This window comes from Undibacterium sp. FT79W (assembly GCF_014284215.1).
GTDB lineage: Bacteria > Pseudomonadota > Gammaproteobacteria > Burkholderiales > Burkholderiaceae_D > Undibacterium > Undibacterium aquatile.
The window spans coordinates 57,213-113,911 of the sequence record NZ_JACOGB010000007.1 but is presented as its reverse complement, the minus strand read 5'-3'; the positions used below and the strand labels follow the sequence as shown (position 1 = coordinate 113,911).

General features: G+C 49.2%; 59 protein-coding genes and 1 tRNA gene (2 of these 60 cut by a window edge). 36 read left to right on the top strand and 24 right to left on the bottom strand.

Annotated features, from left to right (window positions below; genetic code table 11):
• The 4 genes from H8K38_RS13795 to H8K38_RS13780 all read right to left on the bottom strand — a co-directional run.
• Positions 1-544, bottom strand: partial view of an ATP-binding protein gene (locus H8K38_RS13795; protein WP_186885414.1) — the 5' portion only. Its footprint begins 1,337 nt before the window's first position; 544 of the gene's 1,881 nt are visible here — the first part of the coding sequence; it begins with the start codon at positions 542-544; its stop codon lies beyond the left edge, outside the window.
• A gap of 295 nt (positions 545-839) precedes the next feature.
• Positions 840-2,144, bottom strand: coding sequence for a dicarboxylate/amino acid:cation symporter (locus tag H8K38_RS13790; protein WP_186885413.1), 1,305 nt, complete (start codon positions 2,142-2,144; stop codon positions 840-842).
• 34 nt (positions 2,145-2,178) lie between these two features.
• Entirely contained in the window at positions 2,179-2,418 is a 240-nt protein-coding gene (locus H8K38_RS13785; RefSeq protein ID WP_186885412.1) for a hypothetical protein, read from the bottom strand.
• Positions 2,419-2,764: 346 nt separating this feature from the next.
• On the bottom strand, positions 2,765-2,989 hold the full coding sequence (locus H8K38_RS13780; protein ID WP_186885411.1) for a hypothetical protein: 225 nt from the start codon (positions 2,987-2,989) through the stop codon (positions 2,765-2,767).
• Between the two features lie 205 nt (positions 2,990-3,194).
• Between H8K38_RS13780 and H8K38_RS13775 the strand changes: the two genes are divergently transcribed.
• Both H8K38_RS13775 and H8K38_RS13770 read left to right on the top strand, forming a co-directional pair.
• Positions 3,195-3,440, top strand: coding sequence for a hypothetical protein (locus H8K38_RS13775; RefSeq protein ID WP_186885410.1), 246 nt, complete (start codon positions 3,195-3,197; stop codon positions 3,438-3,440).
• The gene (locus H8K38_RS13770; RefSeq protein ID WP_186885409.1) at positions 3,437-3,613 is read left to right on the top strand and encodes a hypothetical protein; all 177 of its coding nucleotides are present in this window, start codon (positions 3,437-3,439) and stop codon (positions 3,611-3,613) included. Before H8K38_RS13775 ends, H8K38_RS13770 begins: the two co-directional genes overlap by 4 nt.
• Positions 3,614-3,619: 6 nt before the next feature.
• Here H8K38_RS13770 and H8K38_RS13765 read toward each other — a convergent pair.
• Positions 3,620-3,696, bottom strand: a tRNA-Pro gene (locus H8K38_RS13765).
• A 237-nt stretch (positions 3,697-3,933) separates the two neighbouring features.
• Here H8K38_RS13765 and H8K38_RS13760 point away from each other — a divergent pair.
• Both H8K38_RS13760 and H8K38_RS13755 read left to right on the top strand, forming a co-directional pair.
• Positions 3,934-5,058 carry a carboxypeptidase family protein gene (locus H8K38_RS13760; protein ID WP_186885408.1) on the top strand — a complete coding sequence of 375 codons (1,125 nt, stop codon included), beginning with the start codon at positions 3,934-3,936 and terminating at the stop codon, positions 5,056-5,058.
• A 133-nt stretch (positions 5,059-5,191) separates the two neighbouring features.
• A complete protein-coding gene (locus tag H8K38_RS13755; RefSeq protein WP_186885407.1) occupies positions 5,192-5,662 on the top strand; it encodes a CYTH domain-containing protein in 471 nt (156 codons plus the stop codon).
• Between the two features lie 82 nt (positions 5,663-5,744).
• Here H8K38_RS13755 and H8K38_RS13750 read toward each other — a convergent pair whose 3' ends face one another.
• The 7 genes from H8K38_RS13750 to H8K38_RS13720 form a co-directional block, all read right to left on the bottom strand.
• Positions 5,745-6,197 (bottom strand): MaoC family dehydratase, encoded by a 453-nt coding sequence (locus tag H8K38_RS13750; RefSeq protein ID WP_186885406.1) that lies wholly within the window; start codon positions 6,195-6,197, stop codon positions 5,745-5,747.
• Positions 6,198-6,207: 10 nt separating this feature from the next.
• Complete coding sequence (locus H8K38_RS13745; protein WP_186885405.1) at positions 6,208-6,672, bottom strand: MaoC family dehydratase; 465 nt, start codon at positions 6,670-6,672, stop codon at positions 6,208-6,210.
• Positions 6,673-6,888: 216 nt separating this feature from the next.
• Positions 6,889-8,028, bottom strand: a complete 1,140-nt coding sequence (locus tag H8K38_RS13740; RefSeq protein WP_186885404.1) for an acyl-CoA dehydrogenase family protein — start codon at positions 8,026-8,028, stop codon at positions 6,889-6,891.
• A 10-nt stretch (positions 8,029-8,038) separates the two neighbouring features.
• Positions 8,039-9,229, bottom strand: a complete 1,191-nt coding sequence (locus H8K38_RS13735; RefSeq protein ID WP_186885403.1) for an acyl-CoA dehydrogenase family protein — start codon at positions 9,227-9,229, stop codon at positions 8,039-8,041.
• Positions 9,230-9,543: 314 nt separating this feature from the next.
• The gene (locus H8K38_RS13730; RefSeq protein ID WP_186885402.1) at positions 9,544-10,770 is read right to left on the bottom strand and encodes a DUF2863 family protein; all 1,227 of its coding nucleotides are present in this window, start codon (positions 10,768-10,770) and stop codon (positions 9,544-9,546) included.
• A gap of 66 nt (positions 10,771-10,836) precedes the next feature.
• Entirely contained in the window at positions 10,837-11,529 is a 693-nt protein-coding gene (locus H8K38_RS13725; RefSeq protein ID WP_186885401.1) for a glutathione binding-like protein, read from the bottom strand.
• 97 nt (positions 11,530-11,626) lie between these two features.
• Complete coding sequence (locus H8K38_RS13720; protein WP_222610869.1) at positions 11,627-12,532, bottom strand: LysR family transcriptional regulator; 906 nt, start codon at positions 12,530-12,532, stop codon at positions 11,627-11,629.
• Between the two features lie 173 nt (positions 12,533-12,705).
• On the opposite strand from H8K38_RS13720, the gene H8K38_RS13715 reads away from it, so the two are divergent.
• Entirely contained in the window at positions 12,706-13,512 is an 807-nt protein-coding gene (locus H8K38_RS13715) for an SDR family NAD(P)-dependent oxidoreductase (RefSeq protein ID WP_186885399.1), read from the top strand.
• 126 nt (positions 13,513-13,638) lie between these two features.
• Positions 13,639-14,520: a DMT family transporter gene (locus H8K38_RS13710; RefSeq protein ID WP_186885398.1), complete on the top strand. Its 882-nt coding sequence runs from the start codon at positions 13,639-13,641 to the stop codon at positions 14,518-14,520.
• Between the two features lie 108 nt (positions 14,521-14,628).
• On the opposite strand, the gene H8K38_RS13705 is transcribed toward H8K38_RS13710, so the two are convergent.
• The 4 genes from H8K38_RS13705 to mfd form a co-directional block, all read right to left on the bottom strand.
• Positions 14,629-15,888: an acyl-CoA dehydrogenase family protein gene (locus H8K38_RS13705; RefSeq protein ID WP_186885397.1), complete on the bottom strand. Its 1,260-nt coding sequence runs from the start codon at positions 15,886-15,888 to the stop codon at positions 14,629-14,631.
• 84 nt (positions 15,889-15,972) lie between these two features.
• Entirely contained in the window at positions 15,973-17,046 is a 1,074-nt protein-coding gene (locus tag H8K38_RS13700) for a phosphotransferase (RefSeq protein ID WP_186885396.1), read from the bottom strand.
• A gap of 313 nt (positions 17,047-17,359) precedes the next feature.
• Entirely contained in the window at positions 17,360-18,220 is an 861-nt protein-coding gene (gene serB / locus H8K38_RS13695; RefSeq protein WP_186885395.1) for a phosphoserine phosphatase SerB, read from the bottom strand.
• A gap of 36 nt (positions 18,221-18,256) precedes the next feature.
• Positions 18,257-21,688: a transcription-repair coupling factor gene (gene mfd, locus H8K38_RS13690; RefSeq protein WP_186885394.1), complete on the bottom strand. Its 3,432-nt coding sequence runs from the start codon at positions 21,686-21,688 to the stop codon at positions 18,257-18,259.
• 117 nt (positions 21,689-21,805) lie between these two features.
• Between mfd and ispD the strand changes: the two genes are divergently transcribed.
• The 3 genes from ispD to H8K38_RS13675 all read left to right on the top strand — a co-directional run bounded on the left by ispD (position 21,806) and on the right by H8K38_RS13675 (position 23,481).
• On the top strand, positions 21,806-22,513 hold the full coding sequence (gene ispD / locus H8K38_RS13685; protein ID WP_186885393.1) for a 2-C-methyl-D-erythritol 4-phosphate cytidylyltransferase: 708 nt from the start codon (positions 21,806-21,808) through the stop codon (positions 22,511-22,513).
• A 142-nt stretch (positions 22,514-22,655) separates the two neighbouring features.
• Positions 22,656-23,159: a 2-C-methyl-D-erythritol 2,4-cyclodiphosphate synthase gene (gene ispF / locus H8K38_RS13680; protein WP_186885392.1), complete on the top strand. Its 504-nt coding sequence runs from the start codon at positions 22,656-22,658 to the stop codon at positions 23,157-23,159.
• A gap of 49 nt (positions 23,160-23,208) precedes the next feature.
• The gene (locus tag H8K38_RS13675) at positions 23,209-23,481 is read left to right on the top strand and encodes a DUF4404 family protein (RefSeq protein WP_186885391.1); all 273 of its coding nucleotides are present in this window, start codon (positions 23,209-23,211) and stop codon (positions 23,479-23,481) included.
• A 111-nt stretch (positions 23,482-23,592) separates the two neighbouring features.
• On the opposite strand, the gene H8K38_RS13670 is transcribed toward H8K38_RS13675, so the two are convergent.
• Positions 23,593-24,168, bottom strand: coding sequence for an SAM-dependent methyltransferase (locus H8K38_RS13670; RefSeq protein ID WP_186885390.1), 576 nt, complete (start codon positions 24,166-24,168; stop codon positions 23,593-23,595).
• 340 nt (positions 24,169-24,508) lie between these two features.
• On the opposite strand from H8K38_RS13670, the gene H8K38_RS13665 reads away from it, so the two are divergent.
• The 6 genes from H8K38_RS13665 to H8K38_RS13640 all read left to right on the top strand — a co-directional run bounded on the left by H8K38_RS13665 (position 24,509) and on the right by H8K38_RS13640 (position 29,610).
• Positions 24,509-24,988 (top strand): peptidylprolyl isomerase, encoded by a 480-nt coding sequence (locus tag H8K38_RS13665; RefSeq protein WP_186885389.1) that lies wholly within the window; start codon positions 24,509-24,511, stop codon positions 24,986-24,988.
• Between the two features lie 328 nt (positions 24,989-25,316).
• Entirely contained in the window at positions 25,317-25,595 is a 279-nt protein-coding gene (locus tag H8K38_RS13660; protein ID WP_186885388.1) for a DnaJ domain-containing protein, read from the top strand.
• The gene (locus tag H8K38_RS13655; protein WP_186885387.1) at positions 25,592-26,191 is read left to right on the top strand and encodes a hypothetical protein; all 600 of its coding nucleotides are present in this window, start codon (positions 25,592-25,594) and stop codon (positions 26,189-26,191) included. The genes H8K38_RS13660 and H8K38_RS13655 overlap by 4 nt, the downstream gene beginning before the upstream one ends.
• A 9-nt stretch (positions 26,192-26,200) precedes the next feature.
• Entirely contained in the window at positions 26,201-26,959 is a 759-nt protein-coding gene (locus H8K38_RS13650) for a hypothetical protein (RefSeq protein ID WP_186885386.1), read from the top strand.
• A 132-nt stretch (positions 26,960-27,091) separates the two neighbouring features.
• Positions 27,092-28,312 carry a hypothetical protein gene (locus H8K38_RS13645; RefSeq protein ID WP_186885385.1) on the top strand — a complete coding sequence of 407 codons (1,221 nt, stop codon included), beginning with the start codon at positions 27,092-27,094 and terminating at the stop codon, positions 28,310-28,312.
• A 170-nt stretch (positions 28,313-28,482) separates the two neighbouring features.
• Positions 28,483-29,610, top strand: a complete 1,128-nt coding sequence (locus H8K38_RS13640) for a hypothetical protein (protein ID WP_186885384.1) — start codon at positions 28,483-28,485, stop codon at positions 29,608-29,610.
• 111 nt (positions 29,611-29,721) lie between these two features.
• Here the strand turns inward: H8K38_RS13640 and H8K38_RS13635 are convergent, their stop codons facing one another.
• The 3 genes from H8K38_RS13635 to H8K38_RS13625 form a co-directional block, all read right to left on the bottom strand.
• A complete protein-coding gene (locus tag H8K38_RS13635) occupies positions 29,722-30,882 on the bottom strand; it encodes an iron-containing alcohol dehydrogenase (RefSeq protein WP_186885383.1) in 1,161 nt (386 codons plus the stop codon).
• Positions 30,883-30,945: 63 nt separating this feature from the next.
• The gene (locus H8K38_RS13630) at positions 30,946-31,698 is read right to left on the bottom strand and encodes an SAM-dependent methyltransferase (RefSeq protein ID WP_186885382.1); all 753 of its coding nucleotides are present in this window, start codon (positions 31,696-31,698) and stop codon (positions 30,946-30,948) included.
• Positions 31,699-31,990: 292 nt separating this feature from the next.
• The gene (locus H8K38_RS13625; RefSeq protein ID WP_255422980.1) at positions 31,991-32,608 is read right to left on the bottom strand and encodes a Maf family nucleotide pyrophosphatase; all 618 of its coding nucleotides are present in this window, start codon (positions 32,606-32,608) and stop codon (positions 31,991-31,993) included.
• Between the two features lie 187 nt (positions 32,609-32,795).
• Between H8K38_RS13625 and H8K38_RS13620 the strand changes: the two genes are divergently transcribed.
• From H8K38_RS13620 to H8K38_RS13545, 16 genes are all read left to right on the top strand, one after another.
• Positions 32,796-33,320 carry a DUF177 domain-containing protein gene (locus tag H8K38_RS13620; protein ID WP_186885380.1) on the top strand — a complete coding sequence of 175 codons (525 nt, stop codon included), beginning with the start codon at positions 32,796-32,798 and terminating at the stop codon, positions 33,318-33,320.
• A gap of 138 nt (positions 33,321-33,458) precedes the next feature.
• Positions 33,459-33,641 carry a 50S ribosomal protein L32 gene (gene rpmF, locus H8K38_RS13615; protein WP_162018712.1) on the top strand — a complete coding sequence of 61 codons (183 nt, stop codon included), beginning with the start codon at positions 33,459-33,461 and terminating at the stop codon, positions 33,639-33,641.
• Positions 33,642-33,887: 246 nt separating this feature from the next.
• Positions 33,888-34,958, top strand: coding sequence for a phosphate acyltransferase PlsX (gene plsX / locus H8K38_RS13610; protein WP_186885379.1), 1,071 nt, complete (start codon positions 33,888-33,890; stop codon positions 34,956-34,958).
• A gap of 4 nt (positions 34,959-34,962) precedes the next feature.
• Positions 34,963-35,949: a beta-ketoacyl-ACP synthase III gene (locus H8K38_RS13605; protein WP_222610860.1), complete on the top strand. Its 987-nt coding sequence runs from the start codon at positions 34,963-34,965 to the stop codon at positions 35,947-35,949.
• Between the two features lie 33 nt (positions 35,950-35,982).
• A complete protein-coding gene (fabD, locus tag H8K38_RS13600) occupies positions 35,983-36,915 on the top strand; it encodes an ACP S-malonyltransferase (protein WP_186885378.1) in 933 nt (310 codons plus the stop codon).
• Positions 36,912-37,664, top strand: a complete 753-nt coding sequence (gene fabG, locus H8K38_RS13595) for a 3-oxoacyl-ACP reductase FabG (RefSeq protein WP_186885377.1) — start codon at positions 36,912-36,914, stop codon at positions 37,662-37,664. The genes fabD and fabG overlap by 4 nt, the downstream gene beginning before the upstream one ends.
• A gap of 149 nt (positions 37,665-37,813) precedes the next feature.
• Positions 37,814-38,053, top strand: coding sequence for an acyl carrier protein (acpP, locus tag H8K38_RS13590; protein ID WP_008449912.1), 240 nt, complete (start codon positions 37,814-37,816; stop codon positions 38,051-38,053).
• A 35-nt stretch (positions 38,054-38,088) separates the two neighbouring features.
• Entirely contained in the window at positions 38,089-39,330 is a 1,242-nt protein-coding gene (gene fabF / locus H8K38_RS13585) for a beta-ketoacyl-ACP synthase II (protein ID WP_186885376.1), read from the top strand.
• A gap of 61 nt (positions 39,331-39,391) precedes the next feature.
• Complete coding sequence (locus H8K38_RS13580) at positions 39,392-39,871, top strand: protein YgfX (protein ID WP_186885375.1); 480 nt, start codon at positions 39,392-39,394, stop codon at positions 39,869-39,871.
• Between the two features lie 93 nt (positions 39,872-39,964).
• Complete coding sequence (gene rpoE, locus H8K38_RS13575) at positions 39,965-40,567, top strand: RNA polymerase sigma factor RpoE (RefSeq protein ID WP_186885374.1); 603 nt, start codon at positions 39,965-39,967, stop codon at positions 40,565-40,567.
• Between the two features lie 45 nt (positions 40,568-40,612).
• Positions 40,613-41,284: a sigma-E factor negative regulatory protein gene (locus H8K38_RS13570; protein ID WP_186885373.1), complete on the top strand. Its 672-nt coding sequence runs from the start codon at positions 40,613-40,615 to the stop codon at positions 41,282-41,284.
• A 5-nt stretch (positions 41,285-41,289) separates the two neighbouring features.
• Positions 41,290-42,285, top strand: coding sequence for a MucB/RseB C-terminal domain-containing protein (locus H8K38_RS13565; protein ID WP_255422979.1), 996 nt, complete (start codon positions 41,290-41,292; stop codon positions 42,283-42,285).
• A 24-nt stretch (positions 42,286-42,309) separates the two neighbouring features.
• A complete protein-coding gene (locus H8K38_RS13560; RefSeq protein WP_186885372.1) occupies positions 42,310-43,785 on the top strand; it encodes a DegQ family serine endoprotease in 1,476 nt (491 codons plus the stop codon).
• Positions 43,786-43,892: 107 nt separating this feature from the next.
• Positions 43,893-44,174, top strand: a complete 282-nt coding sequence (locus tag H8K38_RS13555; RefSeq protein ID WP_255422978.1) for a glutaredoxin family protein — start codon at positions 43,893-43,895, stop codon at positions 44,172-44,174.
• Between the two features lies 1 nt (position 44,175).
• Positions 44,176-44,772: a ribonuclease HII gene (gene rnhB / locus H8K38_RS13550; protein ID WP_186885371.1), complete on the top strand. Its 597-nt coding sequence runs from the start codon at positions 44,176-44,178 to the stop codon at positions 44,770-44,772.
• Positions 44,769-45,557 carry an RNA methyltransferase gene (locus H8K38_RS13545; RefSeq protein ID WP_186885370.1) on the top strand — a complete coding sequence of 263 codons (789 nt, stop codon included), beginning with the start codon at positions 44,769-44,771 and terminating at the stop codon, positions 45,555-45,557. Before rnhB ends, H8K38_RS13545 begins: the two co-directional genes overlap by 4 nt.
• Before the next feature lie 74 nt (positions 45,558-45,631).
• Here H8K38_RS13545 and H8K38_RS13540 read toward each other — a convergent pair whose 3' ends face one another.
• Positions 45,632-46,480 (bottom strand): pyruvate, water dikinase regulatory protein, encoded by an 849-nt coding sequence (locus H8K38_RS13540; protein WP_186885369.1) that lies wholly within the window; start codon positions 46,478-46,480, stop codon positions 45,632-45,634.
• Between the two features lie 211 nt (positions 46,481-46,691).
• Between H8K38_RS13540 and ppsA the strand changes: the two genes are divergently transcribed.
• The 3 genes from ppsA (at position 46,692) to H8K38_RS13525 (ending at position 50,890) form a co-directional block, all read left to right on the top strand.
• A complete protein-coding gene (ppsA, locus tag H8K38_RS13535) occupies positions 46,692-49,109 on the top strand; it encodes a phosphoenolpyruvate synthase (RefSeq protein WP_186885368.1) in 2,418 nt (805 codons plus the stop codon).
• A 339-nt stretch (positions 49,110-49,448) separates the two neighbouring features.
• Entirely contained in the window at positions 49,449-49,883 is a 435-nt protein-coding gene (locus H8K38_RS13530) for an NfeD family protein (protein WP_186885367.1), read from the top strand.
• A gap of 59 nt (positions 49,884-49,942) precedes the next feature.
• Entirely contained in the window at positions 49,943-50,890 is a 948-nt protein-coding gene (locus H8K38_RS13525; RefSeq protein WP_186885366.1) for an SPFH domain-containing protein, read from the top strand.
• 131 nt (positions 50,891-51,021) lie between these two features.
• On the opposite strand, the gene H8K38_RS13520 is transcribed toward H8K38_RS13525, so the two are convergent.
• A complete protein-coding gene (locus H8K38_RS13520; RefSeq protein ID WP_186885365.1) occupies positions 51,022-52,134 on the bottom strand; it encodes an NADH:flavin oxidoreductase/NADH oxidase in 1,113 nt (370 codons plus the stop codon).
• A gap of 503 nt (positions 52,135-52,637) precedes the next feature.
• Between H8K38_RS13520 and H8K38_RS13515 the strand changes: the two genes are divergently transcribed.
• Positions 52,638-53,276 (top strand): NAD(P)H-dependent oxidoreductase, encoded by a 639-nt coding sequence (locus H8K38_RS13515; RefSeq protein ID WP_186885364.1) that lies wholly within the window; start codon positions 52,638-52,640, stop codon positions 53,274-53,276.
• 172 nt (positions 53,277-53,448) lie between these two features.
• Here the strand turns inward: H8K38_RS13515 and H8K38_RS13510 are convergent, their stop codons facing one another.
• The gene (locus H8K38_RS13510) at positions 53,449-54,036 is read right to left on the bottom strand and encodes a hypothetical protein (RefSeq protein WP_186885363.1); all 588 of its coding nucleotides are present in this window, start codon (positions 54,034-54,036) and stop codon (positions 53,449-53,451) included.
• Between the two features lie 320 nt (positions 54,037-54,356).
• Here H8K38_RS13510 and H8K38_RS13505 point away from each other — a divergent pair, with 320 nt between their 5' ends.
• A complete protein-coding gene (locus tag H8K38_RS13505; protein WP_255422976.1) occupies positions 54,357-55,214 on the top strand; it encodes a zinc-dependent peptidase in 858 nt (285 codons plus the stop codon).
• Between the two features lie 93 nt (positions 55,215-55,307).
• Here H8K38_RS13505 and H8K38_RS13500 read toward each other — a convergent pair whose 3' ends face one another.
• Positions 55,308-56,699 carry the 3' portion of an ATP-binding cassette domain-containing protein gene (locus tag H8K38_RS13500; RefSeq protein WP_186885362.1) on the bottom strand. 597 nt of this gene lie beyond the right edge of the window, so only the last 1,392 of its 1,989 coding nucleotides appear in the window; the start codon falls outside the window, past its right edge; the stop codon is at positions 55,308-55,310.

Sequence of the window (56,699 nt, the reverse complement as noted above, 5' to 3'; positions counted from 1 at the left end):
TGACGGCAACGCCCAGCGTCTCGTTATCGTCAGTCAGCTTCGAGGCCAGGTAATAGCCGGGCTCGCCGCGGGTTGTCCCGATACCAAAGAAGCGCCCATGACCGCTCTCCATCGCCTCACGAAAATACGGGCGAAACGCAAGCTCTTCGCCGACGAAACTGTCAGCACGACGCCAATTGCTGGAGGCAACGACATGCCCGTTGGTATCGATTAAATAGATAGAAAGCGTGCCTGCACGCTCGTTGAGTTGCTCAAGGTAAGCGTTGACCTGTGGCTCCAGCTTACCCGATTTGTCATGGTTACTCTTTTCCAGCAAGGCCAGAACGTCACGTTCCAGACCCAGCGTGCCGGGAAGAAATGCGTATTTACCGATTTCACGTTCTAGGCTGGCACTGTACAGATCAAGGCGATGCAAACCCGTGGTTTGCAGGTCGGCCAGACCTAGTTGCTGGGCAATGCGGTACGCGCCAAACCCACTCATCACCATCAGGATAATGAGCGATATCAGAAGCAACAGGTAGCGTAGGGGACGATGACTGGACATGGTGGCGGGGTGGTTCGGCGGCCTATTATAGAGGAATTTGCGACCATGATTGACAAACAGGCGGCACTCTCTGGTCGTTGTTGGTTCTGGGATTAGCTCTATGGCGGAAACTAAAAAACGGAGCCATTTTTTCTGATGCCGGCCAGCCTGATGAGGGTATTGCAGTCGAAACGAACGCAAGAAAGAGGTGTAACTTTTCGTCGTTCACTCCCTAAAATCAGGTATTACAGGACTGATCGGGTGTCGCTCTCTGGTTCAGTCCAAAGACCGTACTGAACCAGAGAGCAAGTAAAAATCAGGATGCTTTAGTCATCACCAGATCATCTGCGATAGGTAATGCTTCGTCTGCTTCAGCCAGTGAATTGTCGACATTGTCTATCGCATTTTCCCACTTGGCGACGACGGCGGTGGCAATTGCGTTGCCAAGCACATTGGTGGCAGTGCGTCCCATGTCGAGGAAGTGATCAATGCCGAGAACCAGCAGCAAACCCGCCTCCGGCAGGTTGAACATCGGCAATACTGCGGCGACTACAACCAAAGAGGCTCGCGGTACACCGGCGATGCCCTTGCTGGAGATCATCAGTACCAATAGCATGGCGATCTGCGTGGTGATACTCAGTTCGATACCGTAAGCCTGGGCGACAAACAGCGCTGCGAAGGTGGTATAAATCATTGAACCGTCAAGGTTAAACGAGTAACCGAGCGGCAGTACAAAACCAGTGATGCGGTCGCGGATGCCGAATTTTTCAAGTTGCTCCATCAATTTCGGATAGGCCGATTCGCTGCTGGCGGTAGAAAAACCCAACAGCATCGGGCTGCGGATCAGTTTGATCAAACGGAAAACTTCCTTACCCAGTACAAAGTAACCAGCCAGAATCAGCACCAGCCAAAGAGCACCCAGCGTGACATAGAAACTGATCAGCAGCTTTCCGAAAACCATCAACATGCCCAGACCTTGCGTCGTGATAATGCCAGCAACAGCACCAAAGACGCCGACGGGCGCAAAACGCATCACGTAATCGGTGACCTTGAGCATGACATGGCCGACTTCTTCCAGTGTTTTGACCAGACTGCGGGCGGATTGATTATGAATATGACCGAGAGCTACACCGAAGAACACCGCAAAGACGAGGATTTGCAGAATTTCGTTCGCAGCCATTGCCTCGAAAATATTTTTCGGGAAAACATGCGTGATGAAATCCTTCAGATTCAGCGCACTGGTTTTTAAACCAACAGAACTGCCGACCTCCGGTAAAGGAATGCCGAGATTCAGACCGGGATGCAATAAATTTGCGAAGACGAGACCCAGTGCCAGCGAACAAAGCGATGCGCCGACGAACCAGCCCAACGCTTTGGCACCGATGCGGCCAACTGCATTCGAGTCACCCATGCCAGCCAGACCTGACACCAGAGTGGCGAAAATCAGCGGGGCAATGATCATCTTGATCAGGCGTAGAAAAATATCGGTCAGTATGCTGAAGTAAGAGGCTATTTCCTTGGCTTGAGCAGGGCTTGTAGCGAGAGTGTTGCATGCATAGCCGACAATGATGCCGAATACCATGGCAACCATGATCAGCGTCGTTAATTTGTTCAATTTCATAATGGCTTCCTATTGTTTTGACGTGAAGTGGACTTCAGACGGTCATATTCGGGATCATTGGTGGCGCGATCAGCACTTCGGGGCGATGAATTTCAGCATGTTGCCCAAGGCTGATTATTTTGCGTTTGGGCACGATTTCTCCATTAAGACGGATATCGACAACAGTGATGTCGTGTTTTGCCTGTGCACTCGGCCGTTGGATGTTGTCGCTGTTGATAAGGGTTTTGCTGTTACCGGACTGGCCGTGTTCCATGTGAGTTCTTACTGCACTCATGGGTTTGTCTCCGTTATTTATTTGTTGGCCGCGCGAGTGCGAGGCTGGTGTTCCTATCGCACAGATCATGCCACTACTAAATAATCTATAAGCTGTTGATTGCTATAGGTAATTTTTAGGTGTAAATGCGCGAGGGGATCGGTTTTCCGGAAAATGATTGGTGTTGATATTCGGATTTCCGAACGAATTTCGTCTGAAAAAAGATAGAGGTGTTTGCGGTCGGCTCATCTTCCCGTATGAGATCATGATAAATAAACACTCAAGCAGTGAAGTAATGTGCGACTACATTTATCGAACTCTCGAATGATGCTCACGCTGCGTGCTGCACGTACCAGCTGCGACGAGCTCAAGATCGGTTGATCTGCGACGAATGCGCCATCTGCATCAGGCGTGGCGCACTGTGTACTGCGAATCCTGGTAAGCAGATAGGTACTTTTCTTGTTGTACGTTTTTCAACTGAGACATTTTGTCTCAAGGTATGAAAATTGTTTTGAAGTAGTATGCCTGAGTGCGTGCAGTAATGCTGCGCTTGCATGACAGTCGTTAAGGTTTTCTCTTTTTCATCTTTCATCTTTCATCTGCATTCGTTTCTATTCGGCCCTATTCGGCCTATCACTGCGCTTTAGGCGCCCCGTGTTATCGATATAAATCGAATGACAATTCAAACTGAATGCCTGATGAAATGGGCAAGCGAAAAGTGTAACGGCTAACGCAGCGTTTTAAGGTCGCGCCTTTTACGATAAATACTGTTAAGTAATAGCCTGGAAATACGCAAAATGATGGATTGGACCCCAATAGTCTTAGTGATATTTAAACTTCTCGTGCTTGGCACAGGCATGTTTTTCGCCATCAAATGGCATTACGATCAAGGGCAGAAGCAGAAAGACAGTGAAGCGGAGATGCGCGCAGTGCTGCGCACGGGCGGCAAGGTGGTCGTAGTTTTCATGCTGTTGCTGCTGGGCTTGGGGCTGATTACCTTCGTCCTTAGCCGCCTGATCGGTTTGGACATGACATTCCCATGACGCAAAGAAAAGCTGGCCGATATCGATTAATGTGCCAGCATCTTTCTTATGAGGTTATTGAACTAACGGAAGCCTTGGCTAACTTCATTTCGTCGGAAAAAGAAGAAAAATCTGTTTGTGTACATTCCCCAGAAAGAAAAAAGGCCAATCGCATGATTGGCCTAAGTCCTTGATTTTATTGGTCGGGACGGTGTGATTCGAACACACGACCCCTTGCACCCCATGCAAGTACGCTACCAGGCTGCGCTACGCCCCGACTCCGAGCCAAAGATTATAGTGCATGAATGGCGTTTTTACCATGCTTGCCAGTGTCGTTTTGCAGAAAATCCCCGAAAGAATTTAACAATTTATTTTGAATATTTGACTAAAATATTTTCATATTTCCTGAAAAGCTGTAAAAATACAGTCACACAGGTCGTATGCGTGAATTCCTGATGTTGTTGACGTGAATTGGCGCTGCGGTGGGGAATAAAACTACACAACATACATATTTATGACCATAAAAATCAGTCAGAATTTCGACGCGGGAGCGATCGAAGTGGTGAAGGCAGAAGAGGCAGATACAATCGAACTGAAGTTGCGTAAAGATTCACATGCCGATATCTGGCAATGGTTTCATTTCCGTTTGCAAGGTGCGCGTCACCAGGAAACAGTGATGCGTATTCTGAATGCAGGCGAGGCGACTTATGCTAAGGGTTGGGAAAATTATCGTGCGGTGGCAAGTTATGACCGTGAAACCTGGTTCCGTGTCGATACGGAATTTGATGGTAAGGTGATGACGATACGTCATACGCCTGAATACGATAGCGTGTATTACGCTTATTTCGAGCCATACAGTTGGGAACGTCACCTCGATTTACTGAGCAGTGTTCAGCATTCACCGTTGGTCGAAGTCGTGGATCTGGGTAATACCGTTGATGGGCGCGATCTGAATGTGGTGGTGGTTGGCGATCCTGCTGCTGAGAAAAAGATCTGGATTATTGCCCGTCAACATCCTGGCGAAACGATGGCGGAGTGGCTGGTCGAAGGACTGCTGGGCGCCTTGCTGGATACGGCTAACCCAATTGCCCGCAGTATTCTGGATAAGGCGGTATTGTATATCGTGCCGAATATGAATCCTGACGGCGCTGCGCGCGGCAATCTGCGCACGAATGCTGCCGGTGCTAATCTGAACCGCGAATGGATGACGCCATCACTGGAAACCAGTCCGGAAGTATTCCACGTAAAAAACAAGATTCATGAGACCGGCTGTGATCTGTTTTTGGATATTCATGGCGACGAGGCTTTGCCATATGTATTTGTGGCAGGTAGTGAGATGATCGAAGGCTTCACCGAGAAGCAGGCAAAAGAGCAGCAAGTATTTGTCGATAGCTTCTGCGCTGCCAGCCCTGATTTTCAGACCAAGTTTGGTTACGAGGCGTCGAAATACAATGAAGACATGTTGAAATTGGCTTCTAAGTATATTGGTCACACATTTAAATGCGTATCACTGACACTGGAATTGCCATTCAAAGACAATGCAAATTTGCCGGACGCCGAAACCGGATGGGATGGTGCCCGCAGTATCAAACTGGGTGAAGCGATGTTGCAACCGATCCTGGCTTCATTGAATAACTGAGAAAGTTTATTTTTATAAAAAAGACACCGGCAGTATTTGCGCGGTGTCTTTTTTTCGCGCATTGTCTTCTTCAACGCTAAAAGCAGGGAAAATAATGGTTCGGGACGATGAACATGCATAAGGTTAAAAGCACATGGGTATAGAAATAGAGCGTAAGTTTCTCGTCGTTGGCGATGAGTGGAAGCAGCAGGGCGTGGCAACTTATTTGCGTCAGGGGTATATCAGTGCTGAGCCGGGACGTATCGTGCGCGTGCGGATTGACGGTGATGCTGCGATGCTGACGATTAAAGGTTTGTCGACCGGCATAGCCTGTGGCGAATGGGAATATGCGATTTCTTTGGCGGACGCGCAGGCCTTACTTGATCAGGTATGCCAACAACCCTTGATAGAGAAAAACCGTTACCGCATTCCTGCAGGTGATCTGGTCTGGGAAGTCGATGAATTTTTTGGTGACAACGCTAGCTTGGTAGTGGCGGAGGTGGAATTGCAATCCGAAGATCAGGTGTTTGAACGACCTGCGTGGCTCGGGGAAGAAGTCAGCCATGATCGTCGTTATGCGAACGCGAATTTGCTGAAACATCCCTATTGTTCGTGGGCTAAATGATGTTTCGCTGTTAAAGAAAGCGACGAGTGGCAAATCGTTAACACCGATTTGCCACCCGTACAAATTTAAAATTTCTCTGACGTTAGTAACAACGCGCAATTGATTCTGCAACGCAGACAGGTTTGTCGCTGCCTTCGCGTTCTATACTGACTTCCCAGGTCATTTGCGCGCCGTCTTTGATGTCGTCGACCTGCAGCAATGTCAGGTGAGCACGCAAACGGCTGCCGACCGGTACTGGTGCTGGAAAGCGTACTTTGTTGAGCCCATAATTCACGCCCATTTTGACGTAACTGAGGTGCAGCGCGTCTGCCATCAGCATGGGTAGCAAAGAGAGGGTCAGGAAACCGTGCGCAATCGGGCCACCAAATGGCGATTCCTTTTTTGCCCGTTCCACGTCTATGTGTATCCATTGATGATCACCAGTGGCGTCGGCAAAGGTGTTCACCCTTTCCTGAGATATGCTGATCCAGTCTGAGCTTGCTACCTGAGTGCCAACGAGCGATTTGAGTTCCGCGAGGGATTTGATTTCACGCATGTCGTTCTCCTTATGCTTGCGGGCGGCGACCAAACATACCCATACCTTTGATGGTGCAGACAAGTTGTCCATCCTGATTGACTGCCTTCCAGACCGTGTTGACGACGCCTCTGTCCGGGCGCGATGACGATGGCTTTACTGAGACGGTTTCAGCGCTGACGGTCAGTGTATCGCCGGGGCGCACTGGCAGTATCCAGCGCACTTCGTCCACACCGGGTGAACCCATGCTCGACGAATCGGCAATGAAACCATCGACCACCATGCGCATAATCATGCTGCAGGTGTGCCAGCCGCTGGCGATGACGCCGCCGAAGATCGAAGCTTTGGCGGCGTCTTTATCAACGTGAAAAGATTGCGGATCGAATTGCTGCGCAAAGTGGATGATTTCTTCTTCGGTGACAGTGCGTTGTCCCAGTGGAATCACGCTGCCGGGAATGAAATCTTCAAAATACCAGGTGAATTGCTTGGTCGTCATACGGTCTCCTTGATGACATTATTTTTATTGGGTTTTATCTGAATTTCTTTACGTTTTTTGAGCTTTCTCTGAGTATTGATGCGCCTGACAGCGGTTTTTCCCTCTGTCAGGCGCATGAATATTCAGGTATTGTTTACTATCGCTGCGCAAACGATATTCGCCACACTGGTGTGACGGACATAGAAAAAAGTCCCGAGCAGGGTCGGGACTTTTTTATCATGCAGCGTTTTTAAAACCAGGCTGTGCAACGAAGCGGGCCAGATGATGATCGGTGTCGCCGAGCGACAGCTCTATCATGGTCAGTCGTTTGAACATGTGCGCGACCGGCAATTCATTGGTCACCCCCATGCCGCCATGTAATTGCACTGCCTGCTGGCCGATATATTTCGCGGCCTGACCAACGCGAGCTTTGGCTGCTGACAAAGTGCGGCGACGTTCTTCAGCATTCTCTGACGACACCTTGACTGCCGCCAACGTTGCCATCGAGCGCGCCTGCTCCATTTCCATGAACATGTCTGCCATCCGGTGTTGCAGCACCTGGAATTTACCGATAGGGACACCGAATTGCTGGCGTGTTTTCAGATATTCCAGCGTTGCCGAGGTGATGGCTTCCATAATGCCAATGGCTTCTGAACACAGTAAAGAAACACCATAGTCAGACACCGCATCGAGTAATTCCCAGCCGCCATCTTCGCGGCCGAGCAAGGCAATCGCGGGAACCTGAACGTTAGTAAAACTGATGTCCGCCGCACGATAGCCATCGATGGTGCGGTAATCCTGACGCGTTACACCTGCGGCATTGGCATCGACAATGAACAACTGTATGCCATTCTTATCGTGAGCAGCACCGCTGGCGCGCGCTGAAACGATCAGCTTGTCGGCCTGAGCACCATGTAACACCACGGTCTTTTTACCGTTCAGCGTATAGCCGTCGGCAGATTTTGTCGCTGTCGTCGCGATATCGGTTAAATCGTGGCGTGATTGTTTCTCATGTAGAGCGACTGTGAGTTTGATTTCTCCGCCAGCAACCTGCTCCAGCACGTCGAAATGCGCTTTTGCCTGCTTCAGAAATTCAGCCGCAAATACGGTGGCGAAATACGGCTCGATGACCAGACCGCGTCCAAGTTCCTGCATGACTACCATCATGTCGATTGCGCTGCCGTTAAAGCCGTTCTGATCTTCGGGGACAGGCAAGGCCGTCGCACCAAGTTCTGCCAACGCAGACCAGGCTGCTGCTGAAACACCTTCTTCAGAAGCAATGATGTGTTTGCGTTGTTCAAAGCCGTAGTCTTTTTCTACCCAACGACGAACTGCTTCGGCAAATTGTGTCTGTTCCTGTGTTAATGCGAAATCCATGGTGCTCTCCTCACAGTCCTAAAATCATTTGGGTAATGATATTTTTTTGAATCTCGTTAGAGCCGCCATAGATGGAGGTCTTACGGAAGTTGAAGTAGTAAGCGGCAAGGGCGGCAGCATCGTCGTCATCCATGACGCTGTGCTCATTCTCGCCTTCGAGGAAAGCCGGATCGAATGGTTGCGCATACGGGCCGACTGCTTCGACCATTAATTCAGTCAGTCGCTGTTGAATCTCTGTGCCTTTGATTTTCAACAAAGAGGCTTCCGGCCCCGGACGTCCGCTATCCTGAGAAATCACACGCATCACCGTAATTTCCAGCGCCATGATTTCGATTTCCAGACTCGCGACTTTATTTGCATACACCGGATCGTCGATCAGTGGTTGGCCGTTTTTATGATGTTCAGCAGCGACACGTTTCAGGAATTGTAATTCGCGTTTTGCACGGCCAACCGCAGCGATATTTGTGCGTTCATGACCGAGCAGGTATTTGGCGTAAGTCCAGCCTTTGTTTTCTTCTCCGATCAGGTTTTGTACCGATACTTTGACGTTATCGAAGAACACTTCATTCACTTCATGGTCTTCATCGAGCATGATGATAGGACGCACCGTGATACCCGGGGTTTTCATATCGATCAGCAGGAAAGAAATGCCTTCTTGCTTACGGCCGTTAGGTTCTGTGCGTACCAGACAGAAGATCATGTCGGCATGCTGCGCCAGCGTAGTCCAAGTCTTCTGGCCGTTCACGATGTAATGATCACCGACGCGTTCAGCACGGGTTTTGAGTGAAGCGAGATCGGAGCCTGAACCTGGCTCCGAGTAACCCTGACACCACCAGTCATCGCAATTCAGTATGCGCGGCAGGTAATAGTCTTTTTGTGCCTGATTACCAAACGCCATGATGACAGGCGCCACCATATTCACGCCGAATGGCAGGATCGCCGGCGTGCCTGCGCGTGCGCATTCTTCCTCGAAAATATGACGTTGCGTCGGCGTCCAGCCAGTACCGCCGTATTCTTTCGGCCAGCCTGTAGCGACCCAGCCTTGTTTGGCCAGTATCTTGTGCCAGCGGACAAAATCTTCTCTGGATAAGCGTTTGTGGTTCAATACCTTTTGCTGCAGGTCAGTCGGGAGGTTTGCTTCCAGATAACTGCGCACCTGATCCCGGAAGGCGAGATCTTCCGGTGTGTAATTCAAATCCATATTGTCTCCTGAGGTTGAATGCCTGGATGATTGACGGTCTGTTTTTACTGCGCGTGTGAGCCTTGTATTTCTTTCTGATTTCCTTCGACAAAACTGACAACAATTTCAGATTGAAATAAAAAAGCACGACCGTTCAAAACTTATTGTACAACGGATTTAAATTTCGGTGACTGCAAATGTGCTTGCCTGAAAAAATATCACTTCAGACGAAGCTGGGCAGAGGATTTTGCGAAGTAAAAGACGAAATGTGCGAAATAAGCGGGATAACATCTGACCAGCAAATGTATCGCTGGTCAGATGAATGTCGGGATGGGTTAGTGGAAGTGTGCCGTGCCGGGAGATGGAGTGTCGTCCGGCATTTCAGGGTGTACCAGTTCGGCATCGCGGTCTGCGAATAATGGGGTGCCGCAATCGTCGCAAAATTCCATCGCAAAAATTTCGTCTATCTGAAGAATATTACTAATGCCGCAATCAGTCAGTATATCCGGGATATCGCCAGTCAGTTTTCCACTTTCGTCAAGGCTGACGGCAGCAAGCTGATCTTCCGCCTGATACAGTGGCCAGACCACGCCATAGATCACTTCGGGAGCATCGGCCAGACAAAAGCTGATTCTGAACTCGTCTATCTGGCCCGGTGTGTCCTGCACCCCACAAGAGGCAATCACAACGCTGAGTTGCGACGCTTCTTTGTTCAACGTCTGCGTCAGATAAAATATGGCGGAGCGTATCGATGCCGGTCGAATTTTGACATCGGCTTCGCGGCAAGCGGTGTAAAACGCCTCTGGTAACAGGAGTTCAATGCCACATCCAGGCAGCAGGTGTTTGATGGCGGGGGCAGCCTGTTCCTGCCACGCGAGCAGGGCATTACTTTTTGCAGTTGCGCAATCATAAGGGGCTTCTAATGCCTGCCACTGAAAAATCGGCGCGTCGGCCGGTGCCACCAGCACGCCAAGCACGTAGCGTATATCCGCCAGAAAAGGAACAGTTTGTGCGTGCTCAGTCTCAACCGGATAACTGCTGTCTTTCAGTACAGCCATCGCATGGCGTTCCAGTAGCGCATAAGTCTCGCAGTGATTGCGTGGCAACTGATCGATTGAATATAAATGCGGCAGCAGACGCAGCTTAGTGGACGGCATCAGCATATTGTTTATCAGTTTTCCGGAGAGTTGCGACAGTATGTCAGCCGGAATCGCCCCGGATGCGATTTCAAAACGGGTCCAGGCCAGCACTGGTGCCGCGATGAGTAGCGTCGTGAATTTTTTTCCTTGTATTTCAACGCTGGAGCAGGTGCTGACCGTTTCCAGTGTTTCAACCAGGACTTCGTAACCGTTGGGATGAGATGCAAATAAATTCTCTGCCGCCGCATCAACGATTTCCTGATGATGCTGTCTCAGATTTTTCGAGACATACAGATCAAGCTTTTCCTGCCAGGTCAGATCCTCGATGCGACTCGCTGATTGTGCGACCGCCAGTGACAAATTTACCAGTCTCTGGCTTTCTGCGGCGAGCTTGATTCTATTTCGTTTTACAGGTCGGCGCATATAAATCCTGGTAAGAAACGGGCGGATTATTATCTTCGCCGCGCTTCCTTCTGTGAGTGGTTAACGTTATTTTTTAGCGTACTGGGTTTTGCCAAATAAGATGTCTTTTGATTTATCAGTTTCTAATGGTTTGCGTAAATTGGCGAGAACCTGCACGCCTCTCTGAACCGCAGGGCGGGCGCTGATGACATCAAACCAGCGTTTTGCGTCAGGGAAATCGGCCCAGTCGATTCCCTGATTGACAAAGGAGCGCGCCCAGGCAAACACGGCAATATCGGCTATCGTGTACTCGTCGCCAGCGAGATACTCAGAGCTTGCAAGTTTTTTGTCGATGACGCCATATAGTCGTCTTGCTTCATTTGTGTATCGATCAATTGCGTAGTCAATTTTTTCCGGCGCATAAACGCGGAAATGATGTGCTTGGCCCAGCATAGGGCCAAAGCCACCCATCTGAAACATCAGCCATTGCAGGGTGTCATATTTTTCTCTGTCAGTGTTGCCGAGAAATTTACCGGTTTTCCCGGCGAGATAGAGCAAAATGGCACCGGATTCAAATAAAGAAATCGGTTGCCCATCGGGGCCGTCGGCATCAACAATGGCCGGGATTTTATTGTTCGGAGAAATCGCGAGAAACTCAGGCTTAAACTGGTCGCCTGCACTGATATCAATCGGAATCGCGCGGTACGCCAGACCACATTCTTCCAGCATGATATGGACTTTGTGACCGTTAGGTGTAGGCCAGGAATAAACGTCTATCATCGTGTGCTCCCATTATGGATTTGTCGGACAGGTGTTAAATACTGATCTGATGCTTATTATGCAGAGATTTGTCAATTTGCGCACAGAATCCTCTTTCTCATGGTATCAGATGCGCTTGCACGATTCCGGCTACCCAGTTCATCCAGCTTTGCGTTCGTTTCGGCAGGTGACGGCGATCTGCATATAGCAGTGAGACTGGCATGGCCGCTGCGGTGAATTCCGGCAGCACTTCGATCAGCAGGCCCTGTTCTATCAATTCTCTGGTACCAATCGCCGGAGCTTGGGTAATTCCGAAACCAGCCAGACACGCGGCCTGATAAGCATCACTGTTATTGACGGTGAGTACGCCGGACATAGCAATAGTCTTGTGTTTGCCTTCCTCTACGTATTCAAAACCCGTTGGCTTGCCGCTAAAATTGCTGGCGTAATGAATCAGCTGATGCCGACCCAGATCCGCCAGGCTGACAGGCATACCATGCTGTGCAATATAGGCCGGGCTGGCGCAATTGATTTGCCGCAGTTTCCCCAGGGGCCTGGCAATCAGGCTGCTGTCGCTCAGATTGCCGATACGCATCACACAATCTAAGCCTTCCCGGATCAGATCGACCCGCCGGTCAGTGCTGCTTAATTCGATTTCCAGTCGCGGATGCAAGCGTAAAAATTCTGGCAGACGGGGAATCACGATATTGCGTGCGAATGCGCTCGGCAAATCCATCCTCAGGCGACCGCTGATCTGGCTTGGGCCTTGCTGGAACAGCGTTTGCAGCTCTTCCATATCCGCCAGCATGTCTTTGCAGCGTTCGTAAAAAATCAGGCCATCCGCAGTCATCTGTACGCTGCGCGTCGTCCGGTGCAGCAAGCTGGTGCCAAGCAGGTTTTCGAGTTGTTTGACGGAAGTGGAAATACTGGCTTTCGGTAATCCGATCTGATCGGCTGCCTGCGTAAAACTGCCCAACTCCGCCACCCGGACAAAAATGTGCATTGCTTCAAACTGATTCATCAGACGGCCCTTTAACCCAGCTACAGGAGTGAATGCAGGAAATATAGCATTGAAAGTGTTGATTGTTCGCAAATAACGAACAGTGTGATCATTTTTGCGTTATTTATCTTCAAAGGTCGCGCTTATACACTGCATCCATCCCATTTGTGATGGGTCATTTCATCAGGAGTCATACCATGAACAATACGAATGCAAACGCAGACACAAACACCCCAGTCTCGTCCTCACAGCAGAAAATCGCCCTGATCACCGGCGGCAGCCGTGGATTGGGTAAAAACACGGCGCTCGTCTTGGCCCGGCAAGGTGTCGATATTATTCTGACGTATCAGAGTCGGGAAGCCGATGCACATGCTGTGGTTGCACAAATACAAGCACTGGGGCGGCGGGCAGTAGCATTGCAACTCGATACCGGCGCAGCAGATACCTTTGCCGGATTTACTGAAAAATTACAACAGGTACTGGCTCAGCAATGGCAACGGCATCAGTTCGATTTTCTGATGAATAATGCCGGGATAGGCGGACATACTTCGTTTGCTGAAACAAGTGAAACACAGTTCGATCAGTTGATGAATATCCACTTCAAAGGCGTGTTTTTTCTCACGCAAACCCTGTTGCCAGTGATTGCAGATCACGGCCGTATCCTGAATGTGTCCAGCGGTCTGACACGATTTTCCTTGCCGGGGCATGCTGCTTATGCGGCGATGAAGGGGGCGGTCGAAGTATTGAGTCGATATCTGGCAAAAGAGCTGGATGCGCGTGGCATTGCAGTCAATGTGATTGCGCCGGGCGCGATTGCCACTGATTTTGGTGGTGGCGTCGTTAGGGATAATGCACAACTGAATCAGTTTATTGCCAATCAGACCGCATTGGGTCGCGCAGGTTTGCCGGATGACATTGGCGGCGTTGCATCGGCACTATTGTCGGATAGCTGTGGTTGGATTAATGGCCAGCGCATCGAAGCATCCGGCGGGATGTTTTTATAAGCTATATCGTCAGCGGTCAGTCTGCGCCATTTTGTGCCATTTTGTGCAGACGACTATTCTGCCTTACCAGATGCAGAGAATGATGGCATCATGCGACATCTTTGTCTTGCTTGCGTGTACAGATTGATGAAAAACAGTTCGGTTGTGCCTTATGTAGCTTTGCATTTTGCGATATTTTTGTTCGGCAGTGCGGGTGTGTTGAGTAAAGTGTTGGCGGTGTCGTCGTTATTACTGGTGTTCGGGCGAACCTTGTTTGCCAGCCTCAGCCTGATTCCTTTGTTGCTGGTTCAGCGTGAATTTTCTTTTCGCGCGGTGCCAAAAACGGTGATCTTGTGCGGCGCTTTGCTGGCGGTACATTGGCTGAGTTTTTTTGCCGCGATGAAGGTGGCGCCTGTCACCTATGGCCTGATGGGCTTCGCCAGTTTTCCTTTGTTCGTGACATGGCTGGAGCCGTGGCTGTTCAAGGAAAAACGGGATGGTAAGGACTGGTACGCGGCACTCGCCGTCGTGATCGGTATGGCTGTGATGGTCAGTGATACTGGTGGCGGTGACATAGTAAATGCGGCAGCACAATCGCCGGTGACCGGTTTATTGCTTGGTATCTTTTCTGGATTCAGCTTTGCTTTACTTGTATTGGCAAATCGCTGGCAGGGCGGTCATATTGCGCCGTTCCGGCTGGCATTTCTGCAAAATAGCGTCGCCACTCTTACCTTGCTGCCATTTGTGTTGGTGAATGGTGGTCTCAGTCAGATTTCTGCTAACGAATGGTGGGGGCTGGCACTGATGGGGGTTGTGTTTACTGCGATCTCGCACGGCTTGTTCATGTATAGCCTGCGCCATGTTTCTACCCGGTTTGCGAGTTTGATGACCTCGCTGGAACCAGTGTATGGAATAGCCATTGCGTATCTGGTGTTACATGAAACCCCGAATCTGCGGGCCTTGATAGGCTGCGCTATCGTGATTTCAGCGACGGTGGCGGTATCGTATTGGCACGGGAAGGCGCACTGATACTGGACGAAAAACTCTCGGGCTGGTTGCCCGCAGAATAAAAAAAGGCGAAGATATTCTTCGCCTTTTTGCTTGGTTTGAGCAAGGGTGAATTGCTCGTGATGCAGATCAGGAACGGGTAATCGGCAAGCCCAAATCTTCTTTCAGATCGATGTGTTTTGCCAGTTCCAGTTTCGCAATCGCATTGCGGTGAACTTCATCCGGGCCATCCGCCAAGCGTAGGGTACGGTTGCCAGCCCATTGTGCTGCCAGCGGGAAATCACCAGAGACACCGCCAGCGCCGTGTGCCTGTATCGCCCAGTCCAACACTTGCTGCGTGACATTCGGCGCCAGCACCTTGATCATCGCGATTTCTGCCTGCGCATGTTTGTTGCCGACCGTATCCATCAGATACGCCGCCTTCATCGTCAATAAACGCGCTGTATCAATCTGAATGCGGGATTCAGCAATGCGCTCACGCCAGATGCTTTGCTCAGAAATCTTCTTGCCGAATGCGGTGCGGCTGTTGAGGCGTTTGCACATCAACTCCAGTGCGCGTTCTGCCACACCAATTGCACGCATGCAGTGATGGATGCGTCCAGGGCCAAGGCGGCCTTGTGCGATTTCAAAACCACGGCCTTCACCGAGCAGAATATTCGATGCTGGCACGCGCACATTCTCAAACAGGATTTCACAATGACCATGCGGTGCATCGTCGTAGCCGAAGACAGGAAGAGGGCGTTTCACCGTGATGCCCGGCGTTTTTGCATCAACTAAAATCATCGATTGCTGCGCATGGCGTGCCGCATTGAAATCGGTTTTCCCCATCAGAATATAGATGGCGCAACGCGGATCACCAGCGCCGGAAATCCACCATTTATGGCCGTTGATCACATAATGATCGCCGTCGCGCTCAATGCGGGTTTCCACATTGGTGGCATCTGATGAAGCAACACCAGGCTCAGTCATCGCAAAAGCCGAGCGGATTTCACCGCGCAGCAGCGGTTCTAACCATTGTTTTTTGTGTTCTTCGGTACCGTAGCGTTCGATTGTTTCCATGTTGCCGGTATCCGGCGCGGAGCAATTGAATACTTCCGGCGCCCAACCGACGCGACCCATGATTTCGCATAAAGGCGCGTAATCCAGATTCGACAAACCCTCAGGTGCGCGCGCTGATTTTGGCAGGAAAAGATTCCATAAACCTTCTGCACGGGCTTTCGGCTTCAGATCTTCAATGATCTGCGTTGCTATCCATCGGTTACCTTTTTCCAGTCCATTGCGGTCTATCTCTTCTTTGTAGGCTTGTTCGTTCGGATAAATGTGTTCATCCATGAAGCGCAATAATTTAGCTTGCAGCTCTTTACAGCGATCTGAGTATTCGAATTCCATTTTGTCTCCGGTTTTTGTTTTTACGATGAAAATGAATTGCCTGCTGCTTGTATTCTTATTAAACGATAAGAACGATAAAAACCATTATGCTTGTTTCTGTACGTAGCTCCAGCCCAGTTCCGCCATCGGTCTTGCCGATTCGCCAGACTTTTTCGCCTGAGCGCTGGATGCCGTACCGTCCACATAACGTTTCATGATGCCTTGTAGAATGCCTGCCATGCGGAACAGATTGTAAGCAAGATAGAAATTGAAATCTTCCGGACGTATGGTTTTACCTGTACGTTCGCAATACTTCGCGATGTATTCCTGCTCGGAAGGAATGCCCAGCGCCTTGTGATCGAGACCCGCGATGCCGCGGAACTGCCCCGGTGTCACATGCCAGCTCATGCAGTGATATGAAAAATCCGCCAGCGGATGACCGAGTGTGGACAGTTCCCAATCCAGTATCGCCAGAATCCGTGGTTCCGTCGGATGGAACATCATATTATCGAGACGATAGTCACCATGCACGATGCTGGTGTCGTCACCGGCGGGAATATTATGCGGCAGCCATTCGATCAGCTTATCCATCGCCTCGATTTTCTCGGTTTCCGATGCGCGGTATTGTTTCGTCCAGCGGTCGATTTGACGCGCAAAGTAATTGCCTGGCTTACCGTAATCCGCCAGACCGATAGCAGCGTAGTCTATGGTGTGCAGCTGTGCTATGACGCGGTTCATTTCATCGTAAATTTCACCGCGTTGCGCTGGCGTCATGCCTGGCAGAGACTGATCCCACAGCACGCGGCCATCGACAAATTCCATGATGTAGAAAGCGCGGCCGATCACGTCTTCATCGGCGCACAGTGCGTATTGTCTGGCAGCCGGAAAGCCGGCTTTATTCAAAGCATTCATCACTTTGAATTCGCGTTCGATTGCATGTGCGGATGGCAGTAATTTGGCAACCGGCCCCGGTTTGGCGCGCATCACATAACGTTGATTGCCCGCGCTGAGTTTGAAGGTGGGGTTAGACTGGCCGCCTTTGAATTGTTCTACCACCAATTGGTCTGCTAATGAGGCATCGAAGCCTTCGACATGTTGCCGCATATAGTCAGCAAGTGCGCCTATATCGAATTTCTGACGATCAGCAACCGGCATGGTGCCCATGAATTCTTCAAACATCAATGTCTCCTGGCGGATATAAATTGTTATGTGATCTTAACCCCGGATGAACTCCGGAACAGATGGCAAAAACTATTTTAACCTAAGTAATCGAACGTTCGTACTATTTTTTATTTCGGTTTTATTGCGGAAGAAAACAGATACGCAGAGAGCGCCTCTTGGCATGTTGTTGTGACAGGTTCGGTGAACTGTGTTGTGTGTCGCAACGCATAATGGCTTCAAACTCTGTGTCTGAAGCCATTATTAGTGAAAGCGTGAAAAATGAAATGGAGGGAGCCGCCGATGGGAAACTTATAGCGAGTTCAAAACGCGTTCAGAATAAATTCAACACACCATCAAGCCCGACAAAGTTCAATGCGACATCGGCTTGTGCGCGGACCACGGGTTTGGCGCGAAAAGCGACAGACATGCCCGATATTTTCATCATCTTCAGATCGTTAGCACCGTCGCCCATCACGATGGCTTGATCTGGTGTGATGCCCATTTCTGCACAGACGCGTTCAACGGTTCTTTTCTTTTCATCTGCATCAACGATGCCGCCGACGACTTTGCCCGTCAGTTTGCCATTCTCGATTTCGAGTACATTGGCATGGGTATGATCGAGCTGCAGACGAGATTTCATGCGGTCGGTGAAGAAAGTAAAACCACCTGAGACCAGCAGGGTTTTTAAGCCTGCCTGTTGAATCGCTTTCAGCATCTTGTCTGCCCCCGGCGATAGTTGCAAACGTTCATCGTAGACGCGTTGCAATGCAGAGGCATCCAGTCCTTTGAGCAGCGCAACCCGGCGCGTCAGGCTTTCGCAGAATTCAAGTTCACCGCGCATGGCAGCTTCGGTGATTTCTGCGACTTGTGGTTTCAGACCTTGCATGTCCGCGATTTCATCGATGCATTCGATGGTGATCAGCGTCGAATCCATGTCCATCGCCACCAATTTAAAATCACTGAGGGCGCGTGCTTGTGTTTGCGCGGTTACATCCAGCTCAGCGTCGAAGCATTGCTGCTGTATCTGCACCCATGCCGCATCATCAAGGCTGACGCCATTAAGACGTAGCGCGTAGTCATTCAACTGGCTGGATGCCGTTGCCTTGCTGTGATCGATAATTTCTTGCAGTAAAGCCTGATGCGGCCCATGAATGGGATGCTCGCCTTGTATGGTCAATTGTGTGATGGTCATGAACGGATCGATAAGTAAGAAAATCTAGGTGATAAATCAATGCAGCGCTTTAAGCGTAGTCTTGATTTGTGCAACCCGGCTCGCCAGGTCGGGCATGTTGGCAGTGATGCGCAGTTTGTCCTGACCATTCAAGCGGATGTGTTTATTCTTTTGTACCAGCTCGATGATGCGCATCGCATCGATCGGTGGCTGCGGTTCAAATTGCAAAGTCGCCGCTTCGTTGTGCGCGTCGATCTTGATGATACCCAGCGGCTTGGCGGCGACCCGCAGCCTATGGGTTTCCAGCAAAGACTTAACCTGTTCCGGCAGTTTGCCGAAACGATCGATCATTTCTTCCTGCATATCATCGATGGCACTGGCTTTACTGCAATTCGCGAGGCGTTTGTATATCGACAGCCGTTCGTGGACATCGCCGCAGAAGTCGTTTGGCAATAAGGCTGGGATATGCAGATTAATCTCAGTGGTTGACGATAAAGGTGCAGCAAGATCAGGTTCTTTGCCATTCTTCAGTGCGCGTACCGCTTCATTGAGCATATCGGAATACATCTGGAAGCCGATTTCATGCATTTCACCGGATTGATTATCACCCAGCACTTCGCCCGCACCACGGATTTCCAGATCGTGCATCGCCAGATAAAAGCCGCTGCCGAGTTCTTCCATTTGCTGAATCGCTTCCAGCCGTCGGTTCGCCTGTTTGGTCAGCCCTTGCACATCATGTACCAGCAGATACGCATAAGCCTGATGATGCGAGCGGCCAACCCGACCGCGCAACTGGTGCAACTGCGCTAGGCCGAATTTGTCGGCACGATGCATGATGATGGTATTCGCGGTCGGCACGTCGATACCGGTTTCGATAATCGTCGTACACAACAGGATGTTATGGCGTTGCGCAACGAAATCACGCATGACTTTTTCCAGATCACGTTCATGCATCTGACCATGCGCCACCACCACGCGCGCTTCGGGCAACAGTGCCTCCAGCATAGCCTTGCGGTTTTCTATCGTTTCCACCTCGTTGTGCAGGAAGTAAACCTGACCGCCGCGCTTCAATTCGCGCAGACATGCTTCGCGAATGACTGAATCATCTTCGCTACGCACAAAAGTTTTAATGGCGAGACGTTTTTGCGGCGCGGTCGCAATAATCGAAAAATCGCGCAAACCTTCGAGTGCCATGCCCAGCGTGCGCGGAATCGGCGTCGCGGTCAATGTTAACACATCGACTTCGGCCCGCAGCGACTTCAGCGCTTCTTTCTGACGCACACCAAACCGATGTTCTTCATCGATAATCACCAGACCGAGCCGGGAAAATTTCACGTCATCTGACAAAAGTTTATGTGTGCCGATAACGATGTCGACGGTGCCATCGCCCATACCTTTGATCGCCAGATTGATTTCCTTGCCGGAGCGGAAACGCGATAATTCGGCGATTTTGACCGGCCAGTTAGCAAAACGATCAGCAAAGGTCTGTGCGTGTTGTTCAGCGAGCAGGGTGGTCGGTGCCAGAATCGCGACCTGTTTGCCGCCCATAACTGCCACAAAGGCGGCGCGCAAGGCGACCTCGGTCTTGCCAAAGCCAACGTCACCGCAAATCAGGCGATCCATAGGTTTGCCTGATGTCATATCACCGATCACCGCAGTAATTGCGGCGGCCTGATCCGGTGTTTCATCAAAACCGAAACTTTCTGCAAAAGCTTCATAATCTTTGGCTGAATATTCAAACGCATGACCGTGACGTGCGGCGCGGCGCGCATACAGATTCAGCAGTTCTGCCGCCGTATCACGGATTTGCTGGGCTGCTTTTTTCTTCGCTTTTTCCCATTGTCCAGAACCCAGCGTATGCAAAGGCGCATCGTCCGGTGAAGCACCGGAATAGCGCGAGATCACGTGCAGTTGCGAGACGGGTACGTACAGCTTGGTTTCTTTCGCGTATTCGAGATGCAGAAATTCGGTGTCGCCTTCACCCAGATCCATGCTGATCAGCCCCATGTATCGTCCGATACCATGATTGCTATGCACAACAGGATCGCCGATTTTGAGTTCGGATAAATCGCGCACCATGTGCTCGACTTGCGTTGTGGCTTCCTGCTTTTTGCGGCCTATGCGTTTGCCACTGCCCGCATATAATTCGGCTTCCGTAATAAAGGCAAGATCGTCTGCGAGCACGAAACCGGCATGCAAGGGCGCGACGCCCAGCATCAGTTTGGCGTTGGCAGTAGCAAAGTCAGTGTAGCCTTCACACAGACTGAGCTGGATATTGTATTCATTGAAGTACTGCTGCAGGGTTTCACGACGCCCTGCAGTTTCTGCGCAAATCATCACGCGTTTATCGGTTTGCAGCAGAAATGAGCGCAAATTCGTCAGCGGATCATCTGCGTGGCGGTTGACTGCAATGTCTGGCAGGAAGCCCGATACTTCCGATGCTGCAGCGTTTTTTTCGGTGTCAGCAATGACCCAGCGCGCCTGCGTTTTGAGCGCCGCAAAAAAATCTTCATCGCGCAGAAAAACAGATTCTGGTGGCAACACCGGGCGCTCGCGATCTGATTTCAGGAATTGATAACGCGAACGTGTATCGGTCCAGAAACGCTGTATCGTCTCATCGATATTGCCGATCAGCGCGAAATGCGGCGCCTCTGGCAGATAATCGAACAGTGTAGAGGTGTGTTCAAAAAACAGTGGCAGATAGTATTCAATACCGGCAGACGCGATGCCATTGCCTATATCTTTGTAAATGGACGAACGCGACGGATCGCCTTCAAATGTTTCGCGCCAGCGGCTGCGAAACGCAACGCGCGCAGGCTCATCCATAGGGAATTCGCGCCCTGGCAACAGGCGCACTTCCGGCACCGGATACAGCGAGCGCTGGGTATCTGCATCAAAGGTGCGGATGGTTTCTATCGTGTCGCCAAATAAATCAAGTCGATACGGCAGTGCGGAACCCATAGGGAATAAATCGATCAGGCCGCCACGCACCGAATATTCGCCGGGCGACATCACCTGGCTGACATGGCTGTAACCCGCCAGCGTGAGTTGCGACTTCAGTTTTGCCTCATCCAGCGTATCGCCTTTTTTGAAAAAGAAAGTGTACGCTGCGAGGAACGAAGGCGGAGCCATGCGCAGCAGGGCGGTGGTCGCCGGTGCCAGCAAGACATCGCAATTGCCATTCTGAATTTCATACAGACTGGCAAGACGTTCAGAAACCAGATCCTGATGTGGCGAAAATGCGTCGTAAGGTAAGGTTTCCCAATCCGGCAGCAAATGGCAGCGCAATTCAGCGTTGAACCACGGTATCTCGTCCAGCAGTCGTTGGGCATCGCCGGGATTAGCGACGAACACGGTCAGCATGCGCTTTTCTGACCTCAGCGCTGTAGCGGCTTGCGCCAGCGCGTACGCATCAGAAGAACCATGCAGATTGGGGAGCGCCAGACGATGGCCGGGTTTTGCTAAGGATTTACTGAAATCAAATGACATTGCGGCTAGACAGGAAGATGCCGTAAAACGATCTTACGGAACAAGATACGCGGTTAAAATGAGCGTTCAATTATAAACGAAGGGGCAGTTAGGCATTGAAACGCCACTGATCTGATTATGTCTGAAGAATTAAAACAACAGCAAGGCCAGTTGCCACGTTATGTTGCCCTGATTCCGGCAGCAGGTGTTGGTGCGCGTATGGGGGCAAACTCTCCAAAACAGTATCTGACCATCGCTGGCAAATCGATACTGCAACATACCGTGAATGCATTTTTGAATTTTCCGGGTATCAGTCATACTTATGTGGTGGTCAGCGAAGATGATGCTGTTGCAGATACAGCCTTGCTTGCAGCCGAACGCATGACCATTTTGCGGTGCGGCGGTGAGACTCGTCGTGACAGTGTGCGCAACGGCCTGGCATATCTGGCAGATAAGCTCGATGGTAATGATTGGGTGCTGGTGCATGACGCTGCCCGACCCGGACTGACATCGGCCTTATTGCAGAAATTAATCGAACAGGTTGGCTCAGATGCGGTCGGCGGCTTACTCGCTTTGCCAGTCGTGGACACGGTCAAACGTATTCAGGATGGAAAAGTAGAAACCGTTTCCCGCGAAGGTTTATGGTTAGCCCAGACGCCGCAGATGTTCCGTTATGCTTTGCTCTGCAAGGCGCTGGATCAGGCGGAGCAGGTCACCGATGAATCCAGTGCACTCGAATTAATGGGGTATTCGCCTGTGCTGGTCGAAGGCCACGCCTGCAATCTGAAGGTGACCTTACCCGCCGATCTGTTGCTGGCGGCGCAGTATCTGCAAAGAAATAAATAAGTAAATCAGGACTGACGCAAAACCGCCCGACGGCGTTATGGCTCTTAATCGTACTATTCGCACTATCTTCGTTGCCATGCCTTGCCTGGGCAAATTGCGTAAGTCCAGTAAATATAGAGAATCAATAAATTAAGGTTGTTTGATGAAAAATAAGATACTTCCTTTCCGCATAGGGCAAGGTTACGACTGTCATGCACTCGTGTCTGAACGGCGGCTGATCATCGGTGGTGTGGATATTCCGCACACGAAGGGGCTGCTTGGACATTCGGATGCCGATGTGTTGCTGCACGCGATTACCGATGCGATTTTCGGCTCCGTGGCGCTGGGTGATATCGGGCGGCATTTTCCCGATACCGATCAGCGCTTTAAAGGTGCCGATTCGCGTGTGTTATTGCGTGAGGCCGTGCTGCGTTTGCATGCGACAGGCTATGTGATCGGTAATCTGGATGCGACCATCATTGCACAGACACCGAAGATGGCGCCGCATATCGCGGCAATGGTAAAAAATATCGCCGAAGACCTGCAGGTTGATGTTAATCAGGTCAACATCAAAGCCAAGACCAATGAAAAACTGGGTTACTTAGGACGTGAAGAGGGTATCGCGGCAGAAGCGGTGGTACTGGTGTTTCATGCCGATAGTCAGTAAGCTGTTCGGCTAAAGCTGAAATAGTTGGAATAAAAAAGGAAAACAAAAAATGAAACATGAAAATCTGAAACAGCTGCTGGCTGAAGCACATCAACAACTGGCGGGAACCGAAAAAGTCGACGATGAGTTAAAGGCTTTACTGGAAAATTTAAATCAGGACATCCATCAGGTGCTGAGTTCCGATCAGACACATGATGTCTCTGTGTTTGATACGCTGAGCGAACGCTCTCTGGCTTTGTCGGCAAAATTTGCCGCCGAACATCCTAAATTGGAACCAGTATTGCGCGAATTAGGTTCTATGCTGGCGAAGATCGGCGTTTGAATCGGCTGTCTGAGCAGGCAATACAAGAAAAAGCCACGATTTGTCATTGACGAAATCGTGGCTTTTTTGCGTCTTCGTTCAACAGCAAAGGCCGAATTTCATAGGCCGGGCTCAATCAAACCCATATTCTTCCGGCGGGGCTTCGCCTGCGAGGGCGCTGGAATTCCACGGTAAGCCTTCACCTTTTCGTACCAGTTCATCCGCATATTCATACACGTTCGGGCAACCAGTTTCAGCGATCAGTGTTTTGACGATGGTTACTTTCCAGGCATCCACACACGCCGCCTGAAATTGACAGACCAGATAGCCAGGCTTGTTGCCGCAAAAATCGACCAGTAAGCCCGGCAACTGATCGGCTTCGGCATTAATCAGCCGTTTTGCGCTGCCCGTTTTGCTTTTTACTGCACGCGATTTCGCTAATGCCGCCTGAACCCGGCGTTTGATCATGGCGTGATCCACCGCTTCTTTTTCATCGAGCGTCCAGATCCGGGCGCGAATCTGTGATTTGGGGCTCCATCCTGCGCGTGCCAGAAATTGGCCGGAAGAGGAACGAACCAGCGCTGTTGCGCCGGATTTGATTCGCTCGCCAAATTTACCGTCTATGCGTTCAATCGCAGAAAGGTAAATCCAGGGTTGCCCCTCCAGCAATGCTTTTTCTTTGCCTTGTTTGATCGTGATGATGAGCATAGCGGTTCCGGATGCGGGTGAAATGAAAGGCGCGGAATATACCTTGTTTGTACTTTTCTTGCTGTTTCTTTTGCGTTTTTTATTTGTACAGCATCCGGATTGCGGCGGTTTTGCGATCGCAGGGTGTTTGCATACGGTCAGTTCAGCACTATTTCAGTCAGAAAAGCCGTCTCTGCTACAATACAGCCCCTGTTCCGGGTCGGGGATGCTGATTTAGATTGCAAAAGGGCGTAGTATTTTCTTTGCCTGTCTTTAAATCAGCGCTTTCGATGCTATCTGTGCAGCACGCTCTCAGCGTCGCCCTTGTTCAAATTTCACCCACACTTACACGATATACGCCATGCAAATTAAAGCCAACTCCGTTGTCAGCCTGAATTACACGATGTTCAATACGAACGGTGACATCATTGATCAGAACCGTGATCCTATTGTTTATCTGCACGGTGATTACGATAATATTCTGCCTGCCGTTGAAGCCGCGCTGGATGGTAAAAAGGTCGGCGACAAGGTATCTGTGGTGCTGGCACCGGAAGATGGCTTTGGTGAAATCGAGTCCGAATTCGTGCGCGAAGAAGACATCAGCGCATTTCCACCGGATATCGAAGTCGGCATGATGTTTGAAACCCGCGATCCGGAAACTGAAGAAACCATGCAATTCCGCGTCACTAAGATTGATGCCGGCGTTGTAACGGTGGATGGCAACCATCCGCTGGCGGGCATGACAATCCGCTTTGATACCGAAGTGTTGGATATCCGCGAAGCGACTGATGAAGAAATCGTGCACGGTCACGTCCACGGCGAACACGGTCACCACCATTAATCCTGGCGACTGAATCGTTGCCGGCACCAGTCAGTATCGATGCGGTGCTGACACAGTCTGTCGGCGCAATCTGTCAGTTTACATATACTCCCCCGGGTATATGTAAACACCCTTGATTAATATAGGGGAAATGCTTGTTTTTGCTGCATACTCCCCAAAATCATCTCATTTTTGGCACTCAGGCGATGTTTTTGCGGATTCGCAGCCGCTGTTCATGCAGGTCGCGCCTGCTGCACATGTAACGCTCATATTGCCTGAATTGTGTAGCCTGATGCCAATAGCTGCTATGGTTCTGCGAGTGTGAATGAGAAATGGAAGCGAAAAGCAGATGAAAGATTATTACGTCATTCTCGGTATTGCGCCGAATGCGTCATTGTCGGATGTGAAAAAAGCCTTCCGCCAGAAAGCGGCAGAGTTCCATCCTGACCGGAACACATCGGAACTGGCGCCAGAAAAATTTCATGCGGTAAAAGAAGCCTATGACATTTTGTCTGACGATGCGGCGCGTGCTGCTTACGATGAAAATCGTCGTCGTAACTTGCTCGATTCTCCGCTGGAAACAGCGACAGACATCTGGAAGCATTATTTATCAGGAGTATTGAAGTGAAATTGTCCCGTTTTTTTGAGGATCTGATGGCGGTGTATAACGCCGAAATCGAAGATTTGAAATCAGATTCCGAAGGCAAAAATGTCCTGAAGGCGCGTCTGCGTGAAAAAGGCGAGCAATTGCCTTTGTTGTTGCCGATGATGGAGTCCAATCCGGAAATGCTGGCATCGGCATTTCATCTGGGATTTATATTTTTGAACCCGCTGGCGCTGGAATCACTGTCAACCCGCGAAGAAGCCAAACTGCCAACGTGGAAAAGTTTATCTGCCGCCGTCAAGCTCGAACCATGGGCAGAGCCGCTGAGCAAGATTGTGTTGCAAGAAGTCGGCGGTGAGAAGTTTCTGGTCATTGCGGCAGCGCTCGAATACCTGAATCGTGGTCAGCAAGCGCGCAAACACAGCGCCACGAATACGCTGGAAGCCGACGACGAAGATAAAGAAATCAACGACGCCGATGAAGAATTGAAAGAAAACGGCGACCTCGATGGTAACTATGGTCGCCACGGTCGCGATGATGGCGATGATGGTGACGATTACGATCTTGACGAAGCAGGCGCAGACTGGCTGGCTGAGCAAGGTTTCGACCGCAAAGACTAAGGATACAAGATGAGCTTACCTGCATTAATTGAAGCGCAAAACCTGATCATGGCGGGCGATATCGCCGGCGCGGAATTCGCACTGGCAAATATCGCTGAAACCGAAGGCGACAAAGCGCTGGTCGCTGCGTTGGATGATTTTCCGGCAAAAGATTTGCTGGCGATCATCCGTGAATACGATGCGTCTAAAGAGTCGCTGGTGAATCTGCTGGTGACGCCTGAACAATTCGCGCAAGCGGTCGTGCTGGAACGTCGCTATGGCGATCAGACGCATGAACAATTGCGCGGCATGATTAACTCCGTCATCTTCCGCGAAGGTGCTGATCCGGCAGAATTTTTATATGAAATCGCCGAAGTCGAAGGTGGCTACGATGCGCTGGTTGATTACCTGCTGGATCGTGCACCGATGGTCGAGCATTTTTATAAATATGCGACATTCGATTTATACGAATACGGCGACGGCGCAAAAACCCAGGCGCAGGAAGACGATCTGATGAATCTGGATCGCGATACCGAAAGTCTGGCGTCGCCGCTCGATATGGCGAATCTGGAAGATCACGACTGGATGCAGGTCACCTATCTGCTGCGTTACGAATTGCCGGAAATTTTCCGCGAAGTGCTGATGAAGCTGCGCGCCCGCTATAAAGCGTATCTGGCGAGTCAGCAAAGCGATGAACTCGAAGGCGGCGAGGGCGAGGCAGAAGAAGATGAGCGCCCTAAAAACAATGATGATGGCGATGACAAGGATGACGAAGAATCCGCCTTGTAATTTGCTGTCGGCATTCTGAATCAATGCAGAGCGCGGCGACCGTGTTCTGCATTTTTTGTTAGTTTCCCTAATTCCGGTAAGTTGCTTACGGAAATTGACGTAAAGAGCGAGTAAAAAGCGAGTGAAGATACGATGACAGCCTCTGTTTACGATATTGCCCTGATTGATAACCGGCCATTTTTTGAGTCGGCATTACGCTACGGCGTGCAAAAAGCCATCATTGCCAGCAGCAAAATTGCAGCGATCGAAGCCGAAGCACCAAAAGGCATGGTGCAGATTGCGGAAGCGTTTGGCAGCAAATATCTGCGCCCTGAAATCGAATTGGCACGCAAGCGCATCGTCAATCTGGCCAGCCTGTATCTGATCGAGACATCCAAAGGCGATCTGGAACTGGCAGCCAAACTGATACGCGATAATACTTTTCTGAGCCTCTCGCGTGGCGGCTCCGGCTTGTTGAAAGCCCTGTTTGCCATGCCGGAATATGCTTTGCTTGGCCGCGAAACCAAGGGCAAGGTGGAGGATTTTCTGGACGCCTGGTCGCTCAAAGAAAAGCCGCAGGAATACAGAAATGCGCTTGAACACCGTCAGTTAAATGCCGTGGAAATCGAGGCTGGATACTGGTTTGGCGAATGGCTGGGGCTGACGCCATCTTATCTTCAGGATGAAGATGTGGAAGCCGTTGGCGTCGTCCGCACCGCCTTGCTGGCACACATGTTTGGCGGCCCCGACGCCACTATCGAAAATCAGATTCAGTTTGCGACCTTGCTGGAATCGATACGCGCGATGACACCGGCGAAACGCAATAAAGCGCTGGCATCAGCCGATTTATCGGACGTGCCACCTAAGTTTTTGCCGGTGGTGCAGCGTATCATCGACGAAATCAAACAACACGATTTACCCTTGCTGCAAAACAAAACAACGCCGCTGGCACAACTAGTGTTTGCGCTGAAAGAGCGTTATTACCTTGGCGATCATGAAATTGAAGATACCTCGGAATACGATGCGCTGGTATCGAAAGAATGGACGCGCCTGACCAAAGGCAAGACCGACGTCGATTCGCTGATGACCCTGTTTTTATGTATCTCAGCGGGCGCTCCGCCGAAAACCACACTGACAGAAAAAGCCGCAAAAACCATCATCAAACAATTCCGCAACGAAGGCTTTGATCATGCGCTGGCAATCGCCTGGATCAAGGAATCCGCGCCGCATGAAAAACAGGAAGGCTTGCTGGAAGACTGGAATAATTTCGTCGAAGAAGCCAACCAATACCTGCTCGACGATTGGGATACTTACCTCACCGGTGCGATCCGTTTCCTGACGATGCATTGCCATATTCAGAAGGCGGGGAAATGAGTTTGTAGCAGATTTTCAAATTCTAGATTTTTTATATGCGGCTGTAGTATTGCGCTCAGTATATGTTTATATGTCAATTTAAGAACAGAAGTAATGTTTTCGAATAATTGTCTTCGAATTAGTGTCTGGATTAATTTCAATATTGTCTAATAGGTGATTGTGTTTTTAAAATGAAAAACGCCACTACAGATGACATCATGATTAGACATAAATTTTGCGTGTTTTGCGGTCGTGTTCCAGGGTCAAAAAATAAAGAGCACGTGCTTCCCCAGTGGTTGTTGGAGTTAACTGGAAACCCTAGACGTGTCGTGACATTGGGTTATAACTATGAGACTTCCGAACAGGTTTCTTTCGCTTGGCAGTCTTTGGTAGTTCCTGCCTGTCAAAAGTGTAATAGCGAATTTGCCAAGCTTGAGGATCAGGTGAAGCCGATTGTTAAAGCACTTCTCAACAGAGAATGCATGCCTGCATCAAGTTACTTAGTTCTGTTGGATTGGTTGGATAAAGTAAGAGTTGGACTTTGGCTTACTTACCATTTGATTCAGGGGAATCCAACTCAGATACTTCCAAGTTTTTATATCAAACAGCGGATGCGAACAAAAGATCGCTTTCTGGCGATCTATCCATTATCAGGGCGGCAGAATGGCCTTAATGCTTATGGTGTGGAAACCCTATTATTTCACCATGCGCCATCTGCGTTTGGTCTTCGAATTAACGATATGCTGATATTGAATGCATCGACAGACTATATGATCGCAGGACGATGTGGGTTGCTGGCACCCAGTAAAATGGCAATTTTTCTAGATGGTGAGCATGCCGGTAAACTTAGTTGCTCTGAATATGTATCTTCCCAGAGACTTGAGAATTTGGTTTTTCCTAATCATTTGTATAAGCCATCAGTGTTTTTACTTCAACCAATTTCTTCTCAAGGAGTCGATGGTAAGCTTCCGTCCCAAACATCGGCAGATTCATCTTTTGGTGACCCAAATATACGTCAATTTATGGGAGAAAATCTTTCCGATGGGATTGGTAAGCTTGTAGAGCAGCTTCCTGGTTGGGCGCGACGTATTGATGACAATGATGAGCAAATTGAGTTCCAAGTGATCGCGGATAGCGATGCGACTAAAATGGGTGATCTTGTTGCTCAAGTTTATGAGTTGCAGATATGGCTTAACGAAAAAGTTAATGTAACCTCAGAGAATCCTGCACTTATTGAGAGTTGGAATGAGTTTCAAAGTTCACTTATATCTGAGAACTCTAAATATGCTAAGTATTATCATGACCAAGCCAAGCCTTAGTCTCATTTAGAGTAGGTTCAACGCACTGGGATAACTAGTTTATTGCTTATGCGATTTGTCTGTAAAACCCAACGGGGCGGCTTTGATAGCCGTCCCGTTAGTTTATAAAGCTTACAAACTCAATTCCAACACCTGACGGCTGACATCCAGTGTGACGTCGCGTTTTTCGCCCATGGTCAGCATGCGGTGGGTTTCCAGTGCGGCGATGACGGGCGAAATATCGTCTGCGCCGAGCTGGTAATCGCTGAGGCGGGTTTTGACGCCCATTTGCTCAAAGTAATCCTGCATGCGGCTGATGGCGGTGTCGATGCGGCTGTCTTCGCTGCCTTCGCGCAGATCCCAGATGCGTTCAGCAAATTGCAGCAGCTTCGCGCGTTTGGCTTCTTTGCGTACGCGAAGCATGCTAGGCAACACGATGGCGAGTGTCTGTGCGTGGTCTATGCCATGCAGGGCGGTCAGTTCGTGGCCTATCATGTGGGTCGCCCAGTCTTGCGGTACGCCGGTAGAAATCAGGCCATTCAAGGCCATCGTGGCGCACCACATCAGATTCGCGCGCACATCGTAATCCTCTGGATTGGCGAGGGCTTTCGGGCCTTCTTCGATCAGGGTTTTGAGCAGGCCTTCGGCGAAACGATCTTGTACCGGTGAATTGACCGGATAGGTCAGATACTGTTCCATCACATGCACGAACGCATCAACCGCACCGTTGCCGATCTGGCGCGGTGGCAGGGTGTAGGTGGTGGTAGGGTCGAGAACCGAAAATTTCGGGAAGCAATGGCGGCTGCTGAACGCGAGTTTGGCTTTGATCGATTGACGCGTGACGACGCCGCCATCATTCATTTCTGAGCCTGTTGCTGGCAAGGTCAGGATGCTGCCAAATGGCAGGGCTTTGGTCACGTTGCGACCGTGTTTTTCCATAATCGCCCACGGGTCGCCGCCTTCAAACAGGGCTGCGGCAGCGATGAATTTAGTGCCGTCAATGACCGAGCCGCCGCCGACCGCCAGCAGGAAATCAATATTGCCTTGCTTGATAACATCGACCGCTTTCATCAGCGTTTCATAGCTTGGGTTGGGCTCGATGCCAGCAAATTCGGTGACGCTGCGATTGCCGAGTGCAGCGATGACCTGATCAAAAACGCCGTTTTGCTTGATGCTGCCGCCACCGTACAGCAGCAGTACTTTGGCATCTGCCGGTATGGTTTGATGGATGTCGGCGATACGACCTTTGCCGAACAGGATGTGAGTCGGATTGTAGAAATCGAAATTCAACATGGGCGTCTCCTTGAGAAAGTCTTATCTTAGCGTAAATTTAAAAAATAGATCGGTCGTTCGCAATTAACTGGCGAGGAACAGGAAAACCGTCGGCTTTTTATGGAAATCAGGGGCTTGACCAGCGGAAAGGCGCTTCTTCCATTCTGCTGCGCTACGCGTCTGTATTGATTCGCTTGGTAAGGTCAGATCAGTGGCGACGCAAATCAGGCTCTGTGCCTGACACTGGTTTGCCAGGGCTTCCAGCATGGCGGCGTTGCGATACGGTGTTTCTATCAGTAATTGCGTTTGCTTTTCTTTGCGCGAGCGGTCTTCCAACTCTTTGATGCGTTTTGCGCGTAATGCGGCATCGGTGGGCAGGTAGCCGTGAAAGGCGAAACTCTGACCATTTAAGCCGCTGCCCATCAGGGCCAGCAGCAGCGACGATGGCCCGACCAGCGGTCTGACCGTGATGTTGCGCTGGTGTGCCAGCCTGACCAGATTGGCACCGGGATCAGCGACGGCGGGGACGCCAGCCTCAGAAATCAGACCGACATCATGTCCTTGCAGCAGCGGTTGCAGCAAGCCTTCGAGCGCCTGCGCCGGGGTGTTGACGTTGAGTTCGCTGATCTGAATATCCTGCATCGCCAGCTTTAAGGGGTGATGCTGACCAAGAAATTTCAGATAGGCGCGGGTGGTCTTGGCATTCTCTGCAACGAAATAACTGAGCTGCGCGGACATGGATTGCACGGTATCGGGAATGATTTTCGCCAGCAAACCGTCTTGCTGCCCTTCGTTGTAGCCCAGCGTGTTAGGAATAAGAAATAGTGTGCCTGTCATGGGGAAATCTTTTTTTTATATAGAGCTGAAAAATAGAGCTGAAAAATAAGTTGATATGAATTTGTTTATGTCGACACAAAACTGTCGCAGCGACGATATGGTTCTTGTTTGTAGCGTTCTGCCGTCGTCGTACTTTACTGAAATATGCTTACTGGCGTCATATTTGTGCTTATAAATACTGGGGGGAGTATATTTTTACGTCCTTGTTTTACGCTGACAATAAGGCGAAAAATGAAGATACTCCCCCAATTTTGCTAAAAACAGAGCATTTTTCTGAGTCATTAGCGATTCATCAGCGATAAAACTGAACGCCAGCGTTGCGCAGCATGTCGGTCAGCGCAATCAACGGTAATCCGGTTAATGCGGTCGGATCATCGCTTTGTATCGACGCTAAGATGCTGATGCCGAGCGCTTCGTTTTTCGCGCTGCCAGCGCAATCGTAGGGCTGTTCAATACGCAGATAGGCATCGAGTTCGGCATCCGGCAAATCGCGGAAGCGGACGATGGTTTGCACGTCGCGCAATTGCACGGCGGGCTGCGCGCCGGGGCGGGTATCCAACAGGCATAATGCGGTATGGAAAACGACTTCTTTGCCGCGCATGAGTTGCAATTGTTTTAAGGCGCTGGCATGATCGCCGGGTTTGCCGATGTGGATGTCATTCAGTGTCGCAACCTGGTCGGAACCGATAATGAGCGCATTTTCTGCGGGATGTGCAGCAGACGACGCTAACTGTCTGGCGATGGCTTCAGCTTTTTGTTGCGCCAGCCGCAAGGCGGTGGCGTCCGGTGTTTCGCCATTCTGCGCGGTTTCATCGATATCCGGCACCAGCGAATCGAATGGGATTTGCAGCCGGGATAATAATTCGCGGCGATAGACCGAGCTGGAGGCGAGAATCAGACGTGGATTCATCAGGCTTGCGTTGTGCTGTGAGTGCGGTGAGTCAGACTGGTGCTTGATCATATTCAGGGAATTCAGCGGGAAATAGCAGGTGTAAGAGCTGGTGTAAGTCGTTTTGGCTTAAAAAATGCCTGTAAGCCTTTGACTAACAAGGCCGAGTGCTGTTATTATCGCAGGTTTTCTGGGTTCAAATAATCCTATGCAAGCTTTTGTGATTGACGCTTTCGCGTATTGTCGGCTCGAAGAGCAGCGTTCGGGAAGCATTTTAGTCGCAGATTTACCCCGGCTTTCAGGCGAGAGTGCAAACACCGATGGTGCGTTGAACTGGTCTTTGTCTGGCGGTAAAGATGCACTGGGTCATCCACGGCTGGTGTTGAGTGTGACTGGTAGCGTGAATCTGATGTGCCAGCGCTGTCTGACGCCATTTGCATATGAAATTGACTCTGAATCTGTATTGATACTCGCCAAAAACGAAGAAAATGCCGATGAAATTGACGCATTGCTTGATGATGACGAGGTCGATGTTGTAGTAGGCAGCAAAGCATTTGATGTCAATGATTTGATCGAAGATGAAGCGCTGCTCGCAATACCCCAATCGCCCAAACATGCAGTATGCCCGGATGTATCGTTGGCTTCAGCAAATACTACTGCAGCGATTGAAGCAGAAGTCAGTAAAAAAGAATCACCTTTTGCTGTGTTGAAGAAAATTAATGGGCGTACCTAGTGGCATTATTCTGAAAAAACACTCAGGTCGAAGTATTGTTAGGGATTCTTGGTTGGCGATGTTCGCATTGCGATGTGCGCATTCTTTAGCCAGGTGTGTAAATTTTTAGAAACATTTTTTGAAGTATTAGGAGTTATCATGGCAGTTCAGCAAAATAAAAAGTCCCCATCCAAGCGTGGCATGCACCGTTCCCACGATTTCCTGACTGCACCACAGTTGGGTATCGAGCCAACAACTGGTGAGACACATCTGCGTCACCACATCAGCCCTAACGGCTTTTACCGTGGTCGTAAAGTATTGAAAACTAAGAACGACGAGTAATCTCTGTTCTTGTTAAAGGAAGCGGCGTGACGAGTCTCGTACTTGGCGCCGCTTTTTTTATGCCTGTTTTTCCCGAATTCTGGTGTTCAGATTTGTCTGTGCCCTGATTTTATAAACACGTTTCTGGATCCAGACTGATTTTCTCTGTTTTTTCTTTTTTTCATTTCTGTGTGGAAATGGAATTGACGGAAATTGCCTCTCCGTTTGGTACACTAGTCGTTTCGGATCGAAGTTTAGTAACACTACATGACAATAAAAATTTCCATAGACTGCATGGGTGGCGATCACGGCCCGTCAGTTACAGTGGCGGCGGCGGTTGCTTTCGCTCATCGCGAGCCTGATGTTGAATTTCTGCTGGTCGGGCTTGAATCCGTTATCCAGGCTGAACTTAAAAAGAATCATGCTGAACATCATCCACGCATGAAAATAATCCACGCTACCGAAGTGGTGGAAATGGACGATCCTATCGAGATTGCACTGCGCCGGAAAAAAGATTCTTCGATGCGCGTTGCCGTCACTCAGGTAAAAGACGGACATGCGCAAGCCTGCGTCTCGGCTGGCAACACAGGTGCTTTGATGGCGGTATCGCGTTACGTCCTGAAGACCATGCAAAGTGTGGATCGCCCTGCGATCAGCGGCATGCTGCCAAATCAAAAAAATCTGCCGACCTATATGCTGGATCTCGGCGCGAACGTTGATTGTGAACCATTGCATCTGCATCAGTTTGCGATTATGGGATCGGCTTTGGTATCCGCGCTGGAAGGCAAGGAAAGACCGAGTATTGGTCTGCTAAACGTCGGTGAAGAGGATATTAAGGGTAACGACGTCGTTAAAAAAACCGCGCAGTTGCTGCGGGCTGATCATGAACGTGGGCTGTTGAATTTTTATGGCAACGTTGAGGGTAATGATATATTTAAAGGCACCACTGACATCGTGGTGTGCGACGGTTTCGTCGGTAACGTGACCTTGAAAGCCGCCGAGGGGATGGGGCGTTTTGTAAAGACGACCCTGACTGGTGCTTTTAAGAGTAATCCATTGAATATGTTGGGTGCGCTGATTGCGCGCGGTGCTTTAAAGTCGATTTCGCAGACAATGAACCCTTCCAATTACAATGGCGGTTGTTTGCTGGGTTTGCGCGGTCTGGTTTTTAAAAGCCACGGCAGTGCAGATAAATATAGCTATGAGTGGGCAATACAGCGCGCATTTGATGCGGCAAAAAATGATGTCCTGACTCGTATTTCTAATTCGATGGCGAAACTCATGCCAGTGGCAGACCTGGCTTCGCCTGAAGATAATAATGACCTGATGGCAAAATAAGCGCATGACAATTTTTAGCAAAATCATAGGTACTGGCAGCTATCTGCCAGCAAAAAAAGTCAGTAACCAGGAGTTGGCTGACCAGTTGGCAAAAAAAGGGATAGAAACTTCCGACGAGTGGATCGTTTCCCGTAGCGGCATTTCATCACGCCATTATGCGGATGAAGGGGAGAGGTCCAGCGATATGGGTGTCGAGGCCGCGAAAAAAGCGCTGGAAGCAGCGAAGCTGACGCCTGATGACATTGATTTGATTATTCTGGCGACGTCCACCCCGGATTTTATTGGTGGATTTCCGAGTACAGCCTGCGTGGTACAGAATAAATTAGGTTTGACCAATGGTGCGCCTGCGATGGATGTGCAGGCCGTTTGCAGCGGCTTCATGTACGGCATGTCTATCGCTGACAGCATGATTAAATCCGGTGCGCATAAAAATGTACTGGTGATCGGTGCTGAAGTGTTTTCCCGTATTCTTAATTTTGATGACCGTACCACTTGCGTATTGTTTGGTGACGGTGCTGGTGCAGTGGTAATGAGCGCGTCGAATGAGCCTGGGGTGCTGGCGACCAAGTTGCATGCCGATGGCGGATACGCAGATATTTTGTCTGTGCCGGGTACTGTGCAGGATGGCGCCATTGCAGGAAGTGGTTATTTGCAGATGGACGGTCAGGCAGTCTTTAAACTGGCGGTATCTGTGTTGGAAAAAGTGGCGAATGAGGCATTGGCGCAGGCTGGCTTGAACGCGGAGGATATTGACTGGCTGATTCCTCATCAGGCAAATCTGCGCATCATGCACAGTACCGCAAAGAAAATGCGTTTGCCTTTAGAGAAGTTGGTCGTGACGGTTGATCGGCATGGCAATACGTCGGCGGCGTCAATTCCTCTGGCACTGGATCAGGCTGTGCGCGATGGCAGGGTACAGCCCGGCCATAAAATATTGTTAGAAGGCGTTGGTGGCGGATTTACCTGGGGTGCCGCCATTGTGCAGATGTAGTAATCAACATAACCAAAGAGAGACATAGATAATATGACCCAATTTGCATTTGTATTTCCCGGGCAGGGTTCGCAAGCGATCGGCATGCTGAATGGCTTTGCTGATAATCCTGTGGTTCAGCAAACGATCGCTGAGGCATCTGATGCCTTGCAGTTTGATCTGGGAAAACTGATTTCCGAGGGGCCGAAGGAAGCGCTCGATTTAACGACGAACACACAGCCGGTGATGTTAACTGCTGCGGTTGCCTGTTACCGGGCATGGATTGCCGCTGGTGGTGCTACACCTAAATTGGTGGCGGGCCATAGCCTCGGTGAATATTCCGCATTGGTGGCTGCCGGCGTGATTGCGTTTAAAGATGCGGTTCCTCTGGTACGCTTTCGTGCGCAGGCAATGCAGGATGCCGTGCCTGTTGGTCAGGGCGGGATGGCAGCGATTCTAGGCTTGAGTGATGAGGACGTCATTGCTGCGTGTAACGAAGCGGCCGAGGGTGAGGTTGTAGAGGCCGTCAATTTCAATGCGCCTGCACAAGTGGTGATTGCAGGCAGTAAGGCGGCTGTTGAGCGTGCCTGTGAAATTGCCAAAGCGAAGGGTGCTAAGCGCGCCCTGACGTTACCTGTTTCGGCACCGTTTCACTCATCGTTGCTCAAGCCAGCATCTGACAAGCTGCGCGAATACATGGCTGGAATCGCATTTTCGGCGCCAGCGATTCCGCTGATTAATAACGTTGACGTTGCGATCGTGACAGATCCTGCGCTGATCAAAGACGCATTAGTCCGTCAGGCCGCGAGTCCGGTTCGTTGGGTTGAAACCATTCAGGCGGTACATGCAAGTGGTATACGCAACGTTATTGAATGCGGTCCTGGCAAGGTATTGGCTGGTTTGACTAAGCGTATTAATGCAGAACTGATCGGTGAGGCAATTTACGATCAAGTAACGCTGGAAAAAGTATTGGAATCTTTAAAATGACCCGACAATTAGAAAATCAAGTCGCTTTAGTGACCGGCGCATCGCGCGGTATTGGTAAGGCAATCGCTATTGCATTGGCACAGGCTGGTGCAAAGGTGATCGGTACTGCAACCACTGAAGCAGGTGCTGAGGCGATTTCTGCCTATCTTGCCGATGTTGCTCCTGGTGCGGGCAAGGGCGTTGCGTTCAATGTGAATGATGTTGAGCGCTGTACGTCGCTGGTGGATGAAATCCAGAAGGAATACGGCAGTCTGTCAATTCTCGTTAATAATGCGGGAATTACTCAGGATCAGCTGGCAATGCGCATGAAAGAAGAGGATTGGGATAACGTTATCACCACCAATCTGAATTCAGTGGCCCGTTTATCCCGTGCAGTATTGCGCGGCATGATGAAGGCAAAACATGGCCGCATCATCAATATCACGTCTGTGGTTGGTTCATCCGGTAATCCGGGGCAAATGAACTATGCTGCGGCTAAGGCAGGTGTGGCTGGCATGAGTCGTGCATTGGCGCGTGAGATCGGTAGCCGCAACATTACAGTTAACTGTATTGCTCCCGGATTTATCGATACGGATATGACAAAGGCGCTGACGGATGAGCAAAAGGCGGCAATTTTGGTGCAAATCCCGATGGCGAAACTTGGTCGTCCAGAAGATATTGCGGCCGCAACGGTCTTTTTGGCGTCGCCAGATGCAGGTTATATTACCGGTACGACCCTTCACGTTAATGGTGGGATGTACCTGGCATAATTTATTTAACGATAGTTGGTGGTAATTTCTGCGAAAATAACAGGAGTTATTGCTAAAATCGTCAGGCTTGCTTTTTTTGCGTACAAACCTGCTAAAATGCGCGCACTTTCTGTAAGCCCTTATTTTTGATTTTTTCACTGGAGATACACATGTCCGATATCGAACAACGCGTTAAGAAAATCGTCGCTGAACAACTGGGCGTCGCTGAAGCTGACATCAAAATTGAATCCTCTTTCGTTGATGATCTGGGTGCTGATTCCCTTGATACCGTTGAACTGGTGATGGCACTCGAAGATGAATTCGAAATGGAAATCCCTGACGAACAAGCTGAAAAAATCACAACTGTGCAACAAGCGATTGATTACGCTACTGCACACGTTAAGGCGTAATTCGGTTACCACGTTTTTAAATCCAGGAGAAGCGCTTGAGTCGTACGCTTAAACGTCGTGTCGTTGTAACCGGACTTGGATGTATCTCGCCCATTGGCAATTCAATTGCTACCGCGTGGGATGCTGCAAAAGCTGGCAAATCTGGTATCGCTACGATTACCAAATTTGATGCAACTCCCTTTTCCACGCATTTCGCTGGAGAAGTGAAGGACTTCAATGTCGAGGATTACATTCCGGCAAAAGAAGCTCGTAACATGGACACTTTCATCCATTTCGGCATTGCCGCGGGGATGCAGGCGTTTCAGGACAGTGGAATGGTTGTTACCGAAGAGAATGCCGAGCGCATCGGTGTTATCGTCGGTTCCGGTATCGGTGGCTTGCCGCTGATCGAAGCAACGAAAGAAACCTTGATTGAACGTGGTCCACGCCGCATCAGCCCATTTTTCGTGCCAGCGTCTATCATCAACATGATTTCGGGTAATTTATCGATCAAATATGGCTTGAAAGGGCCAAATCTGGCGATCGTTACAGCATGCACGACCGGTCTGCATTGTATAGGTCAGGCTGCACGCATGATTGAATACGGTGATGCAGACGCGATGATTGCCGGTGGTGCAGAGTCAACGATTTCTCCGTTAGGTTTGGGTGGCTTTGCGTCAGCCCGGGCGCTTTCTTCCCGTAATGATGATCCGGCGACTGCCTCTCGTCCTTGGGACAAAGACCGTGATGGCTTTGTACTTGGCGAAGGTGCTGGCGTCATGATGCTGGAAGAATATGAACATGCGAAGGCGCGTGGTGCAAAAATTTATGCTGAAGTGATCGGCTTCGGTATGAGTGGTGACGCATATCACATTACTTCGCCTAGCATGGATGGTCCACGACGCAGTATGATTAACGCAATGAAAAATGCGGGTATTAATGCTGATCAGATTGATTATCTGAATGCACATGGAACGTCAACGCCGTTGGGTGATAAGAATGAGACGGACGCGATTAAGGCAACATTTGCAGACCATGCATATAAATTAACGGTGAATTCCACTAAATCCATGACGGGGCATTTGCTCGGTGGTGCAGGTGGGATAGAATCTGTATTTACGGTATTAGCGCTGCATAATCAGGTGTCACCACCGACAATTAATATTTTTAATCAAGATCCTGAGTGTGATCTCGACTATTGTGCAAACGTAGCCAGAGACATGAAAATTGACTATGCGATGAAGAATTCGTTTGGTTTTGGCGGTACAAACGGAACTTTGATTTTCGCAAAAATATAATTCATCAGTACATTAGAAAAAGGCACTTTGTTTCTTTGAAATGAAGTGCCTTTTTGTTTATATGACGATATCCGTTCGGGTCACCATTAAACCATCGAGGCTGCTGCACTATCTGCTCTGCCTGATGGTTGTACTCGCAAACATAGGCTGGTGTTTATTCCTATTAAATAGACAATTACCATCTATTTCATTTTTAATCGCTGTAGCTGGTTTTGCAATCGTGAGTATTCTGTCGCTGATGATGAGTTCAAGAAGGCCGGTCTATGATCTTAATGTGTTTAAGAGTGGTGATATTTTTCTTCAGATGACAGGGCAGATTGGTTCATCGACGGCTGTTAAGTTGCATCGAAGTAGCGTCATTTGGCAGCATGTGATGGCTTTACGTTTTGCTTCCGATGATGGAAAAAATCACCGCATTCTTATCCTGCCAGATTCAGTTAGCCTGGCAGCGTTTCATCGATTGCGGGTGACTCTGTTGTGGATACTGATGCATCACGATAAAGTGGCCGCAACGAATACGAAGGGGGCAGGGAACTTTTAACCCGGATGCCCACTCATACTTGCAGACATTGATGCTGAATGCAGTTGTGCACATTAAACTAAAAATAAGATTAATCAAAAACGGGATGATTGAGTGACGACAGAGCGCGAGATAGACCAGATATTGGTTGAGCGCGTGCAGCGTGGAGATAAAAAGGCATTTGAGCTTCTGGTTTCCAAATACCAACGGAAACTAATGCGGCTCGTGTCTCGTCTCATCTATGATCAGGCTGAGGCAGAGGATGTGGTGCAGGAGGCATTTATAAAAGCCTATCGGGCTTTACCTAATTTTCGTGGTGATTCAGCTTTTTATACGTGGCTTTACCGGATAGGCATCAACACTGCAAAAAACTATCTGGTCACACAGGGACGCAGGGCGCCGACATCAACCGATGCTGATGTCGATGAGGCTGAAACTTTTGTTGATGCAGATGGACTAAGGGATATCAATACGCCTGAATCTTTATTGGCAAGTAAGCAGATTGCGGAGACTGTCAATGCAGCGATGTCTTCTTTGCCTGAAGAGTTAAGGAATGCAATCACTCTAAGAGAGATTGAGGGCTTGAGTTACGATGAAATTGCCGACGTCATGTTGTGCCCGATTGGTACTGTACGCAGCAGAATATTTCGTGCCCGCGAGGCGATTGCGGAACGATTGAGACCGATTTTAGGAACGAATCTGGATCAGCGTTGGTAGTTGATGTCAGTTAATGAATTGAACAGGCATGATTTTTGTAGAAATATGATGACCGAAACCAGGAAAAACGAAAACATATCAGCGTTGCTTGATGGCGAGATAGACGATGTCGAGCTGGATGCCATACTTACAGATATGGATTCGACTGAAAGCAAAGATGTTTGGGGGCTCTATCACCACATAGGTGATGTGTTGCGCTCAGACGATCTTGCTACGCCTTTAAGCGCAGATTTTAATCAGCGTTTTGCAGCACGCTTTGCCAGCGAACCAGCTATTTTGATGCCAAAGATGCACGTTCAGAATGAAGCGAAAGAGTCGGATAAGCCGCAATATCTTCGCTCATATCTGTCCGTTGCGACTGCTGCAGTCGCTGCTTTGTTTGCGTTCGTATTTGTGCCGCAGTTGCTGCAGTTAAATCAAAATCAGGTGCAGACCGTACAGGTATCTGAAATTGTCTCACCAAAATCAGCAAATAAACTGCAACTGGCGTCAGCGCCGGTGACGCCTGATTTGCCGACGAAGGAGCTTGCACAAGTTGAGCCGGCAGTGGAATCCTCCAAACAGGTAAATGAGCGTCAGACTGCACCGGTCGAAATGCTGCGCGATCCCAGAATTGATAGCTATCTGATTGCACATCAAAAATTTTCCCCGGCAATTAGTGCTGGTACGCAGTATGTTACCCGGGCGAATGCAGTTTCTGGCCCAGCGGAGAAGTAAGGATTATGTTGTTTTATCGTTTCCGATGGCCAGTTCTGTTGATGGGTTTGTGCGTTATCGGTCGCTCAGTTTATGCGGCAGATGATCAGAAGGCAGCGCAGGAAGTATTAAAGAAAATTCAGACTTCGGCACAAAATCTGAATTATTCGGGTACGTTTGTTTATCAGCAAGCCAGTCAGATCAGAACGTCTAAAATCACGCATTTTGTAGATCAGCATGGCGAGTTGGAAAAACTTGAAATTCTGGATGGAAAACCGCGTGAATATATTCGCAAAGGTGATGAGGTATCTTGCTATCTTCCTGAAAGTAAAACGATACAGATCGAAAAAAATGTGACGCAAGAAGTTTTTCCAGCCTTGCTGACTCAGAATGCATCGTCACTGCCAGACAATTACACCATAAAAAAAGCCGACCTGAATCGTGTTGCCGGACTCACATGTCAGACCTATTTGTTGCAGCCGAAAGATGCTTATCGCTACGGCTATCGTCTTTGTGCGGAAAAACAATCCGGATTGCTCTTACGTGCACAGACAGTGAATGCAAAGAATGACGTCATCGAGCAGATTGCTTTTACAGAGTTGAAGCTGAACGATATTGATAAAAATAAATTGAAACCCAGTTTTCAAAATATCTCGCGCTGGCATATTGAAAACTTAACGGTGCAATCCAATATCAACTCCGGCTGGATAGTCAGATCACTGCCAGCCGGGTTTCGTAAAACCAAGGAAATGAAGCGGGTGATCCCAGCGCCTCCGGCATCGGCAGGGGGTAAATCCGGCGCCTCGCACCAGGTCATACAAATGATATTTTCTGATGGTCTGGCCGCTATTTCCGTGTTTATAGAGCCCGATAGTGAAAGCCGTACTGAAGGTAGTTTGCAGCAAGGCGCAATGACTATTATGGGAAAACGACAAGGGGCTTATTGGCTGACTGTCGTTGGTGAAGTTCCTGTAACAGCGATTCAACAAGTGATGAACTCGATTGAGTTTAAAACCAAGTAACAATCTAAGTAAGTGAGTGACCCCATGAAAACAAAAAAACTTTTTCCTTTAGAAAAATTGATTTCCACTATAGCGATCAGTGCTTGCGTGGGTTTTGTGGCGCCCTTAGCGGTGAATGCTATACCTGTCGCCCAGGCAGCGTCCGCAGTCACAGGTTTGCCTGATTTTACTGAGTTAGTCGAAAAGACCGGACCAGCCGTTGTCAACATCCGTACGACTGAAAAAATGCAACAGGCTCAGGGGATGAACGGAATGGAAGACGAGCAGATGCAGGAGTTCTTCCGCCGTTTCTTCGGAATGCCGATTCCTAAGCAGGCTCCGGTGCCGAAAGGACGCAAACAGGTGCCGCAACAAGAAGAGGAAGTTCCTCGTGGCGTTGGCTCAGGTTTCATCATTTCACAGGACGGTTATGTGCTGACCAATGCACACGTGATTGATGGTGCGACAGATGTCTACGTTAAACTGACAGATAAGCGTGAATTCAAAGCGAAAGTCATTGGCAGTGATAAACGCACAGACGTCGCAGTATTGAAAATTGAGGGCACGAAATTACCGAAATTGACGATAGGTGATTCAGATAAAATCAAGGCCGGCGAATGGGTGATTGCGATTGGCTCGCCATTTGATCTGGACAATACCGTGACTGCGGGGATTATTTCTGCGAAGGCGCGTGATACTGGCGACTATCTGCCATTAATTCAGACCGATGTTGCGGTGAATCCTGGAAATTCAGGCGGCCCGTTGATTAATATGCGGGGCGAGGTTGTTGGTATCAATTCCCAGATTTACAGTCGTTCCGGCGGTTATATGGGCATCTCGTTTGCGATTCCGATTGATGAAGCCATGCGTGTTGCTGATCAATTGAAAGGCACTGGCAAGGTAACCCGAGGCCGCATTGGTGTGCAGATCGGTGAAGTCTCTAAAGATGTGGCCGATTCCATTGGCTTGCAAAAGGCGCAGGGCGCACTCGTTGTCAGAATTGAAGCCGGTACTCCGGCAGAAAAAGCCGGGTTGCAGGACGGTGATGTGATCCTTAAGTTCAATGGACAATCGGTTGAAAAATCAACTGATCTGCCACGGATTGTCGGTGCGACGAAACCGGGCTCGAAAGCAACGATGACCGTCTGGAGAAAAGGCGCTATTCGTGAAATGACGATTACTGTCGCCGAAATGGAGCAGGACAAAGTTGCTCAGAAATCCGAGAAAAAAGCGAAAAAGGAGCAAACTAATTTCCTAGGACTTGCCGTCGGTGATTTGAGCGATGCACAGAAAAAAGAATTGCCAGCAGGGGGCGTTGTGATTGAGTCTGCTGATGGCGCAGCCGCTGCAGCTGGTTTGCTGCAAGGCGATATTATCCTGACCTTAAATAATGTTGATGTGAAAGATGCGAAGCAATTCACCAGCATGGTTGCAAAACTGGATAGTAAAAAAACAGCAGTTGTTCTGGTTCGTCGTGAAAATATCTCTCAATTTATTCCGATTAAACCGCAAGCCAAATAAATTCAGCCTGCTAAATCCGGCATATAAAAAAGCTGCTCCTAAAAATGGGCAGCTTTTTTTATAAATATTGCTCGTGTTTTTATGCTTGGGAGTACTGTGGACTTATAATGCGCTACTTTATTTATGTCGCTTTATTTATGATCGCTTTCACACTGTACTCGCGGAGTTACTGCCATCTTTGTGATGATATGTTGGAGCAATTGCGAGCTTACACAGCAGACTGTCAGTTTTCTGTTGAAGTTATTGATGTTGATACCGATGCAGAGCTGGTTCATTTGTATGATGAACTTGTACCGGTGTTGATTGGCAAAAAGCCCGGTCATCCACCGAAAGAAATTTGCCATTATTTTTTAGATCAGAATGCTTTAAAGGCATTTTTTCAGGCTTGATATGCAAGAAAGTTTAGATTTGTTTGCCTACGACGGTGAGTTGATATGTGGCGTCGACGAGGCAGGGCGAGGGCCATTGGCTGGCCCGGTTATGGCGGCTGCGGTTATTCTCGATCCCGATCATCCGATTGACGGCTTACGTGACTCCAAAAAACTCAGCGAAGCGCGACGGGATGTGCTGGCTGAGGAAATCAAGAAGTATGCTCTTGCATGGTCAGTGGCTGAATGCTCAGAGCAGGAAATTGATGAGTTGAATATTTTGCAGGCAACCATGCTTGCCATGCGCCGCGCGGTTGAGGGCTTGGCAATCACACCGACACTTGCGTTAATTGATGGTAACCGTTGCCCGGTAATGTCCGTCAGATCTGAGGCTATAGTTAAGGGAGACGACAAGGTGGCAGCAATTTCTGCTGCATCAATTCTCGCAAAAACAGCACGTGATCACGCTCTGTACCAGCTTCATCTTACTTATCCTCAATATGCGCTGGATCAGCATAAAGGTTATCCGACCGCGTTACACCTTGAACGATTACGTGAACACGGCATCGCACCAATTCACCGCAAATCCTATGCGCCTGTTAAGGCTTTATTGAAATGAAACAAATTACTTCGCGCGAAAATTCTTTGTACAAAGAATTGAAATTACTAGCGACCAGCTCGCAGGTCAGACGTAAAGCCGGGCGTACTTTACTCGATGGAGTACATCTGTGCGAAGCCTATCAGCAGCATGTCGGCGCCCCGGAGCTATGCATAGTCTCTGATGCCGCGTTAAATGATCCGGAAGTGAGTAAATTACTGGAATTGTGCGAGTCACAGCATATTCAGTGCATTAGCTTACCGGCCAATTTGTATCAGGCCATCAGCCAGGTCGAACATGGTGTGGGTATTATGTTTCTCGTTAATACACCTAGCCCTGTGTTGCCTGAAAATATTTCGGAAAACTCGGTTGCTCTTGATGGTTTGCAAGATCCAGGAAATCTGGGGTCGATTTTACGAAGTGCGGCTGCAGCTGGAATTAAAAATGTTTTTTGTAGTTCCGGCACCGTATTCGCATGGTCTCCGAAAGTCATGCGGGCAGGTATGGGCGCCCATTTTTTACTCAATATTTTTGAAAATATTGACCTTGAAGTTGTTTTGAAGAATGCCAGTATTCCTGTACTTTCCACGAGCTCACATACAAAAAACACGATTTACCAGGCGGACCTCGCACAACCGCTTATCTGGTTATTCGGACATGAAGGGCAAGGGGTTTCCGATAGCCTGATGGCTTTGGCAGACATGACCGTCACTATCCCTCAGCAAGCGGCAATTGAGTCGTTGAATGTCGCTGCAAGTGCAGCAATCTGTTTTTTTGAGCAAGTACGTCAACAATCTTTCCAATGAAATAAAAATCCCGGCTGCTTGCCGGGATTTTTTCAGACACCTGATCTGACAGTGCGGCAATGCAGCCGCTATCATTAATACAATTTAGTATCTCCTTTAATTTCTTGCAAAATAGTCGTCGATATTTCCTCAATGGATTTAGTTGTCGAGGACAACCAGCGTATGCCTTCACGCTTCATCATTGCTTCGGCTTCATTCACTTCATAGCGACAATTTTCTATCGACGCATATTTACTTCCTGGCCGGCGTTCATTGCGAATCTCTGAGAGTCGTTCGGGTGTGATGCTGAGTCCGAACAATTTATGACGAAATTCTGGTAGCGCACTTGGCATTTTCCCACGTTCGAAATCATCGGGAATCAGTGGGTAATTTGCGGCCTTGATCCCATACTGCATCGCCAGATACAAACTGGTCGGCGTTTTTCCTGAACGTGACACGCCAACCAGAATGACATCAGCGGCGGCCAGATTTTTATGCGATTGCCCATCGTCATGTGTTAGTGAAAAGTTAATCGCTTCTATGCGATTTTTGTACTCTTCTGAGTCTGTGATGTTATGGCTACGGCCTATCGTGTGCGTGGATTTCACCCCTAATTCTTGTTCCAAAGGCGAAACAAAGGTTTGAATTAAATCCATATGCAAGCCTTTGGATTTAAATACGATGGTAGCGAGTTCCTTTTTGACCAGTGTAGAAAATACGATGGGTCTGTTGCCGTCAAGGGCAAAGGCATCATTGATTCGGCGCACTGCGTCATGTGCTTTATCGACACTATCGACAAATGGCAGGCGAATCTGACGAAATTTGAGGTCAAACTGGGTTAAAACTGAATGCCCGAATGCTTCAGCAGTAATTCCTGTTCCGTCGGAAATGAAATAGACAGTACGGTTTGCTGGTGGCAAATTCGGGTTGGAGAAATCAGGCATAGGGGCGATCTTGAAAGTTTAGGTGAAATTGTGGCATATCGATCCAACAAAAAAGTAGGCAATTTCTTTTGCCACATAGCTCAATTTTGCGAGACACAATGTAAAATGCGTTAACAGGATATGAAAAGTCGCTAGCCCCAAGAATAACAAAAATCTGGTCAGCGACGAAGTAGTACTTAGCAAAGATTTCTTACCATCAAAAGAGGTTGTTATGTCCAACGCAGCAAATACCGAAGCGACTTATGTCGCTTCGTTTGAGCATTTACGCATGACGGATGTTGAATCCGTCGGCGGAAAAAATGCATCTTTAGGCGAAATGATCAGCCAGCTGGCTTCCGCTGGTGTTCGTGTTCCGGGTGGTTTTGCGACCACAGCACAAGCGTTTCGCGATTTTTTATCCTATTCAGTTGATGGCGGTCTTTCGCTTGCGCAACGTATCGCTGACCGTCTTGAGCATCTGGATATTGATGATGTCAAAGAACTGGCAAAAGCTGGTGCCGAAATTCGTCAATGGATTACGGAAACACCTTTTCAGCCACGTTTGCAAAAAGAGATTGAAGAATTTTACAACCAGCTGGTTGCAGATTCGACGGCAGAAATGTCGTTTGCTGTGCGTTCCTCTGCGACAGCAGAAGATTTGCCAGATGCATCTTTTGCCGGACAGCAAGAAACTTTCCTGAATGTGGTTGGTATCGAAAACGTGCTGGAAGCGATGAAACACGTTTTTGCTTCTTTGTACAACGACCGTGCCATTTCCTACCGTGTTCACAAAGGCTTTACTCATGCTGAGGTTGCCTTGTCAGCGGGCGTGCAACGTATGGTTCGTTCTGATCTCGGCGCAGCCGGCGTGATGTTTACGATCGATACCGAATCTGGTTTTGAAGATGTGGTCTTCATCACCTCCAGTTATGGTCTGGGCGAAACGGTGGTGCAGGGCGCCGTGAATCCGGATGAATTCTATGTGCATAAACCGATGTTGGAACAAGGTAAATTGCCGGTGATCCGTCGCAATATCGGTTCCAAACTGATCAAAATGGAATTTACCGGCGAAGCAAAAGCAGGCCGCTCGGTCAAGACTGTGGATGTTCCTGTCGAGTTGCGCAATCGTTACTCGTTGAACGATACTGAAGTCGTTGAACTGGCGAAGTATGCAGTGATCATCGAGAAACATTACGGTCGTCCTATGGATATCGAATGGGGCAAAGATGGTCGTGACGGTAAGCTGTATATCCTGCAAGCACGTCCTGAGACCGTAAAATCTCAGCAAAGTGCCACCGAAGCACAACAGCGTTTCAAACTCAAAGGTACTGGTACTGTGCTGACATCTGGCCGTGCGATTGGTCAGAAAATCGGCGCGGGTCGCGTACGCGTGATTCATGATCCATCTGAAATGGAACGTGTACAACCAGGTGATGTTCTGGTCGCAGATATGACTGATCCTAACTGGGAACCAGTCATGAAACGTGCTTCCGCGATTGTGACTAACCGTGGTGGCCGTACCTGCCACGCCGCGATTATTGCGCGCGAACTGGGCGTGCCAGCGGTGGTTGGTTGCGGTCATGCGACGGATGTTCTGAAAGATGGAACATTGGTCACCGTCTCTTGCGCAGAAGGCGATGAAGGTAAGATCTATGATGGTTTGCTGGAAACCGAGGTAACGGAAGAGTTGCGTGGCGACCTGCCCAAATTGCCGTTGAAAATCATGCTCAACGTTGGTAACCCACAACTGGCGTTTGATTTCCAATCGGTGCCAAATGATGGCGTTGGTCTGGCGCGTCTGGAATTCATCATCAACAACAATATCGGTGTTCATCCAAAAGCGATTCTGGAATATCCGAACATTGACGCTGATCTGAAAAAAGCGGTTGAATCTGTGGCGCGTGGTCATGCATCGCCAAGAGCTTTTTACGTTGATAAATTAGCCGAAGGCGTAGCGACCATTGCAGCCGCATTCTGGCCTAAGAAAGTCATCGTTCGCTTATCTGATTTCAAATCCAATGAGTACAAAAAGCTGATTGGCGGTTCACGCTACGAACCGGATGAAGAAAATCCAATGTTGGGTTTCCGTGGTGCTGCACGTTATCTTGCCTCCGATTTCCATGAGTCGTTTGAGATGGAATGTCAGGCAATGAAGCGCGTACGTAATGACATGGGTTTGACCAACGTTGAAATCATGGTGCCATTCGTACGGACACTGGGTCAAGCAGAAAAAGTCGTGAATTTACTGGCGAAAAATGGCTTGAAGCGCGGTGAAAATGGCTTGCGCCTGATCATGATGTGCGAGGTTCCTTCCAATGCGATTCTGGCAGAAGAATTCCTCGAATTCTTTGACGGTTTCTCGATTGGTTCGAATGATCTGACTCAACTTACGTTGGGTCTTGATCGCGACTCTGGCCTTGAGTTGCTGGCAGCAGATTTCGATGAACGTGATCCTGCAGTCCGCGCTTTACTTTCCAAAGCGATTGCTGCCTGCCGTAAGCTGAATAAGTACGTCGGTATTTGCGGCCAAGGACCATCCGATCATCCGGATTTTGCTGAATGGCTGATGAAAGAAGGCATAGAATCGATTTCTCTGAATCCTGATTCAGTGGTCGATACTTGGCAAAAACTGGCAGCAGTCAGTAAGTAATTTTTTCTGATCTTCGTTGAAAAAACGCGAGATGAACAGTGATGTTCTCTCGCGTTTTTTTCATTTTTATTCCGTTGTTTGGTGTGCACATAGTTAATAAATTTATTGTTATTTTTTAGCGAATGGTTAAACTCTGAAGCATTGAAAACGAAATAAAAATAAAATCAATTACATCAACACATTCCGTAAAAAAGCCCTCGCTACCAACTGGTCGCAAGGGCTTTTTTTTATGGGTAAATTATCATATATATTACCGATGTTTCTTTTATTGTATTAAATCACAATGCAATGCCTTAACAAGACAGCAATCACTAATGAACAACAAGGAGATAACAAAAAATGAATGCATGGATGATGTGGGCGGTCATTGCCGGACTGGTCGTCATACTTGAATTATTCACCGGCACTTTTTATTTGCTGATGATTTCTATAGGGCTGGCAGCGGGTGCAATTACTGCTGTTTTCACAATGTCAACGTCATCGCAGATGATAATCGCTGCGCTGGTAGGCAGCCTGGCGACACTGGCATTACACAACAGCAAATACGGCTGGAAAGGAAATAAGAGTGTTGCGCACGATCCGAACGTGAATATGGATATCGGTCAGACATTGCAGGTGCAGGACTGGCAGGATCAGGGAAATGGTAAATACATTGCACGCGCGATGTATCGTGGCGCGATGTGGGATGTCGAATTACAGCACTCCACCGGTTATCCGGGGATCTATGTGATTGATGAAGTGCAGGGCAGTCGTCTGATTGTCAAACCCTCGTAAGCAGGACAAGAAACGCAGACATTTTTAAGTAAATTTTCAATAAAAATTAAGGTGACTATATGGAAATAGGTAGCGTAGCTCTGGTGCTGTTAGTGCTGGCAATTGTGTTTGTGATCAAAACAATTAATGTTGTGCCTCAGCAGCACGCCTGGGTCGTTGAGCGTTTAGGTAAATATCACAGCACACTGGGGCCGGGTTTGAATATCGTTGTGCCGTTCATAGATCGGATAGCGTACAAACACATACTCAAGGAAATCCCGCTGGATGTACCGCCGCAAGTATGTATTACGAAAGACAATACACAGTTGCAGGTCGATGGCATTCTGTATTTCCAGATTACCGATGCGATGCGTGCTTCGTATGGTTCCTCGAATTACATCGCCGCTATTACTCAGTTAGCGCAAACCACCTTGCGCTCGGTGATCGGTAAGATGGAGCTCGATAAAACCTTTGAAGAACGTGACCACATCAATACCACGATCGTCAGCGCGATTGATGAGTCTGCCGCAAACTGGGGCGTGAAAGTATTGCGTTATGAAATCAAAGATCTGACGCCGCCAAAAGAAATTCTGCATGCGATGCAGGCGCAAATTACCGCTGAACGTGAAAAACGTGCATTGATCGCAGCTTCTGAAGGCCGCAAACAAGAGCAGATCAATATCGCCACGGGTGAACGTGAAGCATCAATTGCAAAATCGGAAGGTGAGATGCAGGCATCCATTAACCGTGCGCAAGGTCAGGCGGCGGCGATTCTGGCGATTGCCGAAGCGAGCGCGGAAGCGATCCGTAAAACGGCTGCAGCGATACAGGAGCCAGGTGGCTCTGATGCCGTGAATCTGAAAGTGGCAGAGCAATATGTCGGCGCATTCGGTAATCTGGCGAAGACAAATAATTCGATTATCGTGCCAGCGAATCTGGGTGATATGAGCGGATTAATCGCGACAGCGATGCAGGTTGTGAAATCACAAAAGCCCGCAACGGTCGAAGCACCACGTCGCCCGGTATAAGGAAGCAGTCACGCAACGCAGCGTGATTTAACGCAGCGATACCAGTGACGGGTGTTGCTGCGGTTTTATCTTGGATCTGAAAAAAAGGACTGCCATGTGAAGGGCAGTCCTTTTTTAATTACTTCCGTTGTTCAGCGACCGCCCATACGGGTTTCACCAAACAAGGTTTTATATTCGCGTGGTTGTGAGCGCCAGTATTGCGGTGGGACATCGACGCTTGCCCCCAGCTTTGCCGCTGCATGCCACGGCCAGTGCGGGTCATACAGAATGCCACGGGCAATACCTATCATGTCCGCTTGCCCTTGATTCAGAATGCTTTCTGCATGCTCGGCTTCGGTAATCAGCCCAACAGCAATCACTGGCATCGTAGTCACTTTCTTGATTGCTTCGGCGAAATGCACCTGATAACCGGGTTCCAGTGGAATCTGTTGTAAAGGTGAGAGGCCGCCGCTGGATACGTGTATAAATGCACAGCCACGTTGCTCTAACTCTTTGGTGAAGACGCTGCTTTGCGCGACATCCCAGCCGCCGTCAACCCAGTCGCTGGCCGAAATACGTATGCCCAGCGTATAACCATCTGGCAGCGCCGCTTTGACCGCATCAAATATCTCTAATGGAAAACGCAGCCGGTTTTCCAGACTGCCGCCATATTGGTCTGTACGCTGGTTCGATAACGGTGATAAAAACTGGTGCATCAGATAACCGTGCGCGGCATGTAATTCAATCGCGTCAATTCCCAGTCGATGCGCACGTTTTGCCGCATCAACAAAAGCCTGTTTGACGCGTTCCAATCCGGCTGCATCCAGCGCAAGCGGCGCGGTTTCTTTGGCGTTGTGTGGAATCGCAGATGCTGACACGGTTTGCCAGCCACCATCCGCTTCGGCAATCAACTGGCCACCATCCCACGGACGTTGACTGGATGCTTTTCTACCTGCATGCGCGAGCTGTATCGCGATCGGCATAGCGGAATACTGGCGTACCGACTGCAAAACTTTACCCAGCGCAGCTTCCGTTGCATCTGACCAGAGACCGACATCGTATGGCGAAATGCGACCTGCAGGCTCAACTGCAGTTGCTTCGATAATCAACATGCCCGCACCAGAAGTGGCAAGACTGCCAAGATGCATCAGATGCCAGTCGCCGACTGCACCATCCACGGCGGAATACTGGCACATAGGGGCAATGATGATGCGGTTTTTAAGAGTGAGGTTGCCGAGTTTGAACGGAGAAAAGAGGGTGCTCATTTTTTAGATCCCAGGCAAAAAAGAAAAACAAATGGATGTGTAAAAAGGAATTCAAGGCCAAGACAACGGTAGCCCGAACTGTAAACCATCAGTAGCCATTATGCCGAAAGATCAATGAAACTGCTGGCAGCAGCTTTTTTTGTAGTTGGTATCCCGCCGAATCTTATTTGTGCTGAGCAATGACACAGAGTCAGAAGTGCCTTACAACGTACTGAAAATACTCCCGGGGAGTATTTTTATAGCGCCTTATTTATCAAGGAGGTTATGGGGTAAAAAGCCATATACTCCCCAAAAAATGTGTTTTCTATAGAAAATATCGGCGCTATCGCTGACGATGCTCTCGTTCAGATTTTTGCAATGGGACGAAAAAAGCCCTCTTGTGAAACAAATGGCGCAACCTGATATAGTAGTCCTAATCAGAACGAATATTCCGTTGCAACGGGTTACTACGTGCGATGGAAAATCAGATCTGATCAAGATCAATCTCTTATCGAAAGCCAGTAATGTCCGATTTAATTCAAAAATTGAAATGGCGCTATGCGACCAAAAAAATGAACCCAGCCAAGGCGGTACCACAAGAAAAAGTGGATCGTATTCTTGAAGCGATCCGCCTGACCGCAACTTCCAGTGGTTTGCAACCATACGAAGTGCTGGTGGTGACGAATGCTGAAATTCGTGAAAAAATCAAAGCCATCGGCTGGAATCAGGCACAGATCACTGAAGGCTCGCATCTGCTGGTGTTTGCCGCATGGGATAACTACACAGCCGAACGCATCAACATGATGTTTGATCTGACCAACGACGAGCGCGGATTCAAAAACGAAGGATGGGAAAACTATCGCAACATGTTGTTGTCGACTTACCCAGCGCGTGATGCAGAAACGAACTACCAGCACGCTGCGCGTCAGGCTTACATTGGCCTCGGTACTGCGCTGGTTGCGGCAGCCGAAGAACAAGTCGACAGCACACCGATGGAAGGTTTTGACCCAGCCGCACTGGACGAAATCCTCAGTCTGCGCGCCAAAGGCTTGCGCAGCGTCGTGATCCTGCCATTGGGCTATCGCGAAGAAGACAAAGACTGGTTAGTCAATCTGAAAAAAGTCCGTCGTCCGACTGCTAAATTTGTCACCGAAGTCAAATAATCCATTTTGACGGCGCATCTGCATTGCTGCAAAAAGCAATGTGGATGAAATGAAAAAGCTGCGGTTTTCATCGCAGCTTTTTTTTATGTGTCACAGTTCCTGTAATGGAACATCAACCCCGGGGATGCACACTGTGTGCGGCATGCAAACAGATAACAGACTTTGGGTGAATTTAATTTCCCTGCAGATTTGTGATAATTTTAAACGGCCGGTATTCGCCAATTTTAGGATCAAAAACGTCTTTAGTTTCGAACGAAATTTTCACAGTTTTGCCAATCAGGGTTTTGTATGAAGCTGCCAGATCCAGATTACTGTTCACCTGCGTCAGCCAGATATATTTACTGACTTTTCCAGATGCTTCCTGCAAAGAAAATACGACAAAGTTATCCGCATCGACCTTATTAATTTTTCCGCTGATAGAGCCGCGTGCCTCTATCGCATCAGATGTTAACTTTATCAATGTCGAGGGACATACGGACGCCATTCGTGCACCGACAAGCTCGCCCGTTTTTTGCCCATCTTTCATGGGATTATTCATATCGACCTGATGATCTTTCAGTATTTTCAGTTTGTCGTCCGGAGTGGCTGATTGCAATATGCAAAATCCTACCTGCATCGTTATCGACTGCTTATTGATATTTTCCGGAAGTTTTTCTACACATTCGCAAGAGCGCTTTGCCATTGCATCGAGATAATCCTGCGCGTTGACATTGTGTACGGTGGCAAAGGATAACAAAGCGGATAAGAGAAATTTCATCATAAAAATAAGTGTCCAGAAGTGGGAAAATGACAGTAAAAATAGCGTGGTAATGTGAATTTTACAATGCGATTTGTATGTCCAGATAAATATTTGCTGAGCGTGTCGTCTGGCCTCGCTGTCACGTGTTGATCTATCCGCCCAAGTTACGTCGATACCGACGCCATGTTTTTCTGCTGCCAATACCCCTGTTCTCAGACAAAGCAAATACAGCACTTGACTTCGTTCCACTCATGCCCATTTTGTATGAGGTATGCAATCAGCATACAAGCATATTCCGCAGGGCTGGGCTGACACGTATTTGCGGCCAGAGATGACGTTGAATGAAATGGAGCGCAAATATGGGGTGGTTGTTATTCATTACGGTGGCATTGATCCTGAGCGTATTCGTTGTGCCGCGCGCCCGGCTGCGCTATGTGTTGTCGCAGGCATTTCCTTTGAATTATTCAAAAATTCTGCGAAAAAATCTGCCTGCGTATAAACACATGCCAACGGATTTGCAGATGCAATTAAAGCGCCGCATCCGCCAGTTTTTATATCAGAAAACCTTTGTCGGTTGTGATGGTCTGGTCATCACCGATGAGATCAGGGTCACGATTGCTGGCAAAGCCTGTCTGTTGTTGCTGAATCGTACCTCGGACGTGTATCCGCAACTGACGCATGTGCTGGTGTATCCGTCCGCATTTGTCGCGCCGCGCAAAGAGATGCATAGCGGCGGGGTGGTCACGCATACGAATCAAGGCCTCAGTGGAGAATCCTGGAGCGATGGCCGCGTGATTCTGGCCTGGGATCAGGCGGCGCATAATGCTGAGACGGAAGCGCGTGGACAAGATGTGGTGTTGCACGAATTCGCGCATCAGCTCGATAGCGAAACCGGCAGTACAAATGGCGCACCTGCGCTGCCGAATGCGGCGGCCTATCAGGCGTGGTCGCAAGTGATGGCGGCAGAGTTTGCCCAGTTACAGCAAGCGATACAGTCGCATCATCCGCATAGTCATCTACACCATCAGCAGCCTTATCCTGATGTGATAGATCCTTATGGCGCGACGAATCCGGCAGAATTTTTTGCCGTCACCACCGAAGCATTTTTCAAGAAGAGTACAGCGCTGGCCTTGCATCATCCGGCCTTATTTGCGCAATTGAAAAGCTACTACTGCGTTGATCCGCGTGAGTGGGCTTGAGTGGGTTTTAGTGACTATGCGTGATTGGATGCAGATGTAAAAAAGGGACGCGATGTGCGTCCCTTTTGACATGCTAAGCCATCACCATCAGCCTTAAACAGCAGCTTCCAGAAACTCTTGCTGCTCCAGCCAGTCGGCTTCGATCTGGGATAATTCTTTCACCAGATAAGCCTGATCCAGCAGCAAAGTTTTCAGTTTTTCCTTGTTGGCATCGCTGTAGATGTCGCTGTCTTCGAGCTGCACATCGATGTCTTTCTTTTTGCTATTGAGCTTGGCCATCTCGTCTTCCAGGCGTTTGATACGTGCCTCGATAGGCTTGCGGACATTCGCCAGACGCTGACGTTCCTCGGCATCACGTTTGCGCTGTTCCTTATCATCAACCTTGGCAACCGGAATCGATTTGGCGAGCGGCAGGCTGGCTTCTTTCTTTTCTTTTTGCGGTAATGCTGCAGGCGTGGCGGCTTTTTCCAGTTTGTTTTTAAACAGCCAGTCTTTGTAATCGTCCAGATCGCCATCGAAGGGCTGCAATTTACCATCGGCGACGATGATGAATTCGTCAGTCGTTGCGCGCAGCAAATGCCGGTCATGCGACACCACGACCAGCGTGCCTTCAAACTGCGCCAGCGCATCGGTCAGGGCTTCGCGTGTTTCCAGATCCAGATGGTTGGTCGGTTCATCGAGCAGCAGCAGGTTAGGGCGTTGCCAGACGATCATCGCTAGCGCTAGTCTGGCTTTTTCGCCGCCGGAAAATGGTTTGATCGGGCTGGTGACCATGGTGCCGGGGAAGTTGAAACCACCGAGGAAATTACGTAATTCCTGCTCACGTACATCCGGTGCAATATGGGCCAGATGCCATAAAGGGGATTCGTCGTGGCGCAGCATTTCAACCTGGTGCTGGGCGAAATAGCCGATCGACAGACCTTTGCCGGTTTGCATGGTGCCATGCAGTGGTGGAATATCGCCGACGATGGTTTTAATCAGCGTTGATTTACCGGCGCCATTCACCCCGAGCAAACCGATACGCTGACCGATTTGCAGAGAAAATTTCACATCGCTGACGATGCATTTTTCTGTGAAGCTGTGATCGGTTGCCGATTCGATGCGATAGCCGCAATCGACATCTTCCATCACCAGCATAGGATTCGGTGCGCTGAGTGGTTCGCGGAATTCAAATGAAAATTCAGCGGCAGCCCGCAGCGGTGCCAATTCTTCCATCTTAGCCAGCGCTTTGATCCGGCTTTGCGCCTGTTTCGCCTTGGAGGCTTTGGCGGCAAAACGGCTGATGAAGGATTCCAGATGGGCGCGTTTGCGGTTTTGCTTTTCTATCGTGCCCGCTGCCAGAATCAGCTGTGCCGCACGTTGGCGTTCGAACGCCGAGTAGTTACCGGAATAGCGTTTGAGTTTGCGTTCATCGATATGCACGATGACATTCGCCACACCATCCAGAAAATCGCGGTCATGTGAAATGATGATCAGCGTGCCGGC

Excerpts from the sequence above, each read along its gene's own strand:
- H8K38_RS13790 (WP_186885413.1), bottom strand. The coding sequence starts at position 2,144 with ATGAAATTGAACAAATTAACGACGCTGATCATGGTTGCCATGGTATTC.
- H8K38_RS13785 (WP_186885412.1), bottom strand. The coding sequence starts at position 2,418 with ATGAGTGCAGTAAGAACTCACATGGAACACGGCCAGTCCGGTAACAGC.
- H8K38_RS13780 (WP_186885411.1), bottom strand. The coding sequence starts at position 2,989 with ATGAAAGATGAAAAAGAGAAAACCTTAACGACTGTCATGCAAGCGCAG.
- H8K38_RS13775 (WP_186885410.1), top strand. The coding sequence starts at position 3,195 with ATGATGGATTGGACCCCAATAGTCTTAGTGATATTTAAACTTCTCGTG.
- H8K38_RS13770 (WP_186885409.1), top strand. The coding sequence starts at position 3,437 with ATGACGCAAAGAAAAGCTGGCCGATATCGATTAATGTGCCAGCATCTT.
- H8K38_RS13760 (WP_186885408.1), top strand. The coding sequence starts at position 3,934 with ATGACCATAAAAATCAGTCAGAATTTCGACGCGGGAGCGATCGAAGTG.
- H8K38_RS13755 (WP_186885407.1), top strand. The coding sequence starts at position 5,192 with ATGGGTATAGAAATAGAGCGTAAGTTTCTCGTCGTTGGCGATGAGTGG.
- H8K38_RS13750 (WP_186885406.1), bottom strand. The coding sequence starts at position 6,197 with ATGCGTGAAATCAAATCCCTCGCGGAACTCAAATCGCTCGTTGGCACT.
- H8K38_RS13745 (WP_186885405.1), bottom strand. The coding sequence starts at position 6,672 with ATGACGACCAAGCAATTCACCTGGTATTTTGAAGATTTCATTCCCGGC.
- H8K38_RS13740 (WP_186885404.1), bottom strand. The coding sequence starts at position 8,028 with ATGGATTTCGCATTAACACAGGAACAGACACAATTTGCCGAAGCAGTT.
- H8K38_RS13735 (WP_186885403.1), bottom strand. The coding sequence starts at position 9,229 with ATGGATTTGAATTACACACCGGAAGATCTCGCCTTCCGGGATCAGGTG.
- H8K38_RS13730 (WP_186885402.1), bottom strand. The coding sequence starts at position 10,770 with ATGCGCCGACCTGTAAAACGAAATAGAATCAAGCTCGCCGCAGAAAGC.
- H8K38_RS13725 (WP_186885401.1), bottom strand. The coding sequence starts at position 11,529 with ATGATAGACGTTTATTCCTGGCCTACACCTAACGGTCACAAAGTCCAT.
- H8K38_RS13715 (WP_186885399.1), top strand. The coding sequence starts at position 12,706 with ATGAACAATACGAATGCAAACGCAGACACAAACACCCCAGTCTCGTCC.
- H8K38_RS13710 (WP_186885398.1), top strand. The coding sequence starts at position 13,639 with ATGAAAAACAGTTCGGTTGTGCCTTATGTAGCTTTGCATTTTGCGATA.
- H8K38_RS13705 (WP_186885397.1), bottom strand. The coding sequence starts at position 15,888 with ATGGAATTCGAATACTCAGATCGCTGTAAAGAGCTGCAAGCTAAATTA.
- H8K38_RS13700 (WP_186885396.1), bottom strand. The coding sequence starts at position 17,046 with ATGTTTGAAGAATTCATGGGCACCATGCCGGTTGCTGATCGTCAGAAA.
- serB (WP_186885395.1), bottom strand. The coding sequence starts at position 18,220 with ATGACCATCACACAATTGACCATACAAGGCGAGCATCCCATTCATGGG.
- mfd (WP_186885394.1), bottom strand. The coding sequence starts at position 21,688 with ATGTCATTTGATTTCAGTAAATCCTTAGCAAAACCCGGCCATCGTCTG.
- ispD (WP_186885393.1), top strand. The coding sequence starts at position 21,806 with ATGTCTGAAGAATTAAAACAACAGCAAGGCCAGTTGCCACGTTATGTT.
- ispF (WP_186885392.1), top strand. The coding sequence starts at position 22,656 with ATGAAAAATAAGATACTTCCTTTCCGCATAGGGCAAGGTTACGACTGT.
- H8K38_RS13675 (WP_186885391.1), top strand. The coding sequence starts at position 23,209 with ATGAAACATGAAAATCTGAAACAGCTGCTGGCTGAAGCACATCAACAA.
- H8K38_RS13670 (WP_186885390.1), bottom strand. The coding sequence starts at position 24,168 with ATGCTCATCATCACGATCAAACAAGGCAAAGAAAAAGCATTGCTGGAG.
- H8K38_RS13665 (WP_186885389.1), top strand. The coding sequence starts at position 24,509 with ATGCAAATTAAAGCCAACTCCGTTGTCAGCCTGAATTACACGATGTTC.
- H8K38_RS13660 (WP_186885388.1), top strand. The coding sequence starts at position 25,317 with ATGAAAGATTATTACGTCATTCTCGGTATTGCGCCGAATGCGTCATTG.
- H8K38_RS13650 (WP_186885386.1), top strand. The coding sequence starts at position 26,201 with ATGAGCTTACCTGCATTAATTGAAGCGCAAAACCTGATCATGGCGGGC.
- H8K38_RS13645 (WP_186885385.1), top strand. The coding sequence starts at position 27,092 with ATGACAGCCTCTGTTTACGATATTGCCCTGATTGATAACCGGCCATTT.
- H8K38_RS13640 (WP_186885384.1), top strand. The coding sequence starts at position 28,483 with ATGAAAAACGCCACTACAGATGACATCATGATTAGACATAAATTTTGC.
- H8K38_RS13635 (WP_186885383.1), bottom strand. The coding sequence starts at position 30,882 with ATGTTGAATTTCGATTTCTACAATCCGACTCACATCCTGTTCGGCAAA.
- H8K38_RS13630 (WP_186885382.1), bottom strand. The coding sequence starts at position 31,698 with ATGACAGGCACACTATTTCTTATTCCTAACACGCTGGGCTACAACGAA.
- H8K38_RS13625 (WP_255422980.1), bottom strand. The coding sequence starts at position 32,608 with ATGAATCCACGTCTGATTCTCGCCTCCAGCTCGGTCTATCGCCGCGAA.
- H8K38_RS13620 (WP_186885380.1), top strand. The coding sequence starts at position 32,796 with ATGCAAGCTTTTGTGATTGACGCTTTCGCGTATTGTCGGCTCGAAGAG.
- rpmF (WP_162018712.1), top strand. The coding sequence starts at position 33,459 with ATGGCAGTTCAGCAAAATAAAAAGTCCCCATCCAAGCGTGGCATGCAC.
- plsX (WP_186885379.1), top strand. The coding sequence starts at position 33,888 with ATGACAATAAAAATTTCCATAGACTGCATGGGTGGCGATCACGGCCCG.
- H8K38_RS13605 (WP_222610860.1), top strand. The coding sequence starts at position 34,963 with ATGACAATTTTTAGCAAAATCATAGGTACTGGCAGCTATCTGCCAGCA.
- fabD (WP_186885378.1), top strand. The coding sequence starts at position 35,983 with ATGACCCAATTTGCATTTGTATTTCCCGGGCAGGGTTCGCAAGCGATC.
- fabG (WP_186885377.1), top strand. The coding sequence starts at position 36,912 with ATGACCCGACAATTAGAAAATCAAGTCGCTTTAGTGACCGGCGCATCG.
- acpP (WP_008449912.1), top strand. The coding sequence starts at position 37,814 with ATGTCCGATATCGAACAACGCGTTAAGAAAATCGTCGCTGAACAACTG.
- H8K38_RS13580 (WP_186885375.1), top strand. The coding sequence starts at position 39,392 with ATGACGATATCCGTTCGGGTCACCATTAAACCATCGAGGCTGCTGCAC.
- H8K38_RS13570 (WP_186885373.1), top strand. The coding sequence starts at position 40,613 with ATGATGACCGAAACCAGGAAAAACGAAAACATATCAGCGTTGCTTGAT.
- H8K38_RS13565 (WP_255422979.1), top strand. The coding sequence starts at position 41,290 with ATGTTGTTTTATCGTTTCCGATGGCCAGTTCTGTTGATGGGTTTGTGC.
- H8K38_RS13560 (WP_186885372.1), top strand. The coding sequence starts at position 42,310 with ATGAAAACAAAAAAACTTTTTCCTTTAGAAAAATTGATTTCCACTATA.
- H8K38_RS13555 (WP_255422978.1), top strand. The coding sequence starts at position 43,893 with ATGCGCTACTTTATTTATGTCGCTTTATTTATGATCGCTTTCACACTG.
- rnhB (WP_186885371.1), top strand. The coding sequence starts at position 44,176 with ATGCAAGAAAGTTTAGATTTGTTTGCCTACGACGGTGAGTTGATATGT.
- H8K38_RS13545 (WP_186885370.1), top strand. The coding sequence starts at position 44,769 with ATGAAACAAATTACTTCGCGCGAAAATTCTTTGTACAAAGAATTGAAA.
- H8K38_RS13540 (WP_186885369.1), bottom strand. The coding sequence starts at position 46,480 with ATGCCTGATTTCTCCAACCCGAATTTGCCACCAGCAAACCGTACTGTC.
- ppsA (WP_186885368.1), top strand. The coding sequence starts at position 46,692 with ATGTCCAACGCAGCAAATACCGAAGCGACTTATGTCGCTTCGTTTGAG.
- H8K38_RS13530 (WP_186885367.1), top strand. The coding sequence starts at position 49,449 with ATGAATGCATGGATGATGTGGGCGGTCATTGCCGGACTGGTCGTCATA.
- H8K38_RS13525 (WP_186885366.1), top strand. The coding sequence starts at position 49,943 with ATGGAAATAGGTAGCGTAGCTCTGGTGCTGTTAGTGCTGGCAATTGTG.
- H8K38_RS13520 (WP_186885365.1), bottom strand. The coding sequence starts at position 52,134 with ATGAGCACCCTCTTTTCTCCGTTCAAACTCGGCAACCTCACTCTTAAA.
- H8K38_RS13515 (WP_186885364.1), top strand. The coding sequence starts at position 52,638 with ATGTCCGATTTAATTCAAAAATTGAAATGGCGCTATGCGACCAAAAAA.
- H8K38_RS13510 (WP_186885363.1), bottom strand. The coding sequence starts at position 54,036 with ATGATGAAATTTCTCTTATCCGCTTTGTTATCCTTTGCCACCGTACAC.
- H8K38_RS13505 (WP_255422976.1), top strand. The coding sequence starts at position 54,357 with ATGAAATGGAGCGCAAATATGGGGTGGTTGTTATTCATTACGGTGGCA.